Annotated in this window: 56 protein-coding genes (2 of these 56 cut by a window edge); 26 read left to right on the forward strand and 30 right to left on the reverse strand. The window is 64.5% G+C overall.

The window, feature by feature from the left end; genetic code table 11:
* From ABH922_RS15630 to ABH922_RS15640, 3 genes are all read right to left on the reverse strand, one after another.
* Positions 1-792: the 5' portion of an LLM class flavin-dependent oxidoreductase gene (locus tag ABH922_RS15630; protein ID WP_424807787.1), read on the reverse strand. The gene continues 342 nt to the left of window position 1, outside the view; the window shows 792 of its 1134 coding nt (coding positions 1-792); it begins with the start codon at positions 790-792; its stop codon lies beyond the left edge, outside the window.
* Between the two features lie 221 nt (positions 793-1013).
* Positions 1014-1571 (reverse strand): helix-turn-helix domain-containing protein, encoded by a 558-nt coding sequence (locus tag ABH922_RS15635; protein ID WP_424807788.1) that lies wholly within the window; start codon positions 1569-1571, stop codon positions 1014-1016.
* A 67-nt stretch (positions 1572-1638) separates the two neighbouring features.
* On the reverse strand, positions 1639-2046 hold the full coding sequence (locus tag ABH922_RS15640) for an MFS transporter (protein ID WP_424807789.1): 408 nt from the start codon (positions 2044-2046) through the stop codon (positions 1639-1641).
* Between the two features lie 213 nt (positions 2047-2259).
* Between ABH922_RS15640 and ABH922_RS15645 the strand changes: the two genes are divergently transcribed.
* Positions 2260-3240 carry a threonine/serine dehydratase gene (locus tag ABH922_RS15645; RefSeq protein WP_424807790.1) on the forward strand — a complete coding sequence of 327 codons (981 nt, stop codon included), beginning with the start codon at positions 2260-2262 and terminating at the stop codon, positions 3238-3240.
* Here ABH922_RS15645 and ABH922_RS15650 read toward each other — a convergent pair.
* Positions 3230-3985, reverse strand: a complete 756-nt coding sequence (locus ABH922_RS15650) for an alpha/beta fold hydrolase (RefSeq protein ID WP_424807791.1) — start codon at positions 3983-3985, stop codon at positions 3230-3232. The genes ABH922_RS15645 and ABH922_RS15650 overlap by 11 nt on opposite strands.
* Before the next feature lie 45 nt (positions 3986-4030).
* A complete protein-coding gene (locus ABH922_RS15655) occupies positions 4031-4189 on the reverse strand; it encodes a hypothetical protein (RefSeq protein WP_424807792.1) in 159 nt (52 codons plus the stop codon).
* A 286-nt stretch (positions 4190-4475) separates the two neighbouring features.
* On the opposite strand from ABH922_RS15655, the gene ABH922_RS15660 reads away from it, so the two are divergent.
* On the forward strand, positions 4476-5441 hold the full coding sequence (locus ABH922_RS15660) for an FUSC family protein (protein WP_424807793.1): 966 nt from the start codon (positions 4476-4478) through the stop codon (positions 5439-5441).
* A gap of 3 nt (positions 5442-5444) precedes the next feature.
* On the opposite strand, the gene ABH922_RS15665 is transcribed toward ABH922_RS15660, so the two are convergent.
* Together ABH922_RS15665 and ABH922_RS15670 are read right to left on the reverse strand one after the other, a co-directional pair.
* Positions 5445-6998, reverse strand: a complete 1554-nt coding sequence (locus tag ABH922_RS15665) for a DNA polymerase Y family protein (protein WP_424807794.1) — start codon at positions 6996-6998, stop codon at positions 5445-5447.
* A complete protein-coding gene (locus ABH922_RS15670) occupies positions 6995-7852 on the reverse strand; it encodes a hypothetical protein (protein WP_424809691.1) in 858 nt (285 codons plus the stop codon). The genes ABH922_RS15665 and ABH922_RS15670 overlap by 4 nt, the downstream gene beginning before the upstream one ends.
* Before the next feature lie 239 nt (positions 7853-8091).
* Between ABH922_RS15670 and ABH922_RS15675 the strand changes: the two genes are divergently transcribed.
* From ABH922_RS15675 to ABH922_RS15685, 3 genes are all read left to right on the forward strand, one after another.
* Entirely contained in the window at positions 8092-9294 is a 1203-nt protein-coding gene (locus ABH922_RS15675) for a serine/threonine-protein kinase (protein ID WP_424807795.1), read from the forward strand.
* A gap of 79 nt (positions 9295-9373) precedes the next feature.
* Positions 9374-10462 carry a glycerate kinase gene (locus ABH922_RS15680; RefSeq protein WP_424807796.1) on the forward strand — a complete coding sequence of 363 codons (1089 nt, stop codon included), beginning with the start codon at positions 9374-9376 and terminating at the stop codon, positions 10460-10462.
* A gap of 179 nt (positions 10463-10641) precedes the next feature.
* Positions 10642-11211, forward strand: a complete 570-nt coding sequence (locus tag ABH922_RS15685; RefSeq protein ID WP_424807797.1) for a M15 family metallopeptidase — start codon at positions 10642-10644, stop codon at positions 11209-11211.
* A 16-nt stretch (positions 11212-11227) separates the two neighbouring features.
* On the opposite strand, the gene ABH922_RS15690 is transcribed toward ABH922_RS15685, so the two are convergent.
* Complete coding sequence (locus ABH922_RS15690; RefSeq protein WP_424807798.1) at positions 11228-11389, reverse strand: hypothetical protein; 162 nt, start codon at positions 11387-11389, stop codon at positions 11228-11230.
* Here ABH922_RS15690 and ABH922_RS15695 point away from each other — a divergent pair.
* The 4 genes from ABH922_RS15695 (at position 11388) to ABH922_RS15710 (ending at position 15249) form a co-directional block, all read left to right on the forward strand.
* Positions 11388-11738 (forward strand): phosphatase PAP2 family protein, encoded by a 351-nt coding sequence (locus ABH922_RS15695; RefSeq protein WP_424807799.1) that lies wholly within the window; start codon positions 11388-11390, stop codon positions 11736-11738. The two genes, ABH922_RS15690 and ABH922_RS15695, sit on opposite strands and share 2 nt — an antisense overlap.
* 48 nt (positions 11739-11786) lie before the next feature.
* On the forward strand, positions 11787-12494 hold the full coding sequence (locus tag ABH922_RS15700) for a winged helix-turn-helix domain-containing protein (RefSeq protein ID WP_424807800.1): 708 nt from the start codon (positions 11787-11789) through the stop codon (positions 12492-12494).
* Positions 12491-13885, forward strand: coding sequence for a sensor histidine kinase (locus tag ABH922_RS15705; RefSeq protein ID WP_424807801.1), 1395 nt, complete (start codon positions 12491-12493; stop codon positions 13883-13885). Before ABH922_RS15700 ends, ABH922_RS15705 begins: the two co-directional genes overlap by 4 nt.
* A gap of 152 nt (positions 13886-14037) precedes the next feature.
* On the forward strand, positions 14038-15249 hold the full coding sequence (locus ABH922_RS15710) for an MFS transporter (protein WP_424807802.1): 1212 nt from the start codon (positions 14038-14040) through the stop codon (positions 15247-15249).
* Between the two features lie 11 nt (positions 15250-15260).
* Here ABH922_RS15710 and ABH922_RS15715 read toward each other — a convergent pair whose 3' ends face one another.
* Complete coding sequence (locus ABH922_RS15715; protein ID WP_424807803.1) at positions 15261-15830, reverse strand: helix-turn-helix domain-containing protein; 570 nt, start codon at positions 15828-15830, stop codon at positions 15261-15263.
* A 75-nt stretch (positions 15831-15905) separates the two neighbouring features.
* Between ABH922_RS15715 and ABH922_RS15720 the strand changes: the two genes are divergently transcribed.
* From ABH922_RS15720 to ABH922_RS15730, 3 genes are all read left to right on the forward strand, one after another.
* Positions 15906-17087 (forward strand): MFS transporter, encoded by a 1182-nt coding sequence (locus ABH922_RS15720; RefSeq protein WP_424807804.1) that lies wholly within the window; start codon positions 15906-15908, stop codon positions 17085-17087.
* 9 nt (positions 17088-17096) lie between these two features.
* Positions 17097-17585 carry a hypothetical protein gene (locus ABH922_RS15725; RefSeq protein WP_424807806.1) on the forward strand — a complete coding sequence of 163 codons (489 nt, stop codon included), beginning with the start codon at positions 17097-17099 and terminating at the stop codon, positions 17583-17585.
* Positions 17586-17710: 125 nt separating this feature from the next.
* Positions 17711-18451: a hypothetical protein gene (locus ABH922_RS15730; protein WP_424807807.1), complete on the forward strand. Its 741-nt coding sequence runs from the start codon at positions 17711-17713 to the stop codon at positions 18449-18451.
* Between the two features lie 9 nt (positions 18452-18460).
* On the opposite strand, the gene ABH922_RS15735 is transcribed toward ABH922_RS15730, so the two are convergent.
* The 4 genes from ABH922_RS15735 to ABH922_RS15750 form a co-directional block, all read right to left on the reverse strand.
* Complete coding sequence (locus ABH922_RS15735) at positions 18461-20092, reverse strand: ABC-F family ATP-binding cassette domain-containing protein (RefSeq protein WP_424807808.1); 1632 nt, start codon at positions 20090-20092, stop codon at positions 18461-18463.
* 191 nt (positions 20093-20283) lie between these two features.
* Positions 20284-21762, reverse strand: coding sequence for an MFS transporter (locus ABH922_RS15740; protein WP_424807809.1), 1479 nt, complete (start codon positions 21760-21762; stop codon positions 20284-20286).
* A gap of 45 nt (positions 21763-21807) precedes the next feature.
* On the reverse strand, positions 21808-22467 hold the full coding sequence (locus ABH922_RS15745; RefSeq protein ID WP_424807810.1) for a response regulator: 660 nt from the start codon (positions 22465-22467) through the stop codon (positions 21808-21810).
* Positions 22464-23858, reverse strand: a complete 1395-nt coding sequence (locus ABH922_RS15750) for a PspC domain-containing protein (RefSeq protein ID WP_424807811.1) — start codon at positions 23856-23858, stop codon at positions 22464-22466. The genes ABH922_RS15745 and ABH922_RS15750 overlap by 4 nt, the downstream gene beginning before the upstream one ends.
* 94 nt (positions 23859-23952) lie before the next feature.
* On the opposite strand from ABH922_RS15750, the gene ABH922_RS15755 reads away from it, so the two are divergent.
* Positions 23953-25323 carry a PspC domain-containing protein gene (locus ABH922_RS15755; protein ID WP_424807812.1) on the forward strand — a complete coding sequence of 457 codons (1371 nt, stop codon included), beginning with the start codon at positions 23953-23955 and terminating at the stop codon, positions 25321-25323.
* Entirely contained in the window at positions 25320-25550 is a 231-nt protein-coding gene (locus ABH922_RS15760) for a hypothetical protein (protein WP_424807813.1), read from the forward strand. Before ABH922_RS15755 ends, ABH922_RS15760 begins: the two co-directional genes overlap by 4 nt.
* A 59-nt stretch (positions 25551-25609) precedes the next feature.
* On the opposite strand, the gene guaA is transcribed toward ABH922_RS15760, so the two are convergent.
* Positions 25610-27181 carry a glutamine-hydrolyzing GMP synthase gene (guaA, locus tag ABH922_RS15765; RefSeq protein ID WP_424807814.1) on the reverse strand — a complete coding sequence of 524 codons (1572 nt, stop codon included), beginning with the start codon at positions 27179-27181 and terminating at the stop codon, positions 25610-25612.
* 331 nt (positions 27182-27512) lie between these two features.
* On the opposite strand from guaA, the gene ABH922_RS15770 reads away from it, so the two are divergent.
* Together ABH922_RS15770 and ABH922_RS15775 are read left to right on the forward strand one after the other, a co-directional pair.
* Positions 27513-29390, forward strand: coding sequence for an Ig-like domain-containing protein (locus ABH922_RS15770; RefSeq protein WP_424807815.1), 1878 nt, complete (start codon positions 27513-27515; stop codon positions 29388-29390).
* A 146-nt stretch (positions 29391-29536) separates the two neighbouring features.
* Positions 29537-31285: an Ig-like domain repeat protein gene (locus tag ABH922_RS15775; protein ID WP_424807816.1), complete on the forward strand. Its 1749-nt coding sequence runs from the start codon at positions 29537-29539 to the stop codon at positions 31283-31285.
* 67 nt (positions 31286-31352) lie between these two features.
* Here ABH922_RS15775 and ABH922_RS15780 read toward each other — a convergent pair whose 3' ends face one another.
* From ABH922_RS15780 to guaB, 3 genes are all read right to left on the reverse strand, one after another.
* Positions 31353-33098, reverse strand: a complete 1746-nt coding sequence (locus ABH922_RS15780; RefSeq protein WP_424807817.1) for a GMC oxidoreductase — start codon at positions 33096-33098, stop codon at positions 31353-31355.
* Positions 33099-33271: 173 nt separating this feature from the next.
* Positions 33272-34411, reverse strand: a complete 1140-nt coding sequence (locus tag ABH922_RS15785) for a GuaB3 family IMP dehydrogenase-related protein (RefSeq protein ID WP_424807818.1) — start codon at positions 34409-34411, stop codon at positions 33272-33274.
* Between the two features lie 27 nt (positions 34412-34438).
* A complete protein-coding gene (guaB, locus tag ABH922_RS15790) occupies positions 34439-35962 on the reverse strand; it encodes an IMP dehydrogenase (RefSeq protein WP_424807819.1) in 1524 nt (507 codons plus the stop codon).
* A gap of 247 nt (positions 35963-36209) precedes the next feature.
* Here guaB and ABH922_RS15795 point away from each other — a divergent pair, with 247 nt between their 5' ends.
* On the forward strand, positions 36210-36614 hold the full coding sequence (locus tag ABH922_RS15795) for a DUF5319 domain-containing protein (RefSeq protein ID WP_424807820.1): 405 nt from the start codon (positions 36210-36212) through the stop codon (positions 36612-36614).
* A 129-nt stretch (positions 36615-36743) separates the two neighbouring features.
* Here the strand turns inward: ABH922_RS15795 and ABH922_RS15800 are convergent, their stop codons facing one another.
* The 3 genes from ABH922_RS15800 to ABH922_RS15810 form a co-directional block, all read right to left on the reverse strand.
* Positions 36744-37649, reverse strand: coding sequence for an anti-sigma-D factor RsdA (locus tag ABH922_RS15800; protein WP_424807821.1), 906 nt, complete (start codon positions 37647-37649; stop codon positions 36744-36746).
* Positions 37642-38220: a sigma-70 family RNA polymerase sigma factor gene (locus ABH922_RS15805; RefSeq protein WP_424807822.1), complete on the reverse strand. Its 579-nt coding sequence runs from the start codon at positions 38218-38220 to the stop codon at positions 37642-37644. Before ABH922_RS15805 ends, ABH922_RS15800 begins: the two co-directional genes overlap by 8 nt.
* 154 nt (positions 38221-38374) lie before the next feature.
* On the reverse strand, positions 38375-39190 hold the full coding sequence (locus ABH922_RS15810; RefSeq protein WP_424807823.1) for a hypothetical protein: 816 nt from the start codon (positions 39188-39190) through the stop codon (positions 38375-38377).
* Between the two features lie 599 nt (positions 39191-39789).
* Here ABH922_RS15810 and ABH922_RS15815 point away from each other — a divergent pair.
* The 4 genes from ABH922_RS15815 (at position 39790) to ABH922_RS15830 (ending at position 42418) form a co-directional block, all read left to right on the forward strand.
* A complete protein-coding gene (locus ABH922_RS15815) occupies positions 39790-40089 on the forward strand; it encodes a WhiB family transcriptional regulator (protein WP_424807824.1) in 300 nt (99 codons plus the stop codon).
* A 166-nt stretch (positions 40090-40255) separates the two neighbouring features.
* The gene (locus ABH922_RS15820) at positions 40256-40924 is read left to right on the forward strand and encodes a fasciclin domain-containing protein (protein ID WP_424807825.1); all 669 of its coding nucleotides are present in this window, start codon (positions 40256-40258) and stop codon (positions 40922-40924) included.
* An 89-nt stretch (positions 40925-41013) separates the two neighbouring features.
* Entirely contained in the window at positions 41014-41688 is a 675-nt protein-coding gene (locus tag ABH922_RS15825) for a sigma-70 family RNA polymerase sigma factor (RefSeq protein WP_424809692.1), read from the forward strand.
* A 1-nt stretch (position 41689) separates the two neighbouring features.
* On the forward strand, positions 41690-42418 hold the full coding sequence (locus ABH922_RS15830; protein WP_424807826.1) for an anti-sigma factor: 729 nt from the start codon (positions 41690-41692) through the stop codon (positions 42416-42418).
* Positions 42419-42487: 69 nt separating this feature from the next.
* Here ABH922_RS15830 and groL read toward each other — a convergent pair whose 3' ends face one another.
* Together groL and groES are read right to left on the reverse strand one after the other, a co-directional pair.
* Positions 42488-44098: a chaperonin GroEL gene (gene groL / locus ABH922_RS15835; protein WP_424807827.1), complete on the reverse strand. Its 1611-nt coding sequence runs from the start codon at positions 44096-44098 to the stop codon at positions 42488-42490.
* Between the two features lie 118 nt (positions 44099-44216).
* Entirely contained in the window at positions 44217-44516 is a 300-nt protein-coding gene (groES, locus tag ABH922_RS15840) for a co-chaperone GroES (protein WP_003940763.1), read from the reverse strand.
* Position 44517: 1 nt separating this feature from the next.
* On the opposite strand from groES, the gene ABH922_RS15845 reads away from it, so the two are divergent.
* The 3 genes from ABH922_RS15845 (at position 44518) to ABH922_RS15855 (ending at position 48237) form a co-directional block, all read left to right on the forward strand.
* Positions 44518-44655: a hypothetical protein gene (locus ABH922_RS15845; protein ID WP_424807828.1), complete on the forward strand. Its 138-nt coding sequence runs from the start codon at positions 44518-44520 to the stop codon at positions 44653-44655.
* 92 nt (positions 44656-44747) lie between these two features.
* Positions 44748-46463: a TIGR03767 family metallophosphoesterase gene (locus ABH922_RS15850; protein WP_424807829.1), complete on the forward strand. Its 1716-nt coding sequence runs from the start codon at positions 44748-44750 to the stop codon at positions 46461-46463.
* A gap of 289 nt (positions 46464-46752) precedes the next feature.
* Entirely contained in the window at positions 46753-48237 is a 1485-nt protein-coding gene (locus ABH922_RS15855; protein ID WP_424807830.1) for an Hsp70 family protein, read from the forward strand.
* Positions 48238-48240: 3 nt separating this feature from the next.
* On the opposite strand, the gene tsaD is transcribed toward ABH922_RS15855, so the two are convergent.
* From tsaD to ABH922_RS15890, 7 genes are read right to left on the reverse strand one after another with little or no spacing between them, the layout of a single operon-like run.
* Complete coding sequence (gene tsaD, locus ABH922_RS15860) at positions 48241-49278, reverse strand: tRNA (adenosine(37)-N6)-threonylcarbamoyltransferase complex transferase subunit TsaD (RefSeq protein WP_424807831.1); 1038 nt, start codon at positions 49276-49278, stop codon at positions 48241-48243.
* Positions 49275-49769: a ribosomal protein S18-alanine N-acetyltransferase gene (gene rimI / locus ABH922_RS15865; RefSeq protein WP_424807832.1), complete on the reverse strand. Its 495-nt coding sequence runs from the start codon at positions 49767-49769 to the stop codon at positions 49275-49277. The genes tsaD and rimI overlap by 4 nt, the downstream gene beginning before the upstream one ends.
* Positions 49766-50413: a tRNA (adenosine(37)-N6)-threonylcarbamoyltransferase complex dimerization subunit type 1 TsaB gene (gene tsaB / locus ABH922_RS15870; protein ID WP_424807833.1), complete on the reverse strand. Its 648-nt coding sequence runs from the start codon at positions 50411-50413 to the stop codon at positions 49766-49768. The genes rimI and tsaB overlap by 4 nt, the downstream gene beginning before the upstream one ends.
* Before the next feature lie 44 nt (positions 50414-50457).
* The gene (tsaE, locus tag ABH922_RS15875; RefSeq protein ID WP_424807834.1) at positions 50458-50949 is read right to left on the reverse strand and encodes a tRNA (adenosine(37)-N6)-threonylcarbamoyltransferase complex ATPase subunit type 1 TsaE; all 492 of its coding nucleotides are present in this window, start codon (positions 50947-50949) and stop codon (positions 50458-50460) included.
* On the reverse strand, positions 50939-51991 hold the full coding sequence (locus ABH922_RS15880) for an alpha/beta fold hydrolase (protein WP_424807835.1): 1053 nt from the start codon (positions 51989-51991) through the stop codon (positions 50939-50941). Before ABH922_RS15880 ends, tsaE begins: the two co-directional genes overlap by 11 nt.
* Positions 51988-53172 (reverse strand): alanine racemase, encoded by a 1185-nt coding sequence (alr, locus tag ABH922_RS15885; RefSeq protein WP_424807836.1) that lies wholly within the window; start codon positions 53170-53172, stop codon positions 51988-51990. Before alr ends, ABH922_RS15880 begins: the two co-directional genes overlap by 4 nt.
* 33 nt (positions 53173-53205) lie before the next feature.
* Positions 53206-54630 (reverse strand): NAD(P)H-hydrate dehydratase, encoded by a 1425-nt coding sequence (locus ABH922_RS15890; protein ID WP_424807837.1) that lies wholly within the window; start codon positions 54628-54630, stop codon positions 53206-53208.
* A 41-nt stretch (positions 54631-54671) separates the two neighbouring features.
* Between ABH922_RS15890 and ABH922_RS15895 the strand changes: the two genes are divergently transcribed.
* Positions 54672-55037 (forward strand): plastocyanin/azurin family copper-binding protein, encoded by a 366-nt coding sequence (locus ABH922_RS15895; protein WP_424807838.1) that lies wholly within the window; start codon positions 54672-54674, stop codon positions 55035-55037.
* Positions 55038-55095: 58 nt separating this feature from the next.
* Here ABH922_RS15895 and glmS read toward each other — a convergent pair whose 3' ends face one another.
* Positions 55096-56958: a glutamine--fructose-6-phosphate transaminase (isomerizing) gene (gene glmS / locus ABH922_RS15900; RefSeq protein ID WP_424807839.1), complete on the reverse strand. Its 1863-nt coding sequence runs from the start codon at positions 56956-56958 to the stop codon at positions 55096-55098.
* A 99-nt stretch (positions 56959-57057) separates the two neighbouring features.
* Here glmS and ABH922_RS15905 point away from each other — a divergent pair, with 99 nt between their 5' ends.
* Positions 57058-57432, forward strand: the beginning of a protein-coding gene (locus ABH922_RS15905) for a dienelactone hydrolase family protein (protein ID WP_424807840.1). 465 nt of this gene lie beyond the right edge of the window; 375 of the gene's 840 nt are visible here — the first part of the coding sequence; it begins with the start codon at positions 57058-57060; its stop codon lies off the right edge, out of view.

A 57432-nucleotide genomic window follows, 5' to 3' on the forward strand; every position in this document is an offset into this window, starting at 1 on the left:
ACTGAGGATGCCGAGGTCACTGCCCTGAGCCTGGGCGATCGAACGTACTCGCGACGCGGTGTCCTTGGCCTCGGCCGGATCGGAGAAGGCGATGAAGTTGAAATCGCATTCGCGAGCACAGAATTCGAGGCCTGCGGGCGAGTTACCGGCGTTGACCAGGACCGGGTACGGCTGCTGGATCGGCTTGGGGGACGAGAATGCGTCTTTGATCTCGAAGAATTCACCCGAGAAGTTGACGCCTTCACCGTCTGTCCACATGCGCTTGGCGATCTCGATCCATTCCGAGCCGTAGCGGTAGCGGGAGTCGTGCTCTCGCTGCGAACCTCCGAACATCTCCATCTCTGCCTTGTACCAGCCCATGGTCATGTTCAGCCCGTGCCGCCCACCGGAGATGTGGTCGACGGTGACGGATTCCTTCGCGGCGACGATCGGGTGCTTGGTGGGCACGTGGATCGTGGTGAACACCATGATGTTCTCGGTCGCCTCGGCGATACCGGCCGCCCAGGCGTGGGTTTCGTAGTTGGAGCCGTTGAAGTTGGTGTCCCCGCCCATGCCACGGTATCGGGCCACCGGAAGCATTGCCTCGAAGCCGAGACGGTCGGCCAGCTGCGCAACCTTCTTGCCGTACTCCCACGTCAGCTCGTACGTCGTTTCCGCGTGAGTGGCCATGAGGCCGTGGCTGACGTTCGAACCGAAGATACCGAGCTTCATCCGGTTGTCGTTGAACATCGTGACACCGCTCGCACGGCGTGCCTCGAGCAGGTCTTCGTAGCTCATCTTCGGGGTGGACATGTCGTTCTCCTCTGCAAGGGCGGGGCGCCGACCGGTTCGACATGATCGGTCGGCGGCGGCGTCCAGCAACAGTAGGCAAGACGAACCCGGCGGAACTATGCGCGAAACGCAGCCACGCAGGCCGATTTGCGCAGCGAACGCGGAAATCCACGGACAGCAGAACCAGGGGCGCCGCGATCTCGGGAACAGCGGTCCGTCGTCCCCGAGATTTCTCGCTCGGTTCAGCCCGCGTGCGGCGAGACCATCAGGACCGTCACGTCGGCCGACGCATCGTCCGTCCGATAACTGTGCGGCAGGTCTCCGGGGAAGGAGAGCATGTCCCCCGGCGACAGATCGACTGTTTCGCCCGTCACCCCGGCCGTCAGCCGGCCCGATGCCACGATCAGATGCTCGACGGTGCCGGGACTGTGCGGCACCCCGTCCATGTACGTACTCGGAGGCATCCGGAGCCGCCACACCTCGGTACTCTGTCCCGCACCGATTCGGCGGAACAACTCCCGAGTGACCTCGTCGTCCGCTCGCTCCGTACCGGGGCGGTGGATCGTTCCGACTTCCTCCTCTGTGCCGAGTAGGTCGGTGAGCGGAATCCGCAGCGCGAAGGCGATCGCATCGAGTGTGTCGATGGTGGGGTTTCCCCGCCCCGCTTCGATGCTCGACAACGATCCCTTTCCGAGTCCGGAACGCCGGGCAAGCTCGGCCGCGGTCAGACCGCGTTGCTCGCGTCTCCTCTTGATCTGTGCGCCTACAGTCGCGCCAACGCCCCGACTCGGATTGTTCATGCCTGCCAGTATGTCGTGCTCACGAATGGTGGCTACGCCTGACCGAAGGAGCGGACGATGACCGTGCTCACCGGCGAGATGACTGCGACGATGACACTACTTCGATCAGAATCATGACCGGCAGGACCGGGTATGTGCTGATCAGGACGAACAGCGGAATTGCCACGATCATCGATGCTGCGGCCGCAACCACCATGACTCGAGCGGCACCGGCTCGATCCGACAATGCACCGAACAGCGGCGAGGCGACGAACAGCACGGTTCCGAACACCAGCGTGGACACGAACGCTCCGCGCGAGTCCATACCGAGATCGACTATCGCATAGGTCGGCATGTACAGAGCCATGTACAGGGACACGGTAGCGAGAGCCACGACACCGGCTATCGCCCAGAGCCGAGTACCGTTGCTGCTGAATGCATCCGAAACCGGAGATGCAGACGGTGTGGTCGCCGGGAATTCCGGATTCTTCTCCATCTTGGAACGCGTGTACAAGCCGATCGGCCCGATCGGCAACGCGACGAACCACGGCCGAGAGCGGGGCGAACGACAAGGCTTCGGAGAGTACGGGAACGGTGATGCAATGCTTGGTCACGAGACTCCTCGAGTGGTGACCGACCATCACCATAGTTCACTTTAACGAACTTGAGATACTATTTAACGAACTTCAATTTCACTTGGGAGGCTCAGATGATCGACCACGAGGACATCCGCACAGCTCGACGTCGAATCGACGGACGAGTTCTGCGAACGCCTCAGATTCGAATCGATCTTCAGGGCCGACCGCTATGGCTGAAACTCGAATTTCTGCAACACACAGGATCTTTCAAGGCCAGGGGCGCGTTCAATCGCATCCTGGCCGCCGATGAGGACGGCACTCTCGATCCGACAGTCGGGATCGTCGCCGCATCCGGAGGCAATGCCGGCCTGGCGAATGCGTACGCCGCAGCCAGGCTGGGCATCGCGGCCACCGTCTTCGTTCCGGAAACAGCCCCCGCGGTGAAAGTCAATCGCCTACACACCTACGGCGCGACGGTCCGGCAAGTCGGTTCCCGGTATTCGGAGGCGTACGCCGCGGCACAGCGTTACGCCGACGAGACCGGCGCGGTGTTCTGCCATGCCTACGATCAGATCGAGACAGCCGCCGGAGCCGGCTCCATCGCGGAAGAGATCCTCGAGGACGAACCCCGTATCGACACCATCGTCGTTGCCGTCGGCGGTGGTGGACTCTACGCGGGAGTCGCTACAGCAGCTGGTGATCGAGCCAAGGTGGTGGCCGTGGAACCTGCCACCATTGCGACGCTCAACGCGGCACTCGCCGCCGATACCCCCATGGACGTGGAAGTATCGGGCATCGCAGCCGACTCCCTGGGCGCCACCCGGATAGGATCGATCGCATTCGACGTCGCGTCACGATTCGATCCGGTGAGCCTGCTCGTGTCCGACGCCGACATCGTCGATGCGCGGAATCAGCTCTGGCGTGAGTATCGGATCGCCGCCGAACACGGTGCCGCTACGGCCTTCGCGGCACTCACGTCCGGGGTGTACAAACCCGCGCCGAACGAGCACGTGGCCGTGGTGGTCTGCGGAGCGAACACGAACCCGGCGACCCTGGACGACACCCGTCACATCGAGGAACCCGACTTCGATACAACTCCGATCACGAGATAAACGGCAGAACAACAGCTTCGAAGTCTCGGCTCCCGTCCCTGTGCACACTGTGCCCGGTACGAAATGTGACCACCTCGAACTGTGCGATCGCCGCCGCCATGGCCTCGAGCCGAACCGTGTCCACCAGTCCACCGAGCCCGCCGCGCAAGAACAACACGTCCGCCTCGATCGAGGACAGATCATCCCACCACTGCCGATTCGGTCGACGGAACTGCTCGAGCGCCGAACTCGTCATGGACCGGTCGAATGCCAGTGCCGCCCGCGGATGTCGAATCAAACTTGTTGTGGCGTGCCATAGTTCTGGAACACTGGGCAGCTTTCGCGCGAGTACCTGTTGCGGATCGCCGGGCCGAAGCAACAGCGGAGCCTCCTCGATGACGAGCTTACGTACGCTCGCCGGACGCTGCTGTGCGATCAACGACGCCGTGTGACCACCGAGCGAGTGACCGACCAGATCCATCCGATCGAACCCGAGGTGGTCGCACACGTCGGCGACATCCGCAGCGAACTCCTCGAACAGGTACGACGCGGCCCTGCCACTTCTGCCGTGACCACGAAGATCGACCGAGACGACCCTGCGGTCGCGGGAGCGAAGAGCCCTGGCAAAGGCATCCCAGGTACCGCTGTCACCACCGAGTCCGTGAATCAGAACCACCGGCGGTAGACCACCTGTACCGGCCGACACTCCGGAATCGCGATAACTGATCTCGACCCCACTGTCGACACGTACATTAGCGACACTCACGAGATACGAGGATAGAGGGTGAGTACTCGACCCGCACACGCACGGTCAGGCGATCAACCAGTGCCGAGCTGCGGCGTCGAGCGCCCGGATCCACCGTCGTCGCCGGGCACGAACCGGGCCCGGCCGAAGGCCGATCGCTCCGGCAGGTAGCGGTGCTACCTGCCGCCCGATGACGACGTCCGTCGCCCCGAACCGGGCGGACATCCATACCTGCTCGTGGCAAGACGGTCCAGCACACCGACGACGCCGTTACCACCGATGACCTCTGCAACATCGAGCCCGAGCGCTCGAAGGCGCTCTGCGACAATCCCTGCCGTTCGAGTCTCGGCGAAACTGGGCTCGGGATGCGTATGTAGATCCCGGTACAGGCCGGCGAGATGCTCGATGTCGGATTCCAGCACTTCCTCCCGGACAGTCGGTAGTGTCAGTGCACGATATTAATCAGACAATTAAGACACTAGACAATTCGGCGACCAGCAAAGGGGGCTCCGTGCCCGCATCCACACAGCGGTTCACATTCGCGCTGTCCTGGCAGAACATCAAGTACGCCGTTGCGCTGGTCGGCTCTGCCGCACTGGTATTGGGTGGCAGCTACCTGCTGATCGGACCCCACACAGCACAAGCCGGCTATCTCGCCATCATGTTCCTGCTGTCACCGGCCCGGGCGTTGCAGGCACAACTACGCCTGGCCGCCGGAGCCTTTGCCGTGATCGTCGCGGTCACCGGCTTCCTCGTCGGGCCACTGGGAACGTGGGCCGTACTCGGTGGGCTCGTCCTCGTATGCCTGGTGCAAGGGATGTTCCGAATCGGTGAAGTCGCCTCGATGACGCGTTCCCCGGTCAACTTCGTCGTCTTCGCCGGAATCGGCGCAACCGGCGCCCAAATGTGGCCTGTCGTAGCAGGTTCAGTGATCGGAGCAGGCTTCATACTACTTCTGGCCTGGCTCCTACCGGCCCAGAATGCCGAACCACTACCTCGAGCCTCGGTCCGAGACCGGATGCATTACGGCCTCACACTTGCCGCCGGATCGGTGATCGTCGTAGTCGGTGCCGAGTTGATCGACTTCGATTTCGTCAGCTGGGCACTACTGTCGTTCTGCACCATCCTCTCGGTCGGGTTCGACAACCGCTTCAGCCGTGCCCGCAATCGCATACTCGGCACCATCGCAGGCGCACTCTGCGCGACCGTCGTCGCTTTGACGCCCGCACCGCTGCCCGTCCTCGCCGCCGTCATCGCCACACTGCTGTGCGTCGCCTATCTCCGCGCCGGGAACTACGCACTGTTCGTCACATTCCTCACCCCGGCCGTTCTGCTCACCACCGGCTCGGACCACTCGCCCGTCGAACTCGGCATCGGCCGAGTCGAGGCCGTGTTCGCCTCGGCAGCAGTCGCACTCGTATGTGCCCTCGTTTCCGATCAGCTGACCCGACGACACCGCGCACTCGACGCCACCTGACCGTTATTCGTACACACCCTCCACCGACCAATACTCGTCTTCGAATATCACCAGCAGCGCTCTCGACTCCACCAACAGAATCTGTGCCCGAGCCGCCGCACGCGCTGCCGACGGATCCCACCACCGCTCGTCAACGACCCACGGGCCGGCCCACCCCTGGACCGCCCACTCCTTACTCCCCCACCCGAGCCGAGCGGGCGATGAACTGAACACCCCCCGCTCGGTGACATACACAGCATTCCCAGCTGCGTCCCCCAGCCGTACCCGCGGGTTGTCGACGAAGATCGCCCCGGGCGACGGGGCGGGCACCTGCCCCGGCCACGGAGCCGTGAGATCGTGAGCAGCAACCCGCTCGTCCCCGAAAGGCAACAGCGTCACACGTTCCGCCGGGCCGCGGCCACCCCCGAGGACCCCCACCTGAACCGCCTCACCGCCCAGCAGGCCCTGCACTCGGATCAATGCCCGCCTGGCCCGTTCCTCCCCGTCCCCGACTCCGCCCCACAAACCCAACTGCAGCGCTCCGGCACTGATCACTTCCACCGGTTCGAGCCGGAGCACCGCTATTCCCGCGGTCGGCCTGGCCTCACTGCGCCCGGTGAGCCAGCCGTCGAGTTGCCATCGCACTCGATCGGCCGTTCCCTCGGAGGTGAGCGGCTCGGCGCAGCGCCACGTCCGGGACAGATTCTCACCGTTGCCCGTGTGCGCCGAAATCGTCAACCTCGTACAAGCCACTGCCGACCCCGACAATCGCTCGTGCAAAAGCCCCGCCAGAGCGCGGCCGGCGAACGCGGCCGCATCCACTCGCTCGATCGCCGGATCGTAGTGCTGCTCCACTTCCAGATCCGGCGGCAGCGACCGTGCCGACGGTGGCCGCTCCGGTTCACCACGAGCGGCCCGGTGAGCGAGCACCGCGTCGTTACCGAACCTCGATGCCACGTCGACGACGGGTAGTTCCGCGAACGCTCCGATGGTACGAATCCCCAGGCGGTGCAACAGATCCACCAGTTCACCCCGGCGTGGAGCCGACAGGCTGGGCTCGGCCGCCAACTCCGCCATCGGTAGCAAAGACAGGAACCGCGCGCTGCCACCAGGTGGCACCAATACACCTCGACGTGCAGCAACGACAGCTGTGGACAACTGATCCGCCACCCCTATCTGGCATTCGACACCGACTGCGGAGACCTCGTCGACCAGCCGTTCCGCGGCCGCTTCCTCTGAACCGAAGTACCGGCCGACACCGCGCGCGCCGAGCACCAGCAATCCGGGCCGCAGCACCTCCACCCCCGGCGCCGCCGCATCGACAGCTGCGGCAACCGGTTCGAACAATCGCGCATCACGTTCCGGATCTGCCACCACCACATACAGTTCCGGACACCGAGCTTGTGACTCTCGTCGTCGCAGCCCACGCCGAACACCGGCGGCCCTGGCAGTGGCCGAGCAGGCGATCACTCGATTACCCGAGGTGACGGCAACCGGATGCGTGGCCGGAAGATCCGCCAACGCTGCCGCGGCCACCGCAGGCCAGTCGGGGCACCACAGCGCCAGAACTCGGCTCACAGCGACACCACCTGCCCGGTATGCACTGCGCCGCCGATCGGCTCTGCCGTCACCCCGCCAATCGGCTCCGCCGTCACCCCGCCGATCGGCTCCGCCGTCACCCCGTCAATCGGCTCCGCCGAGGGCGCCCAGGCCACTCCACCGCCCGCAGAGCAGATACTCAATCTCGAGGTGCGCGACTGAAACGAACGGCCCCGGGCACGAACCGCGAGTTCGACGGAACAGAGCCGTCCACGACCGAGTTCCCGACCCTTCCCGAACCCGCCGTATCCGTCCACCCTGGCATCCAGACGAACTTCCGCACCAACCCAATATCCGTCAGTGACAACAAGAGTCGAGCCTTTGCTCCTAGCGCGCGCCACCACCGCCCTGGCTCGCGACGGCGACACCGATGCCCCCGCCAATCCCAAGATCACCAGATCCATACCGTCGAGCAATACCGCAGCGATCTCCACCGGGTCCGGTCCAGGCGTCGGTACCAGAGCCAGTCGTTCCAACTGCGCACCCATCTCATGGGCCGCCAGTAAACCCAGTCGCGGTAATCCGACCACCGCAACGTGACCGCCCGACGCCGTCACCGACGCCAGGAGACCGAGCAGCAACGACGACGCGCCATCCACCGAGGCCACCGTCCCCCGCACCAAACCCCCCTGAGGCAACAGCTCCGCAATACCCGCGGGGACCGGAAGCACACCGGCTCGGTTCGCACGATCTCGAGCACGCCCTTCAGGCGCAGCGGTGAACGGCGCTTCGGTCGAGACCTGATCGCCTCGGGACGGAACCGCCGCCATCTGCCGCCGTAATTGTGCGAGCCGGTCCTGGCGAGAGACTCCCATCCCAGCCGATCCCGCCAACTCCGCCACCTGGATCTCCACATTCTCCGGGTGCCCGGAAATCTCGTGCCCCCTGTCACGGTCAGCCGGCAACCACGGGGAAGACGGGTCTGGCGTACCGGGGACATGCAACTTGATTCGAACGTATTTTCGAATTGTTGCCAGTAAAGCCCGTCCTTTCCGGCGCGTCAAGCTGCGCCGGATGTCCGGTTCACACCAGTCTCGATCGTCACATCGGCAACATCCATTAACCTTGACCCGTGACAGCTCAGGAGCACACCGGTAGGGGCATCGGACCCGAATATCTGCTGGCGGGGCGATACCGACTCCGCTCCAAGATCGGCGGCGGCGGCATGGGCGCCGTATGGCTGGCGCGCGACACCCTCCTGAGTCGCGACGTTGCAGTGAAACAAGTCACCACGACAGCCGGCCTGGACAACGAAACCGCCCAAGAGGTTCGCGCTCGCACCATGCGCGAAGGTCGCAACGCCGCGAAGCTCTCTCACCCGCACTCCGTCGGGATGTACGACGTCGCCATCGAAGCCGGTGAGCCCTGGCTCGTGATGGAATACTTCCCCTCCCGCAGCTTGGCGCAGGCCCTGAACCTCACCGACGCTCTGCCACCGCTCGAAGTGGCCCAGATCGGCGCCCAGATCGCCGCAGCGCTCACCGAAGCACACACCGCGGGCATCGTGCACCGCGACATCAAGCCGGGCAACATCCTGATCGCCGATCGTGGCAAATCGCTCGGCATCGTCAAGATCAGCGACTTCGGCATCGCCCGCGCAAAGACCGACGGGTCGGACGGTCAGGACGAAGTCATCACCGGCACCCCCGCCTACTTCGCGCCGGAAGTGGCTCGTGGCGACGACCCTTCCGAGGCAAGCGACGTCTTCTCTCTCGGGTCGACGCTGTACACGGTGATCGAAGGTCAGCCGCCCTTCGGCGTCGACTCGGACCCCATCGTGCTGCTTCACCGAGTAGCCAAAGCCGAGATCTACCGCCCCACCAAAGCCGGTCCGCTCACCGATGTACTTCTACACCTACTCGAGCCCGACCCCGCACGACGCCCGACCATGGCGCAGGCACGCGACTCCCTCGCCGCCGTCGCCACCGGTAACGGCTCGATCGAACATCTCATGGACGCCCCCGTCTACTCGTCCGAAGGCAAGGTTCCGGCGTGGGCGCACCGCACCACCCAACTCCCCGACCCACACCGCCGTAATCGACTCGTCGGTTCCACTGTCACCGGACTACCCGCCGTGCAACAGAACACACCACTCGGAAACGTACCGAGCCCGATGGACGTGTTCACCTGGCCGCCGCGACTGCCCTACGACAATTCCCGCGAAATCAGCACCCGCGACAAAGTTCTCGCCTGGGCTCCCCTGGCCATGACCGGTATGGTCGCGATCATCATCCTCGCCGTCGTCATCGTGATCGTGCTCGTACTGAGCATCTGACCACGACGGCGCCTACCTATCACGACTCACCTGCCATTCACGATTCGCCTGTCATCACGATGAGATGGAGAGTGCCCACATGCGAGTGGTTTTCGCGCCCGACTCGTTCAAAGGTTCGATCGATGCCGCCGAGCTTGCTCGCGTGCTCGCTGCCGGTTGGGCCTCCGTCCGACCAGCAGACGAGCTGGTGCTCCTGCCCCAGGCCGACGGCGGCGAGGGAACTCTCGACGCGATAGCGTCCTGCCACGACGGCGCAGCCTGGCATTCGATTCCGGCGGTCAGCGGCCCCGACGGAAGCCCGCGAACGGGGCGCTGGTTGTCCCTGCCGGACGGTACGGCCGTCGTCGAGATCGCGCAGATGAGCGGGCTTCCCCTCATGGCCGAACTGGATGCGGGGAATGCGTCCACCACCGGCCTGGGGCAAGTGATCTCCGCCGCGCTCGATGCCGGTGCGACGGCGCTGATCATCGGACTCGGCGGTTCCGCGTCCACGGACGGCGGCAGCGGCGCTCTCCGCGCTCTCGGGGCGCGCTTACTCGACCGAGACGGTAACTCCGTCGACGACGGCGGTCTCGCGCTCTCGAACCTTGCCAGCGTCGATATCGAGAATCTTCGGGCCGTACCCGCAGGCGGGGTGCAGTTGCTGACGGATACCACTGCCGTTCTCTACGGAAAAGACGGTGCCGCTTACATATTCGGACCTCAAAAGGGCGCAGACGAAGGCATGTGCGCTGAACTCGACCACGCTCTCGAACACTTCGCGACCACACTCGGCGAGACCGCCCGGATAGATCCGGATCGACCAGGTGCGGGCGCAGCCGGGGGTACCGGATTCGGATTGGCAACCTGGGGTGGACAACTCGTCCCCGGCGCAGACCGGATAGCCGAACTCACCGGACTGAACCGCGAATTCGGTACCGCCGACGTCATCGTCACCGGAGAGGGCCGATTCGATCGGACCTCGTTGACCGGGAAACTGGTCGGCTCGGTGTTGGGAAAATCCGCGAACACGACCACCCGAACCGTCGTCGTGGCCGGTCAGCTCGCTGCCTCACCACCGGATATCGGCGTGGCACTGGTCGATCTCGCCGGCTCCACCGAGGCCGCGCTGGCCGAACCGGCGCGGTGGGCACATGCAGCAGCTGCCGAGGCCGCCGCCCGCTTCTGAACAATCCCCCGGCGTCATAACACCGAAGCGGTGTCCATCGGCTACATCCGGCCATGTTCCCCGCAGTCGAGTACGCCGACGCCCTCGCGCGGGCGCTGTTACAGAACTGTTCCAAACCGTGACAGCGGCAAGAAACCATGACGACCTGGCCGTGACACCCGCTGTCCATGCTCGAGAGCATGAATATCTACCGTACATTCGCAGGCGCGGCACTGGTCGGAGTACTCATCCTGACCGCGTGTTCGACTGTCGAGAACGCACTGCCCACCATCCGGTCCGAGCCCGTCGACGAATCGAATTCCGGGCCCCAGGCCGGGGAGATCGACGACTCGGTCAGCATCGATCGCATTACGCTTCCCGCGCTCGCACGCCTCGATCCATTCCTGTTGGCAGCAGTTCGATCCGCTGCCGAGGACGCGAGAAACGCAGGCGTCACGGTACGCGTCACCTCGGGGTGGCGGTCGGCAGGATTTCAGCAACGGCTCCTCGACGACGCGGTCGCGAAGTACGGGAGCAGCGACATCGCCGCCAAATGGGTCCAGCCGCCGAGCCTGTCCAAGCACGTCAGCGGAGACGCGGTGGACATCGGCCCCACCGACGCCGCCAACTGGATGACCCGCCATGGCAGCGACTACGGCCTGTGCCAGACGTACGCCAACGAGATGTGGCACTTCGAATTGGCGACGACGCCGGGCGGCGAATGCCCGCCGCTCTTACCGGACGCATCCGCCGGACGCGGGGATCGGTGACGTGGAAGCCAACCGTTCACTCGAAATCATCGGAGCGCTTCTCCTTCTGATCGTCGGTGTCGCGGAATTCGTCATTGCGGTCAACGCGGCACGCGGTCAAGACCACGACCAGCAGTTGATGATCGACATCGCGTCCGACGCCGGGCCCTGTCGTCTCGGCGTGGGTACTGAAGAACATGCTGGACCGCCCCGCCTTCGGCGGAGTGTTGGTGCACAACTCGTTTCCCAGTGGCACGGCCACGGCCGTCGCCGCTCTGGCTACCGCGTTGTGGCTCGCGGCACCTGGTCGGTGGCGGACAGCTGTCGCGATGTTCGGATCACTGATCGTCATCGGAACCTCCATCCCGGTGATCGCCTTGAAATGGCACCGGCCGAGCGAGGTGATCGGGGCATTGACGCTCGTGGCGTGCTTCGCGCTTGCGGCGTCGGCGTTTTCGCCTTCCGACATGAATACTCGGCACATGAATACTCGACGCTCGGTACCGCCGAATCCCGACGACGAACGACTCACGATGCCGGTAACCTGAGCGTCGACAGTACCGATCCAGCTCCTCCAACCATAGAAGGTACCGGCAATGGTGAACATCCTTTTCGTCGAAGATGATTCATCCGTGGCGGAGGCCGTCTCGTTGGGCTTGAGCCGTCTCGGCCACCACGTCACTCATCTGGCCGACGGCAACGGAGATCTCGATTCCGCACTGGACGGAGTGGCACTCGTCCTCCTCGATCTCGGACTGCCCGGCGCCGACGGCTACGAAATATGTCGCCGGATCCGTCGCAGCAGCACTATTCCCATCATCATGTTGACCGCGCGATCCGATGACATCGACACTGTGGCCGGACTGGAATCCGGGGCCGACGACTACGTGGTCAAACCGGCAAGCCCCAGAGTCCTCGACGCTCGAATCAAAGCCGTGATCCGCCGCTCGAACGATACCGAGCGGCACACTGAAAGTACACTGTCATCAAAGACTTTCGGCACACTCGAAGTGGATCGCGCCGCCTTGCAAGTACGAAAGGCGGGCACTCTCCTGACGCTGACGCCCACAGAAATTCGACTACTCCTGACACTCGCGGAGAACCCCGGGCGAGTCCTGAGCCGAACACAGTTGCTCTCGGCTGCATGGGACCAGGAGTATCTCGGCGATTCCCGCATCGTCGACGCGGCAGTGCAACGCCTACGCGCCAAAATCGAGGACGACCCAACCGAGCCGACGGTCATCGAAACCGTCAGAGGGTTCGGCTACCGCTTCGCGCCTCGGTCGACGGACAGGAAACCATGAAACTGCCGGGGTTTCGTGTGGACGGCTTGCGGACACGTCTGATTTTGGTGTTCATCACCATCGTGGTGATCGTTGCAGGCACTATCGGCGGCGCAGTCTCACTCTTGGCACGGTCATGGGTGTACATCAACGCCCAAGACCTGGCCACTGCCAAGTTCCACGACGAGATGACAACGGTCAAAGGATTCCAAATAGCAAGTCTTGCATCAGTGAACGCCGACCACATCTTCTCCGAGGACATCACCCTCATGGCCGGCAACGACGTTCTTCAGGTCGGATCGATCGATCCGCACACGATTTCCGAGGCGTTCCTCGACGAAATCGGTACAGCAGAAGTAGTCAGCTTCGAAAGACTCGATTCGGAACGAATTCTGTTGGGATATCCGGTCACCCTCTTCGACACCACCTTCGGCAACGGCGCCAGAGGCGGGATCACGACAGTCGAAGCCGTCACGGTCAGACCACTGCTCGGCGTCCAGGACAAGCTCGACCAACTCGTACGGGTCGTGGTGCTCACACTCGCGGTGGGAGTACTGGCCAGTGGCTTGCTCGGTTTCTGGATCGCCACCTCTCTGGTACGACCGCTGCGCCGGCTCGACGATGCAGCCGCCCGCGCCGCCGACGGTGACCTGAGCGTTCGACTCCCCGAACACGGCGTCGCCGAGCTGGCCCGGGTAACCAGTACTTTCAACACGATGGTGGCACGCACCGCAAACGTCATCACCGATCTGGAAAGGTCCGAGGAACAGTCCCGCCGGTTCGTCGCCGACGTCTCGCACGAGCTACGCACTCCTCTGGCTGCGCTGGTACCCGTCAGTGAAATCCTGCGCGAGGAGGTACCGAACCTTCCTCCGGACAGCGCCACTGCTGCGCGTATCGCGAGCCACGAAATCGCGAAGCTCACTCGCCTGGTAGAGGATCTGATCGAAATGTCGCGCCACGATTCGGCGCAGGCTCGCTTGGTGCTCGACGACACCGATCTGGTCGAGGCGACCAGACACACGCTGGCAACGCGCGGCTGGTCCGAGACGGTTGCGTTGATCGCACCCGATTCGCTGAAGGTCGAAATAGATGCTCGCCGCATCGACGTGGTGATCGCCAACCTGGTGGGCAATGCGCTGCGCCACGGCGCACCTCCCCGTTCGGTCGAACTGTTCGGCGAACCGGGGAGCACGGTGATCCGCGTGCTCGACCACGGCCCCGGGATAGCTCCCGAGCACCGACAGTCCGTCTTCTACCGTTTCTTCAAAACCGATACCGCGCGCGGACGCAGCGACGGCAGCGGGCTCGGTCTCTCCTTGGCAATGGAGAACGTGCATCTGCACGGCGGCACCATCGAGGTGGACAGCACCGGCTCCGTCACCGTATTCACCGTCCGGCTTCCATGCTGACGCTCGGCATGGCCGTCATCGCACCCGAGTCGGATGTAAACGTCACATCCGATCATCTCCTGCACCGTGGGGTGCACCGACGCCCACGTCCATGTCTCATAATATGAGATTTAAATACCACCAGATGAAACACCCCGAGTATTCTTGCAACAATGACGAACGGAGCGCGCACTCGAACCCCGGTTCCACCACGGGCATGGGTCATGCTTGCGATCGGAGTCGCAGCGCAGGCCGCAGGCACCGTCTTCGTCAGCACCCCCGCCTTCTTGATCCCGCTACTGCACTCCGAGCACGGACTGTCCCTCTCCCAGGCCGGAACACTGGCTGCTGCACCGACTTTCGGAATGGTGCTGACGCTCGTCGCCTGGGGCGCCGCGGCCGACCGGTTCGGTGAGAAGTGGGTGATCTCGAGCGGGCTGGCCTTGACGGCGATCGCCGCAGTGGCAGCTATGCTCACGAACGACTACGCCCTGCTCGGAGTCGCCTTTCTGCTCGGCGGCATGGCTGCCGCGAGCACCAATGCCGCGAGCGGACGCGTCGTGATCGGCTGGTTTCCCAAGGATCGACGCGGACTCGCCATGGGCATCCGTCAGATGTCGCAGCCTCTTGGCGTCACCATCGCGTCACTGACGGTCCCGCACCTGGCATCGAGCGCCGGGATCTCCTCCGCAGTAGCTTTTTCCCTCGCACTCAACGGCATTCTGGCGCTCGTCGCCGTGGCCGCACTGGTCAACCCACCTCGCACGAACGCGCCGGCGGCGACGGCGGCGACGGCGTTGACACCGACCAATCCCTACCGCGCCGACTCCTTCCTGTGGCGCATACACCTGAGCTCTGCACTTTTGGTATTTCCCCAGTTCACCCTGTCCACTTTCGGACTGGTGTGGCTGATCAACGAACAACACCTCAGCGCCACCCTTGCCGGATTGCTGATCGGACTGTCCCAGTTCATCGGTGCATTGGGCCGCATCGTCGTGGGAGTGTGGAGCGACCGGGTCGGGAGCCGGGTCGGCCCACTGCGACTGGTCTCGGCATCAGCCGCCGTGGTCATGCTGGCGATGGCATTCGCCGACAGTGCCCCCTGGGGCATACCAGCGCTGGCCCTCGTCATCGCGACCACCGTCAGCGTCGCGGACAACGGCCTGGCATTCACCTCCGTCGCCGAAGCCTCCGGCCCGCAATGGCAGGGAAAAGCGTTGGGCGCACAGAACACCGGACAGTTCATCGCAGCATCAGCGGTAGGACCGGTGGTGGGCGCATTGATCGGCGCAGTCGGATATCCGATTGCCTTTGCCGTCGTCGCCGCCTTCCCAGCCGTCGCAATTCCGTTGGTGCCCGAACACGATCAAGACGTGAGCATCTGACGATCCGTAGATCACTGGGCAGTGAGATGGATCTTCTCGCCCTGATGACCGAGCAAGCTGATGATCTCGACCACCCCGTCTCCGGTGCTGCCGAACCAGTGCGGGCGCTTGGTGTCGAACTCGGCAGCCTGACCAGCCGTGAGCGTGTCGTCCCGATCACCGACGACGAGCCGAAGCGTCCCGGAAAGTACGTACAGCCACTCGTATCCCTGATGCGTCGTCGGCGCCGGAACGGATCGAGTGGCCGGAATGACGATCTTGAATGCCTGCTGCGGCCCGGGCAGGTGGGTCAACGGCACCACGATCACATCGCCTCGTCGGCGCGGTTTGGGAAATATCCGGGGATCACCGACCTGCGGCGCTGCGACCAGATCGTCGAGGGGCACCCGGTAGAGCGCCGAGAGCGGTAGCAGCAATTCGAGGCCGGCTCGCCGCTGCCCGGACTCGAGCCGCGACAGAGTGCTCGTGGACATTCCGGTTTCCTCGGCGACTTCGTTCAAGGTCAGATCACGTTTCTGGCGCAGATGCCGCAGTCGCTCCCCGACTCCGGCGAGGACTTCCTCGGTGCGATCGACGTTCATACCTACCTCCACAGCGGTTTGCGGTTTCTGGGAATTGGTTTCCAATTTTGGCATGACTGTTGCGATTCTGCATCCATGAACACCACTACATCCACACGGCTACCCACCGGGGTCTACCTGCTCGCCTTCAGTCTCTTCGCGATGGGCAGCGCCGAATTCCTGACTGCGGGTGTACTCCCGGCAGTGGCCGACGACCTCGGTATCTCACTCGCCGCAGCCGGCGGCTTGATCTCCGCTTTCGCGGTCGGCGTCTTCCTCGGCGCGCCGCCGCTCGCCGTCGTCACTCTTCGCTGGCCCAGACGTGCCACCCTCGTCGCCGCTCAAGTTCTGTTCGCGATCTCGCTCGCACTCGGACTGATCGTCGACACCTATCCGGTTCTGCTGATCACCCGCTTCGTGTGCGGTCTCGCATACGCCGGCTTCTGGGCCGTCGCGACGGTCACCGCCGTCGGACTCGTCAGTCCTGAACGTACCGCCCGCGCCGCGTCCGTCGTCGTCAGCGGACTGAGCTTCGCCATTGTGATCGGCGGGCCGGCAGGTGCCGTGCTCAGCCACGCCATCGGCTGGCGGGGCGGATTCTGGGCTGTCGTGGCGTGCACGATTGCCGGTGCCGTCGCAACGGCGACAGTCCTCCCCGAATCCACCACGAACGACTACTCCACTCCGGCAAGGGAACTGCGCGCCATGAAGCGTCCGGCACTGTGGATCGTCTACGTGACAGCGGTACTGAGCACCGCCGCCTACATGGTCTCCTTCAATTACCTGGCAGCACTCCTGCACGACGTCACCGGAATATCCATCGGATGGATCCCCGCGATCCTGGCACTGTTCGGCGTGGGCGCGTTCGTCGGATTGAGCATCGGCGGACGTACCGCCGACCGTCGACCGACTCGGGTACTCGTTCTCGGCGCTCTGGGAATCCTCGTCAGCTCGGCACTGTTGGCACTGCTAGCCGCCGATGTCGTTGCCGCAGTGATCCTCGTCTTCGCTCTGGGCGTGTCGGGATTCGTCCTCAACCCGGCGATCTACGGCCGCGTCTTCACCATCGCAGCGGACGCCCCGACCCTGGCCGGAGCGAGCACCGTTTCGGCCATCCAACTCGGGATCGCCGCCGTGCCCCTGCTGGCCGGGGCCGCCTTCGATGCCGGTGCAGGCCTGACCGTCGTGGCGTGGATCGGCGCGGCACTGGCCGCCCTGACAGTGGTGACCACGATGTGCGAGCGCGCGGTGAGCCGCCGCGCGCTACTGCCAGGCTAAGGTCCTCTCATGCAGCGCACGAGAGCTCTGGCACTGGCACTACCACTCACGGCCTATGTCTTCCTGTGGTGCGTGAGCTTGTCCTGGGCCGAATCACTGCCTGACCCTCTTGCCACTCAATGGGGTTCCGAGGGAGTAATCGGCACCACCTCGGTGACCGCGTTCTACTCGACCTTCCTTGCCGCCGCCGTGATTCCCGCGGCGATCGGCGTCCTGGCATCGACGACTGCCGTGCTCAATGCTCGACGGTTGTGTACCGGACTGGCGGTGTCGCTGAGTCTGACCGTCGGCGGACTCCTCACCGCGGTGACAGCAGCCCAGCGAAACCTCGCCGACGCTCGATTCGCGACACTGAATCCGGCTCTAGCCCTCGGCATCTCAGCCCTGGGCATCGGAGCGGGAATGGCGGTCGGCTTTCTCGCCGACCGCCGACCACCGGCGCAGACCGAGGATCCACGGACGAGCTACGAACGGCGTTGGCAATCCCAAGAGATCTGACAGCCGACGATCCTGATCGGCCCCGGCACGGCAATGCGCCGAGTCCGTATGCGGCCACCTGGAATCCGCTGAATCCGAGGACGGAATTCCTCGAGTAGACGAACAACCACCGAAAGGGGCGGGCGATGCAATGGTTTCACGACTGGTGGCGAATCGACGTGATCGACGCAGGGAAGGGACCGCTGCTGCTGAGCTTCGTCGCATTCGTGATCACATTCGTGATCACCCGCTCCATCACCCGGATGATCCGCGCAGGCCGAGGTCCGTTTCACAACATGAGCAACGGCGGGGTACACCTCCACCATTCGACACCCGGCATCATTCTTCTGGTGGTGGGCGCTTTCACCGCTGTCGGTTCCGTAGGACGCACGCCGTGGGATTACGTCGCAGCGGTGCTGGTGGGGATCGGCGCCTCGCTGGTCCTCGACGAGTTCGCGATGATCTTTCATCTCGAGGACGTCTACTGGTCCCGGGAAGGACAACTGTCAGTGAACGTCGTGACCCTCGCGGCGGCCTGCGTGGGGCTCGCGGCAGTGGGCGTTTCGCCGGTCGACGTCCCCGGTCTCGGCGACACCGAGCAGTTGGTGCGTGGTGGCGTCGTCACCGCCCTCCTGTTCCACCTCGTCCTGGTCGCCACCACCGCGCTCAAGGGCAAGTACCCCACGGCCGTCATCGGATTCTTCGCCAGTCCGGTGACCTGGGTAGCCGCAGTACGCCTTGCCCGCCCTACGTCGCCGTGGGCGCGGTGGTTCTACACGCCGGACAAGAAGAAGCGAGCAGAACACCGCGCCGAGACCTTCGACACACGCTGGGACCCGGTGCGCAGCCGCTGGGACGACTTCATCGGTGGCACCCCGACCAGCTGACCTCCGACATCACTCTGGTTCGGTTGTCTCCCGGAGATTTCCGTCCGAGATCCGTAACCACCGCTCGATCTTCATGTCCGTCAGGAAACGCTCGTCGTGACTGACCATCACAAAAGCGCCTTGATACGCGTCGAGAGCGCTGACCAACTGGGCGACACCGAGAAGGTCGAGGTTGTTGGTCGGCTCGTCCAGCAGTAGAAGTTGTGGAGCGGGCTCGGCGAACAGAATGCATGCCAAACTTGCGCGTAGCAGCTCTCCGCCGGACAGCGCGCCTACCGGGAGGTGCGCGCGGGATCCTCGGAACAGGAAGCGAGCCAACAGATTCATTCGGTCTGCAGGAAGCATGTCCGGTGCGAAGTCTGCCATGTTCTCGGCGACGGTGCGGTCGGCGTCGAGCAGATCGAGTCGCTGAGACAGGTAGGCGATCCGGCCGTCGGCCCGGGTGATCATTCCGCTGGACGGCGCCAGATCACCACCGATCACACGCAGCAACGTGGACTTGCCTGCCCCGTTCGGTCCGGTGAGCGCTATCCGCTCGGGACCGCGCACCGCGAGGTCGATACCTGTGCCGCAGAACAGTTCCTGTCCATCCAGCGTCACGTTCAGCCCTTCGCAGGCGAACACGGTGCGGCCGGTCGGAACAGCCGTGCCGGGCAGTTCCAGCGAGATCGTCTGATCGTCGCGCAACGAGCGCTCGGCTGCGTCGAGGCGAGATTTCGCCGCATCGACGCGACTGCCGTGCATCTCGTTCGCCCTGCCCGCCGACTCCTGAGCGTTGCGTGCCCGCATCCCGGCGATGATCTTGGGCAGTCCGGCGTCGGCGAGGTTCTTCGAGGCATTGCTCGATCGTCGGGCAGCCCGCTCGCGGGCCTGCTGCATCTCGCGTTTTTCACGTTTGACGTCCTGCTCGGCGTTGCGGATGTTCTTGTGCGCTATCTCGCGAGCCGATCGAACCGACTCTTCATAGTAGGTGAAACCTCCTCCGTAAAAGCGGATTTCGCCCCCATCGAGTTCGGCAATCCGATCCATCCGGTCGAGCAGTGCACGGTCGTGACTGACCAGCAGCAGAGCACCACGCCAGCCGTCGAGGACGTCGTACAGTGCACGGCGCGCATCGAGATCAAGATTGTTGGTGGGCTCGTCGAGCAGCAGAACGTCCGGGTTTCGCAAGAGTTGCGCGGCCAACCCGAGCGAGACGATCTGCCCACCGCTGAGGGTGTGCAAGCGACGAGTGAGCATCAGATCTCCGAGCCCGAGCCGACCCAGCTGCGCCCGAGTGCGTTCCTCGACATCCCAGTCGGTACCGATGACGGTGAAGTGCTTCGCATCGGTGTCTCCCGATTCGACGGCGGCAAGTGCGGTGAGGATCGGCGCGATACCCAGCACCTCGGCCACAGTCAGATCACCGGTCAATGGCAGATTCTGCGGGAGATACCCGAGAAGTCCGTCCACCGAGACGCTGCCGCCCGTTGCGCGCAGATCACCGGCGATCACCCGGAGAAGGGTGCTTTTACCAGCACCGTTCGGTGCCACCAGGCCGGTCCGCCCGGCCGGAACCGTGAAAGACAGATTGTCGAAAACCGGAGTGTCGTCCGGCCAGGAAAAGGACAGAGCAGAACAAACGACGCAAGCATCGGACATGGCAACGACCTCGAGACCTGGTGCGGGCGCATCACCGCAACACCGCAGATGAACGGATGGAATGCAACTACGTCAACGCCGGGGACTACCCGCAGACGTCGAGCTCTCCCACCATGTCCGTTGTCCCGTACCTGTCTCTCGAAAACCGTGTCGTTCCATCGACGATAACAGCCCCAACCCGGCAAGGCACGTCAATTACGTCCGGCAGTACCGCTACCCTCCGAATGATCCTGTGGATTCGGTTGTACCGCGGGCCCGTTCATCCCGCAATGCGGCTTGCCCACCACCGAATCGTCTGCCGCAGGCGATGCCGGAACCTTGACCATCACCGCCGCGATGACAGCGCCGAGAACGAGTAAACCGACACAGATGAACATCGCACTGCGGAATCCTTCGGAAAAACCGGTCGGGTCGGTCAGACCGTCGCCCTGAATACCCACCAGGGCGGGCAGGGCAGCTACCGCCAACAGCTGACTCGTCCGAGCCACCGCATTGTTGACGCCCGACGCGATCCCGCTCTGCTCCACCGGAACAGAGCTGAGCACTGCCGCCGTCAGCGGCGCCACCATCACCGACAAACCGAGACCGAACACCACGACACCCGGCAACACGTCGAGCAGATACGACGCGTCCGCTCCGATCCGCGTCATCAGCAGCAGACCCACCGCCGCCAGTGCCGGGCCCGCCGTCATCGGCAGGCGCGGCCCGTGATTCTGGGCGTACCGGCCGGCGCGGGACGAGAGGAGCAGCAGCGCGACGGTGATGGGGACGGTCGCGGCTCCCGCTGCCACCGGCGAGTACCCGGCGACCAGTTGCAGCTGCAGTACCAGTAGGAAGAACACTCCGCCCAGGGCCGCGTACACCGCGAACGTCACCAGATTGGCGGCCACGAACAGCGTGGACGTGAACAGCTTCGGCGGTACCAGCGCGTTGGGCGAGCGCCGCTCCACGAGCACGAACAGCACCAGCAGCACCAGTCCGATCACCGCGGCCACCACGTCGGTTTCGATGAGTCCGTAAGTCAAGGCTCCGAGTCCGGCTACGGCGCAAGCAGATCCGAGCACGTCGAGATGTTCGGGCGGATGTGGATCACGGCTCTCCGGAACATGACGCACCGACGCCCACACCACCAGCGCAGCCAACGGCAGGTTCATCAGGAAGACCGAACGCCACCCGACCGCCTCCACCAGCCAACCGCCGAGAAACGGGCCGACCGCACCGGCGATTCCACCGAGCCCGGACCAGAGTCCGATCGCCGCACCCCGATCCTCCTCCCGCAGCGACGACGAGATGATCGCCAGACTGCCCGGTGTCAGCATCGCCGCACCGATTCCCTGCAGGATGCGAGCCACCACGAGAAATGTCACGTCGGGTGCGATCCCACACAACAGCGACGCGACCGCGAACCACACGGTTCCCCAGACGAACATCCGACGTCGGCCCAGACGATCCCCGAGAGCACCACCGAGCAGGATCAACGACGCCAATGCCAAGGTGTACCCGCTGAGCGTCCACTGCAGACCCGACACCCCCGCACCGAGATCTTCGCCGATGTGCGGCAATGCGATGTTGACGACAGTGCTGTCCAGCAGCGCCAGCGACGAGCCGAGAACAGTGGCGGTCACAACCCAGCGGCCTCGACGTGACGCCAGTTGCAGAGGTTCACTCATACCGACATGGTGCGCCTCCCCTCGGGCACAGACCAGAGCCGGGTCTCAGTCGATCTGACGGCGATGCGCCCACCGTGTCAGTGCGTTGCGGTTGGACTGCTGCGTCTTGCGCAGCACGTTCGACGCATGTGTTTCGACGGTCTTCACCGAGATCACCAAGTCTTCGGCGATCTCCCGGTACGTATACCCCCGCGCCAACAAACGGAGAACTTCCAGCTCACGTGGGGTCAGCGAATCGAGTTCCGGATCGAGCTGCGGTTCCGGTGCCGTGGATCGGCCGGTGAACGAGTCGAGAACGAATCCGGCCAGGCGCGGACCGAACACCGCATCACCACCGGCAACGCGTCGCACCCCTTCGGCGAGCTCGGAACCCGAAATCGTCTTGGTGACGTAGCCCCTCGCTCCTGCCCGGATCACCGCGATCACATCCTCGGCAGCATCGGAGACGCTCAGTGCCAGGCACACCGGCCCGGAATCGATACCGCGCAGCACAGCCACTCCACCACCGTCGGGCATGTGAACGTCCAGCAGGACCACGTGCGGTGTGGTGGTGTTGATTCCAGCTATCGCTTCGGCGACCGTGCCGGCTTCCCCGACGACCTCCATGTCAGGTTCGCGGGAAAGCTCGGCACGCACCCCGGAACGGAACACACCGTGATCGTCGACGAGAAAAACACGAAAAGGGGGTGCTGCAGGTGAAGTCACTGGGGCTGTTCCTCATGGTCGTCGGCACGATCGGCTGGCTGTTCCCACTCTAAATCAGCGTCGTCGTCGTCCGAGGAACTCGTGCTCTTACCGCCGAGCGGCATGTGCACCCGAACCTCGGTACCCTTGCCTACGGTCGAGCGGATCACCACTCGCCCGCCGCGCCGTTCGATCCGACCCCGAATCGATTTGGCGAGGCCTTGCCGATCCTCCGGAACCGCGTCGACGTCGAAACCGACACCGCGGTCACGGACGAACACACTGACCTGATCACGCTCCACCTCGGCGAACAGATTGATCTCCTTCTCACCGGAGTGCTTGGCAGAGTTGACGAGAGCCTCACGGGTCGCTCCCAACAGGGCGGTGAACGCTTCCTTGGGCATCCCGTTCTCCACGCCCTCACCTTCTAGTTGCACGTCTCCCACCGTCACCGGGCGCACCGTCACACCGTGCTGGTCCTCCACTTCACCGGCGATGATCGTCAACCCCTCGGTCAAGCTCGTGTGGTCGCTCTCACCACCACTGAACAGCCATCGACGCAGCTCGCGTTCCTGCCCACGGGCCAACCGGGCAACTTCTTGGGGATTGTCGGCTTGCTTCTGAATCAGGGCCAACGTCTGCAACACCGAATCGTGCAGGTGCGATGCGATCTCCTCGCGTTCGTCGTTGCGGATACGGGCAGCTCGCTCGGCCCCGAGCGCGCGCCACATGCGCAACCACAGCGGCACGGTCAACAAACCCGCACCGATCAACGTCACGACGACGGCCAGCAACGACGAGCGCAACGCGTCGAGATCCACCTGTGCGAGCACCACCACAGCCAGCCCGAGAATTATCAGCGTGGCGCCGCCCACCACCCGCGCCCACGTCAGAACAGTGGGCCGTTGCGGTAAACCGATGACGGTGCGCGGACCGTCGGAATCGAATTCCCGCCACACCAGCGCCGCACCCACCGCGACGACGAAGAACGGACCGATCACCGAACCTGCTGTGCCACTGAACAACCACGACAGCGCAACGGCGCCGCCCAGTCCCAACGCGACAAGCCCGTATGCTCGCTGACGCTCCGCTGCACTCGCCTTCTCGGTGTCCGAGCCGGCGGAGACGAAGATCCACAACAGTCCGTACGCCACGATTCCGGAGCCCACCATCGCCGCGAAAATCGCAAAGGCCACCCGAACCTTGAGGGCGTCGACGCCGAGATGATCGGCGATACCGCCAGCCACACCACCCACGATGCGGCCACCGGACCGACGCTCCAGTGTGCGCAGCGCGACACCGCCGGGAACGGCGACTCCGTTCTTCGTCGGCGCCGTATTGACGGGCACCCCGTTCACCAATCCCACAACTTGCGCATACTCGATACTGACACGAACACCTCGTCCACACATCAGGGCTCAGCCCTGAACTGCAGCACCCCCTACGGAAAAAATCAGGGTCCAGCCCTGATGTGCCAACCCCACCACGACCGCCACCATGGATGCCATGAGCACTCCGACTTTCCAAGAACAGATCCAGGATCTGTGGCGGACCCGCCCCGTGCGACTACCGGCACAAGGACACGTCGCCGGGGTATGCGCCGGAATCGGACATCGCTACGGCGTCGATCCCGTTCTGATCCGCGTCGCCTTCGTCGTCTCGACCATCTTCGGCGGCTCCGGCATTCTCTTCTATCTCGCCGGCTGGTTGGTGTTGACCAAATCCGGGGACGGCGCCTCCCCGGCCCAGTCGCTGATGGGGCGCGGCCACAGCTCCCAGTCCAGTACCAAGACCATCGTGTTGGTAGTGGCACTGGCCATCGCGGCAACCACCATCGGTCCGGTGGGGGCCGGCCTCGGCGGCTCCGGCCTCATCGGTGCGATAGTCATGATCGGCGGACTCTGGCTGCTCTACCAACGCACCCCGGTGCCGCCGACACTTCCACACAACACCCCCCAGTACGTGGGCGGGGCGTCGTATCCGGGCACCGGCTTCACACCCGGACCCTTCACCCCCGGATACTTCTCTCCCAATCAACCACCCGCGTACACGCCGTACACGACCCTCCCGGACAGCTACGTCCCCGACCCGAACCGACCCCAGGCGCCGAACCCGCAGTCGTCTCCGGCCGTCGACCTCTCGAAGCACCGCAACGAGTCCACCACAACCGAAGCATTCGGCGAACCCACCATCAGCCCGCCGTCCTGGGACCCGCTCGGCGTGGCACCCTTCGCCTGGGACCTTCCCGACCTGAAAACCGCCAATGCACCTGCGCCCCAGCCTGTTCCGACGCGCAAGCGTCGATCACGGTGGACTCCGACCATCCTGGGAGTCGCGATCATCGCCGCATCGATCACCGGTGCCGTCGGAGCAGCGACCGGCGTCGACTGGTTCACGCCCGGCCGTGTCGCCGCCGTCGGGCTCGCCGTCATCGCACTCGGCCTGCTCTTGGGCGCGTTTTTCCGCAAGGGCTACGGACTGCTCGTCGTCACCGCTCCGCTCACCACTTTCGTCCTGATCGCATCGGCCGTCCACCCGCTCAGCTTCGACGCCTCGGGTGAACAAATCTGGACTCCGGCAACAGTATCCGCGATCCAACCGTCGTACTCCGGCGGGTTCGGCAGTTTCACCCTCGACCTGACCGGCGTCACGTTCACCGAGAACAAGACCATCGACGTCGCAGCCTCATTCGGCGAGTTCACGGTGCTGGTCCCCCCGACGGTGAACGTACGGAACGAATGCACCGTGATGATGGGTGACGGATCCGGTTGCCTCGATACCGGAGTGCATCGCGGATCTCAGGCCGGACCCGACGCGCCGACCCTGACCGTCAATGCCAGAGCAACATTCGCAAGTCTGCAGGTGAGACAGAAATGAGCGACAACGACGAACACACCGGTACCCGGGAAGACCGCAAACCCCAGGGTCCGTCCGCCCTACTGCTCCTCGTCGGATTCATCGCACTGGCGGTGAGCCTGTGGGCGCTGATCGGACCGTTCTTCCTGGACCCCGGCACAGACATCCAATTCCGCTGGCTCTTCGTCGGAGCCGCCGTCCTGGCCGGGCTCCTCCTGGTGATCCTGCCGAATCGGCGCAAAAAATAAAACTGCTGTGCGCCTTTGTCAACCGCGGGAGGGTTGACAAAGGCGCACAGCAATCTGTGTTACTCCCACTCGATGGTTCCCGGCGGCTTGCTCGTCACGTCCAGGACAACTCGGTTGACGTCCGCGACCTCGTTGGTGATGCGCGTGGAAATCCGCTCGAGGGTCTCGTACGGCAGCCGCGTCCAGTCGGCCGTCATCGCGTCTTCGCTCGAGACCGGACGCAGCACGATCGGGTGGCCGTATGTCCGGCCGTCACCCTGCACACCGACACTGCGCACGTCCGCGAGAAGAACGACGGGGCACTGCCAGATGGTGCCGTCCAGACCGGCTGCGGTGAGCTCTTCGCGGGCAATGGAATCAGCGTGACGGAGAAGCTCGAGCCGATCACGGGTGACCTCGCCGATGATGCGGATACCGAGGCCCGGTCCGGGGAACGGCTGACGCCCGACGATCTCCTCGGGCAGACCGAGCTCGCGGCCCACGGCCCGCACCTCGTCCTTGAACAGCAGGCGCAACGGCTCGACCAGCTTGAACTGCAGATCTTCCGGCAGCCCACCGACGTTGTGATGACTCTTGATGTTCGCGGTACCGGTGCCGCCACCGGACTCGACGACGTCCGGATACAGGGTGCCCTGGACGAGGAAGTCGATGGTTGCGCCCGCGGCGGCGTTCTCGCCCAACACGTCGCTGACCGCACCTTCGAAGCTCCGAATGAACTCACGACCGATGATCTTGCGCTTGGTCTCCGGATCGGTGACACCGGCCAGTTCACCGATGAAGGTGTCGGCGGCGTCGACGGTGATCAGACGAGCACCGGTGGCGGCGACAAAATCCTGCTCGACCTGCGCACGCTCCCCGGCACGCATCAGACCGTGATCGACGAACACACACGTCAACCGATCACCGATGGCGCGCTGCACCAGAGCGGCGGCAACGGCGGAATCGACGCCGCCGGACAAACCACAGATGGCGTGGCCGTCTCCGACCTGCTCGCGGACCTGCTCGACGAGTGCATCGGCGATGTTCGACGCCGTCCATGCTGCGGGAATACCGGCGATTTCGTGCAGGAAGCGGCTGAGCACCTGCTGGCCGTGTGGGGAATGCAGCACCTCGGGGTGGTACTGCACGCCCGCGAGTTTGCGGGCACGATCTTCGAACGCCGCAACCGGGGCACCGTCGCTGGTGGCGGTCACCTCGAACCCGGCCGGCGCTTCGGTTACCGCGTCACCGTGACTCATCCACACAGGCTGGGAAGCGGGAAGCCCCTCGTGGAGCAGTCCGCCGGACACGGAGATGTCCGTTCGGCCGTATTCGCGGGTACCGGTCTCGGCGACGGTGCCACCGAGGGCACCCGCCATGGCCTGGAAGCCGTAGCAGATGCCGAACACCGGAATGTCGTGCTCGAACAGCGCCGGATCGAGCTTGGGCGCCCCGTCTTCGTACACGCTCGACGGTCCCCCCGAGAGCACCACGGCCAGGGGCTTCTTGGCCACGATCTCCTCGACGGTGGTCGTATGTGGAATCACCTCCGAGTAGACCTTGGCCTCACGAACCCGTCGTGCAATCAACTGCGCGTACTGCGCCCCGAAGTCCACGACAAGAACTGGTCTCTGTTGCTCGATATCTGCCACACGGGCAGTCTAATCGGCCCAGTTGGCGGACTCGCAGTAGGGGAAATCCCTACTGAGCACCCGGTGATCTGCATCACGGCACGTGCGAAAGGCGATAACGAAACGGACACTTGGGTAATGGCATCGCAATTTCCCGAAACTTCCGCAGCAATCAAAATCCATGGTCGTTTTAGCTGGCCAAGAGCCCGAATGCAAGAGAAAAACTAATTCTGAACATTGCTCCGTTCAGCCTTTCCAAACAAGCGTTAAAGGGTATGGTCCCGATCGAATGGGTTAAATCGCCCAAATTTTCGATTTGCGGCGCAGAGCGGCGCCCGTCCAAGGAGGATCTGTGCGTCCATTCCTGCGCAAACTGGCACTGCCCGTCGCGGCCGTGACCGCCTGCCTGGGCCTCGTGCTCGTAGGCTCTCCTGCCCAGGCACAAGATGTGACAACGGGTCTACCCACGTCGAGCTCGGAAGTGCTCAACGACGTCAGGTACACGAAGACATTGATCCGCAACAACACCGGCGTCGCGAACACCAACGTCGCACGAGGCGGAACAGTCACGTACCGGATCGAACTGTCCAACAACAAGACCAGTGGCGAGGTGTACGCACGTAGTGTGCGGGACACACCGCCCGCCGGCTTCACTGCCGTGCCCGACTCCCTCTCGGTGTCCTACGCCAACAAGACAAGCAACACCAAATACGAGTCCGACGGTGGCGTCTCGGCCAGCTGCAAGGACGGCTGCTCGTGGCTGTCGAACAACTGGGTACTCAAGTCCGGACAGAACGTCACGCTCGAAGTCACCTACCAGGTTCCAGGCGATGCAGACCTCGCAGATCTTCCCGACCGCGGCACCAGCGTCGACGTGCGAACCGTCATCAACGGCTCCACCGTCGGCGGCACCAACCCGTTCACCGCGGTCAAAGTCGGACACGTCACGAAGACCACGCTCTCCACTGCGTCCGACGACGACCACACGTCGGTAGTTCCGGTACACACCGGCGAAGACATCGAGTTCACGGCGCACGTGGTGTCGGTCGACGCCCCCGGCGAGACACGCGGCACCGTGCAATTCACAAAGGACGGTAACGCCTTCGGCACGCCGGTACCGGTAACCGCCGTCTTGGACGAGCGCGGAGCCCAGGCACAGGACGCCGACGGACACCCCGTCAGTGCAGCCACGCTGAGACATTCCTTCGACACCGACGAGCGAGGTGAACACACGATCGCCGCGCAGTTCACCGACAGCTCCCTCGACAGCTTCCGCGCCTCGACGTCCGCCGACCTGACCGTGACCGCCACCACCAACACGACCACCACCATTTCCGCGCCGGCCACTGTCGATGCCGGCGGATTATTCGAGGTCAAGGTCGTCGTCGCTCCGGCAAGTGCGACCGGTGAGGTCCAATTCAAAGACGGAGACACCAACCTGGGCGAGCCGGTGCCGCTCGTCGGCGGCGAAGCCGCGATTTCCCGAACTCACAACGACGTGGGCACCCACCGCTACTCGGCCGGGTTCGTCGGCAACAGCGGCTACAACAACTCCGCCACCACCGCCACCGCGGACACCGTTGTCGGCTACGCCGATTGGACCACCTCCACCGTCGTCGAACCACTCGACTTCGTGAGCGGACATACCGCCAACCTCACCGCGACCGTCGCACCCATTCCCAACGGCGGCGACGTCACCTTCGAGGTCGACGGCATTGCGGTCGGCACCACGGATGTCGGAACCGGCGACGGTGTTGCCGTTCTACCGCATGCCTTCGACACCGCGGGCACCTACTCCGTAGTCGCGAAGTTCAACGGAACCGCCGGCTTCGTCGCATCGAACTCGGAGATCTTCACCGTCACCGTCACCGACCCGTTGCCTGAGCGGATCGACTCCACCACCACGCTGGCCGTCACCGGCAAGGGAATCGCCGGCCAACCTCTGACACTGACCGCGACCGTTCACCCGTCCGGCGCAACCGGTTACGTGCAGTTCAAGGCGGGCGCCACCCCGATCGGAGATCCTGTGCGCGTCGTCGGCGCGATCGCAACCACGACCCACGCGTTCACCGACGACGGGACGTACGCCATCAGCGCCGCATTTGTCGCCGACTCGCAGTGGAACGATTCCGTGTCCGGGCCGACCGTGATCGCGATCGGCTCCGCTGCCACCGATCCCGGAGGTGGAGTCGGCGTCATCGACGATCTACGGGAGATCTTCGGGTCCTGAGCGGACGCCGCACCTTTCGTACCGCACTATCGAAGACTTTGTACCCGCACTACCGAAGACCAGTGCAATTCCGGACACGGGCGCTGCGCCGCCGAACACGATTCGACGGCACGACGACACCCGTCGAGCACCACAGGAGTAGTTCAGTGCACACACGTACCAGACGCCGCATCACCGCATCGACCATCATCGCCGTCCTTGCCGGTAGCACCGTCCTGGCCGCGATACCGGCCTCGGCCGCTCCGGTATCCGTCCCTTTCGACATGACGTGCCTGGCCAGCCCGACCCCAGCCGTCGTCAAGCCCCTTGCGTTGACACAGGGGGTGGAGCTCGTCGTCGACGCCCCCGAAACGGTGACCCCTGGACAAATCTTCGACGTCACCGTCGGCACCGGTCCGATCCAGGTACCCGACGTATCGGACCAAGCGAAGTTCAAGAACGTCTCGCGCGTCAAGATCGATCTGCAGATGCCGGAAAACGCAAAGCTCGTCGAGGCATCGGTGGTGCCGAACAGCTCATTCGGCCTCACCGGTGTGACTCCGAACATATTGCGTGTCAACGACAACGGCAACGCAGATCCGAACGGCACCATACTGCGACTGTCCGGGAACAACGCCGTCATCGGCAACGGCCCCGACTCGAACAAGAAGAGCGAAGGCGGCATCGTCGTCGCCATCACCGGAAACCAGGCCGACGGCACCCCGCACCCCGACGGTGCCACCGAATTCCTGCTCCCGAAGATCAAACTCACTCTCGAGGCCGCGAACTCCGGAGACATCGGTGTGAAGGTGCGAACCGCAGGCGCCGCCGCGAGATACGGCGACGACCGCAACTTCCTCACCTTCCTCGCCACCGGTTCGGTGCCCGTTTTCGGAACCGCTTGGGTGCCGGCGCAATGCAGCCCGCGTGACGACGAGAACGCCGGACTCAACAGCGGCGCAGATCCCCTCAGTACGACCCGCATCGTCGCCCCCACCACCACGACGGTGGTGGGCGCCGCAGCGGTCAAGAACGGCAAGGCCGTCACGTTGTCCGCGAATGTCGCACCGGCCGCAAACGGTGGCACCGTGCAGTTCTACAACAACGACACCGAACTCGAAGCGCCCGCGACCCTCACCCGAGGAAGTGCAAGCATCACGACGACATTTGACGAGGACGGCGACCAAGCCATCACCGCCGTCTACTCCGGGACCACCGGATTCACCGGTTCCACGTCCCCCGTCAAGATCGTCACCGTCACCACGGCGGCACCACCGGACGCCGACACCGTCACCGAGGTCACCGGTCCGCAGAACGCGTGGGTCGGCAAGAACTCGAACCTGATCGCGAAGGTCAGCCCTGCGGGTGCGGGCGGCACCGTCACCTTCGCCGTGGACGGTATCGACAGCGAACCCGTCGCCGTCGGCACTGATGGCATCGCCATTGCGCCATACGAATTCGCGACCACCGGAACCCACCGCGTCGTCGCCCGCTACAGCGGCGGCGACGGCTTCGCGCCGTCCACTGCGCTGCCCTTCGCGGTCAGCGTGCGCACCCCGGCCCCGGACGACGTGGACACCAGCACTGCCCTGAGTCCGATCGGCGAAGTGACAAGAAATACCGCAGTCGCCCTGACCGCCATCGTCGGACCGGAGAACAGCAGCGGCACCGTCCAATTCAAAGTCGGCGACACCGAGATCGGCGCGCCGGTCCCGGTTGTCGACGGTGTCGCCGTCCTACGCACTACCTTCTTCAATCCCGGAACGTTCCACGTCACCGCGCACTTCGCCGGAACACCCGGCTTCGCCCCCTCGACGTCCACCTCTCAAACCGTCACCGTTCCCGGTAAGCCCGACGGCGCCGACACCGGCAGCCTCGACGGCCTCGCCGGCTTGGGAGAGATCTTCGGCTCCTGAGCGCGGCACCTCGAAGGGCGCGGCACCGAGCAACATTCGGCGACGCGCCCTTCGTCGGCAACGATGCTCAGGCAGCCCCGGAATCCGCCGGAGCCTTCTTACCGCTGGTGATCTTGACTATCGGTAGCACCAGCGCGGCAGGCGCGGACGCCGGAACAACAGGCGACTTGGGCTCGACCGGAGCCACCCGCTCGTACGCAGCGCCCTGAGCGGGCCGGGTGTCCTGCTCCCCCTTGTTGGGCCACATCGACGCGGCACGCTCGGCCTGCGCCGAAATGGTCAACGACGGATTCACACCCAGGTTCGCCGAGACGGCAGAGCCGTCCACGACACTGAGTGTCGGGTAGCCGAACACGCGATGATAGGGATCGATGACGCCGTGATCGGGGTCGGTCGCGATAGCACAGCCACCCAGGAAGTGGGCGGTGAGTGGAACATTGAAGATCTCGCCCCACGTGCCGCCGGCAACGCCGTCGATCTTCGCCGCCACTCGCCTGGTGGCCTCGTTCCCTTCGGGAATCCACGTCGGGTTCGGCTCACCATGGCCCTGCTTGCTGGTGACCTTGCGCCGGCCGAACAACCCCTTCTTCGTGTACGTGGTGATGGAGTTGTCGAGATTCTGCATCACCAGAGCGATGATGGTGCGCTCACTCCAGTCCTTGACCGTCATCATGCGCAGGAACTGGGCGGGGTTACGTGCAACCGCACCGAGCCACGTCACCCATCGAGGCTTGCTGCCGCCGCCGTCGGTCATCAGGGTCTGCAACAGGCCCATGGCATTGGAACCCTTACCGTAACGGACCGGCTCGATGTGGGTGTCGCTACTCGGATGGAACGACGACGTGATGGCAACCCCACGAGTCAGGTCCAGATCCGGATCCACCTTGTACTTGCCCGCTCCCACGATGGACTCGGAGTTGGTGCGGGTGAGCTCACCGAGCGTATCGGACAAGTTGGGTAGCGCTCCGGTGTCCTTCATGTCGAACAGAAGATGCTGAGTGCCCCAGGTACCCGCCGCCAGAATCACGTGGCCTGCCGTGTACGTGCGACGATTCTTGCGCCTGAACGCACCCGTCCGCTCGGTGAAGACGTCCCACGAACCGTCACGGGACTCACGCAGCCCCGACACCGTTGTCATCGGAATAATCTGCGCCCCAGCCTTTTCCGCCAAGCCCAGATAGTTCTTGAGTAGAGTGTTCTTGGCACCGTGACGACAACCGGTCATGCACTCGCCACACTCGATGCACCCGGTACGCTCCGGCCCGACCCCACCGAAGTACGGATCGGCGGCTTTCTTGCCCGCCTCGCCGAAGTACACGCCGACCGGAGTCTGGATGAACGTGTCGCCGACCCCCATGTCGTCGGCGACCGACTTCATGATCTCGTCCGCCGGCGTCATGTGCGGGTTCTGCACCACGCCGAGCATCTTCTGGGCCTGCTCGTAGTACGGGGTGAGTTCGCTGCGCCAGTCGGTGATGTGGGCCCACTGCTTGTCCTGGAAGAACGGCTCGGGCGGTTGGTAGAGCGTGTTCGCATAGTTCAGCGAGCCTCCACCGACACCCGCTCCGGCCAGGATCAGGCAATCACGCAGCAGGTGCACCCGTTGAATACCGAAGCATCCGAGCTTGGGAGCCCAGAGGAACTTCTTCAGATCCCAACTGGTTTTCGCGAAATCCGCGTCGGCGTAGCGGCGGCCGGCCTCGAGGACACCGACCTTGTACCCCTTCTCGACGAGTCGAAGCGCACTCACGCTGCCACCGAAACCGGAACCGACAATCAGGACATCGAAGTCTGTCGCCCGCTGCTTGCCCATCTGGACACCTCCACCGTCAACCGTAGTTACCAGTCAGTATGCACCTACGCCTTGTGACAACCACCACAGGGCCCCTGCTAAGCGTAACCGTAAGTACCAGCAATGCAAGAAATGCGGCGCAACGAGCCGTGGCCCCGGTTCCCGAGAGAACCGAGGCCACGAAAAGCGAGAAATCAGGCGCGAACCGTCAATCCGACCTTCTGGAACTCCTTGAGATCCGAGTAGCCGGTCTTCGCCATCGACCGACGCAGACCGCCCACCAGATTCAGCGAACCGTACGGATCGTCGGAGGGACCGCTGAGAACCTGATCGAGGCTCGGGCGCTCACCGTAGGACACCGGCAGCAACGCACCGCGCGGAACCGACGGATGCGCAGCCGCTGACGGCCAGTACCAGCCGCCACCGGGAGCCTCGGCCGATACGGCCAGCGGAGCCCCCAGCACTGCGGCATCGGCGCCACACGCGATGGCCTTCGCCAGATCACCGGACGAGTTGATGTCACCGTCTGCGATGACGTGGACGTAACGTCCACCCGTCTCGTCCAGGTAGTCCCGGCGAGCGGCAGCCGCATCTGCGATGGCAGTGGCCATCGGAACACCGATACCCAGGACCTCACCGGTAGTGGTGGCACCCTCCGTGGAGCCGTAACCCACGATGACACCTGCCGCCCCGGTGCGCATCAGGTGCAACGCGGTGCGGTGATCACTGACGCCGCCCGCGATCACCGGAACGTCGAGCTCCGAGATGAACGTCTTCAGGTTCAGCGGCTCCTGCTCGGTGTGCACGACGTGCTCGGCCGAGATGATCGTGCCGTGCACGACCAACAGGTCGATACCCGCCTTGATCAGCTCCGGCGTCAACGCACGCGCATTCTGCGGGCTGACCCGAACCGCCGTCGTCACGCCGGAATCACGAACCTGGGCCACCGCGGCAGCCAACAAACCAGCCTGCAACGGCGCTGCATGCAGCTCCTGCAGGTAGCGGATCGCAGCGTCGACTCCACCGTCCTCTTCCGCGATCTCGACGAGCCGTCGCAGCTTGTCCTCCACGTCCGCGTGACGGCCCCACAGGCCCTCACCGTTGATGACGCCGAGCCCGCCGCGCTTGCCCAACTCGATCGCGAAGGTCGGCGAGACCAACGCGTCGGTGGGGTGAGCGAGTACGGGAATGTCGAACCTGTAGGCGTCGATCTGCCAGGCAGTCGACACCTCCTTCGACGAACGGGTCCGCCGGGAGGGGACGATGTTCACATCGTCCAGCTGGTAGGTACGTCGGGCCGTTCGACCCATGCCGATCTCAACGAGGTCGCGCACGCGCGCCCCTTTCTCGTGTTCTGGTTACTAACGAGCGGTGTAGTTGGGTGCTTCGACCGTCATGGTGATGTCGTGCGGATGAGATTCCTTGAGCCCCGCCGCAGTGATCTGGACGAACTGCGCTTCCTGCAGCTCCTCGATCGTCGCTGCACCCGTGTATCCCATCGCCGCACGCAGACCACCGGTGAGCTGATGTGTCACCTGGGTCAACGGTCCGCGGAACGGGACACGTCCTTCGATTCCCTCCGGAACCAACTTGTCCTCGGAAAGAACATCGTCCTGGAAGTAGCGGTCCTTGGAGTAGGACTTCGCCGAACCGCGGGTCTGCATGGCGCCGAGCGAACCCATGCCGCGGTAACTCTTGAACTGCTTGCCGCCGACCAGGATCAGTTCACCCGGCGACTCCGCCGTACCGGCGAGCAGCGAGCCGAGCATCGCCGTCGACGCGCCGGCCGCGAGAGCCTTCGCGATGTCGCCCGAGAACTGCAGACCACCATCGGCGATCACCGGGATGCCCCGCGGTTTGGCAGCGGCGACAGCCTCGAGGATCGCGGTGAACTGCGGAGCACCGACACCGGCAACGACACGCGTCGTGCAGATCGAGCCCGGCCCGACACCCACCTTGACGGCGTCGACGCCCGCTTCGATGAGCGCGAGCGCACCCCCACGGGTAGCCACATTGCCGCCGATGATCTGGACGCGGTCGCCCACTTCACCCTTGAGTTTGGTGATCATCTCGAGCACGTTCGAGGAATGTCCGTGGGCACTGTCCACGACGAGCACGTCCACGCCGGCGTCCGTGAGGGTCATCGCGCGCTGCCAGGCATCGGCGCCGGCGCCCACGGCCGCACCGACCAGCAGCCGGCCGTCACGATCCTTGGTGGCATCGGGATGCTGCTCGGTCTTGACGAAATCCTTGACCGTGATCAGACCGGTCAACTTGCCCGAGCCGTCCACGATGGGCAGCTTTTCGATCTTGTGGCGACGCAGCAGGCCCAGCGCGACGTCGGCCGTCACGCCCTCCTGAGCGGTGATGAGCGGAACCTTGGTCATGATCTCCACGACGGGACGGTTCTGATCCACCTCGAAGCGCATGTCGCGGTTTGTGACGATACCGAGCAACTGACCGGCGTCGTCGGTGACCGGCAGACCCGAGATGCGGAAGCGCGCGCACTTGGCGTCGACTTCACCAAGAGTGTCCGTAGGACGACAGGTGACCGGATCCGTCACCATCCCGGCCTCGGAACGTTTGACCGTCTCCACCTGTCCGGCCTGCACCTCCACCGACGAGTTGCGATGCAGCACGCCCATGCCACCCGCACGCGCCATGGCGATGGCCATCCGAGCCTCGGTGACCGTATCCATCGCGGAGCTGACCAGCGGGACGCGCAGACGGATCTCGCGAGTCAGCTGGCTCGACGTGTCGACCTGGCTCGGGATGACATCGGACGCGGCAGGCAGCAGCAGCACGTCGTCGTACGTCAATCCCAGCATCGCGACCTTGTTGGGGTCGTCTCCTCCGGTGTGCACATGTCCTGCAGAACTTGTCATGCGGTCAGGACCCTCCATGGACCTAGATTCTCCCCGCGACGTGAAAACCTCGACGGTCGGTCGCGGACAGATGACGAAAAGCTGGATAACGGATAGAAGGTACCGGCAGAATCAGATATTCCTGGCACCCTTTCCCGACAGTGCACACCATGGTATCGGCTGCAGGGAGCCTCGTGATAATCCCACCCATGCAGGCAGTACGACTAACGAGTGGCGCGGAGCACCCTGACCTGCGTACCGTGGGGCTGTGCGCGATCAACTGCCTCCAGGTCTGCCGCCGGACCCCTTCGCCGGCGACCCCGCCGACCCATCCGCTGCTCTCGATGCCATCGAGCCCGGCCAACCTCTCGATCCCCACGAACGCCAAGCGGTCGAGGAGGATCTCGCCGACCTCGCTGTTTACGAAGCGCTCTTGGCACACCGTGGCATCCGCGGGCTCGTGGTGTGCTGCGAAGACTGCCAGCAAGACCACTACCACGACTGGGACATGCTGCGGGCAAATCTGCTCCAACTCCTCGTGGACGGCACCGTCCGACCGCACGAGCCGGCCTACGATCCCATGCCAGAGGCATATGTCACGTGGGACTACTGCCGCGGTTACGCCGACGCCTCGATGAACGAGGCCATGCACGGCGACAGCTTCGACAACTGAGTTTCCGCACCACTGTGGGCCGACAAGCACATTGCTTGTCGGCCCACAGTGGTATCAGAACGTCCCGTCTCGAACAATCGCGAGCTCGAGGACCGAACCCGTCTCAGTCGTTCGGTCCCGGAACTCGTCTCACGCCGGTGGTGACGGCGGCGACCACGACGACGACGCCGGTGTCGGCGCGGATGTAGTCACCGACGGTGACGTGGGGCTCAGCGATGTCTGCTGAGGCACCGAACTGGGCGAGGTAGTCACCGCGCTGGTCGTCGTCGAGCTCGGTGCATCCGTCTTGGTCGAGGTGACCGGAGGATGAGATTCGGTTGTCGAATCCTGAGGCGCCCTCGTGCTGGACTCGCTCTCGGACGGCTCGACGTCGACGTTCGTCGTCGTGGCCGCGACCGGAGGTGCTGCAGGGGCATCGGTCTGCTCGACCTGAGACATCAACTTGCCCCAGCGCTCCACGAGATCAGTCTTCTCAGGTGAGTCCTTGACATCGTCTGCGCGGTGAGCTGCGTTGTCCAACACCAGCTTTGCGGCCGGAATGTCACCTACAGCGAGTAATCGCTCGGCCTTCTCCAATTCCGACGTGGTGTCGATCTTGGCCACCGTCGAATTCGCCTCCTGACTGAAGACGACCTGCTTGACACCCCACAGAGCATCGCCGGGCTCAGCACCGTACGCGAATGCCGTCGCACCGCCGAACAACACCGCGATAGTGGCGGCGGCTGCAGCAACCGGACGAACAAGACGTAGTTTCGGCGCGCCGGGGCGACTGCCGATCGACGCGGCCACAATCGCAGCTTCTACCTCGTCGAGCGAGGGCCCCTGCGGCATCGGAGTCGACACCACGTCGTCGCGCCAGTTCGAGAGGATCAAGGCAAGTTCGTATTGTGCAGCGTTTTCGGTCGATACGGGTCCACCGCTCGAGATGGCCTCGATCAGCGCGTCGTCGCGCCGAACAGCGGCCAGATCCATCGGAGTGCCGTCGTCGGCGAGATCACCGAGATTCGAGGCGTCGTGCCCGTCGTCTCTAGCCATAACTCTCACCAGCTTTCATGACTTCCTTCTTCAATTTCGCGATCGCCCGGTGCTGGGCGACTCTTACAGCTCCTGCGGTACTACCCACCGCCGCAGCGGTTTCCTCCGCCGACAAACCCACCACCAGACGAAGTATCAAGATCTCCCGATGCTTCTCCGGCAGAGTGGCGAGCAGCGCCTGCATCTGACGGCCCGACTCCGAATCGAGCGCTCGCTGCTCGGGTCCGTCGTCAAGTGCAATCACATCCGGTACTTCGGAAACGGGCTCCGACTTGTTACGTGCGGAATTTCGGTGGGCATCAGCGACTTTGTGCGCGGCGATGCCGTACACGAAAGCCATGAACGGTCTTCCCTGATCCTGATAACGCGGTAGCGCCGTCATCACTGCCAGACATACCTCCTGGGCGACATCATCGGCCGACAGGTGCCCGCGCTCGGCAGCACCCACCCGGCCCCGGCAGTAGCGAACCACCATCGGTCGAATGTTTTCCAGAACAAAAGCAAGAGCTGCACGATCGCCCTGCGCCGCAGACGCAACCGCGGAGTCCAACTCGTCGCTCGTATTTGTCATCGTCAGCGAAAATCCTGGCGTTACAGTGGCACCTCCTGAGCGGGTGTGCTCCCGCTCTCAGCGGAACCCTCTAAGAGTAACCATCGAAACAGACCACCTTGTCGACGACCGAGAATTTCAGCGGCACCGGTGGCCTGAAATCCGGCGAAACGCACTACCACGTGCTACGCAGCGCGCCGCCACGGTCGACAATTCTGCGCTCCAACTCACTGCTGTCGGGGGCCGTAGGCACCCCGGACACCCCTTCCACCAGCATGGACGCCGCCCAAGCCAACGGCTCGAGCCCTAATCGCCTGCTCCGCTCGAACACGTCCTTCGCCAGCACCACAGCATCGCCCGAATCTTTGCCCGTCAACGCCGCGCTGCGTAGCAGGTCGGACTTGACCTGATGTCGAACCGACGACCCCCGCGAAGCCAGGAGCGCGGCGCGCTCGGCATGCCCGGTTGCCCGCTCCGCATCGCCGCTCGCGAGTGACAATTCCGCGCTGACCCAACTCAGCCTGATCGACTGCCTCCACACCAGGTCGGCATCGACGCGATCGACTTCGTCCGCACACCGCTCCAACAACCGCCGGCCGAGCCTCAATCGACCGCAACCCAATGCGTCGGCCGCAAGGCCGGTGAGCGCATCGCAGCGCGCCGCGCGGACCTCGGGAGCCGACGGGAGTCCACCGAGCAGAGCCAGAGCCCGGCCGTCGTGTGCCGACGCCGCCGCGTGCCATCCGGTCTGCCGCAGAAACGAGGCCCTTGTACTGGCGGAGAGCGATGCTCCGACACCGTCACCGATTTGCCGGGTACGACGATCCACGACGTCGAGAGCCGTCCGAGCGCGGCTGTAGTACCCCTGCCCGCCGAGAACTACGGCCGTCAACCAAGCGTCCCGGACGGACTCCGACGCGGGAAGTCGCTGCAGATCCGGCCGTGAGCCGAAGGCGGCGGTGTCGAGCACGATGGTGGTGGAGTGCATCATCAGATGATCGCAGGAGGCGATCCGGCGCGGCCGCACAGTCCTCGCAGCCATTCACCAGCTGTTCATCGACTATGTTTTTGCAGGTCATTTCGAATACTCGATACATTGCTATGACCAACGCGTTAACCAGTCATTACGAATTGGACGATCGACCTGAAAAAATCGAGGAATAAGGTCCCTAAACGATCTTTACAATTATTGAAGGCACAACAGACAAATCAGGTAATGCTCATGCATTGCATTCGCGACATTTTCGCCACCCTGATCAACCAAAGATAGCGCTGATCTGTGCTTATCGCATCTCGCACAGCGTGACACGCATCTACCGACCAAGGACCCGATATTCTCACCTACCCCCGCCTCAACTCACGAGAACCCGGAAATGTAAAGGAATAGCTCGTTAACTCTGGCATTTCGAAATATGCCAATCCCCACTGACCGAGACTATTGACGCGATTTACTCAGCACCCTTACGGTTAACGAGCGTGAACGATTCAGAAAGCCCGGATCGTGAGCGATAGCGATTCAGAAAGCCCGGATAACCTTCGGGCGACAAGGTCCGCTCGTTGAACGAGACGAGCTTGCAGTAAGGAGTCAGCATGCCTGCACCGAATCATCTACCAGGCCCCAACGCAGATATCTGGGACTGGCAGATGCACGGCCTGTGCCGCGGAGTCGACTCCTCGATGTTCTTTCATCCCGACGGAGAACGCGGTCGAGCCCGAGCCCAACGCGAGACACGTGCGAAGGAAATGTGCCGTCAGTGCCCGGTCCTCATGCAGTGCCGCAGCCACGCGCTGACCGTCGCCGAGCCTTACGGAATCTGGGGTGGGATGTCCGAGACAGAGCGCGAGATGCACGCCCGCCACCGGCGAAACAACACCCGCATCGCATCCTGACCCTGCGCCCGCAGCGCCCGCCGAGAGCCCCCGAACATTCGGGGGCTCTCGGCGATTGTCCGCAGCCTCGCGGAAATCGATCGACACCCGACCCATCCGTCCGACGGTCCACTCCGAATGCCTCCTGACAGTGCACATCAGCACATCACTTCAGGAAGGCAGACCCATGAGCACCTCAACTCGAGTTCTGGCAGTCACGGCAGCAGCCTCGTTCGCGATCTTCGGCGTCGTCGGATGTTCCTCCGACAATGACAACTCGTCGACCGACACCACCAGCACCACGGCGTCCAGTTCGACGACGAGCTCGAGCATGTCGTCGACGTCCGCCATGGCAGCTCCGGCCTCCGGACTGGTCGGTGCCGGCTGTGCCGACTACGCCTCCGCCGTTCCCACCGGTGCCGGCTCCGTCAGCGGTATGGCACAGGATCCCGTCGCCACCGCCGCATCCAACAACCCGCTACTGACCACACTGACCGCAGCCGTCTCCGGACAGCTCAACCCGGACGTCAACCTCGTCGACACTCTCAACGGCGGCGAGTTCACCGTCTTCGCACCCGTCGACACCGCGTTCGCCAAGATCGACCCCGCCACCATCGACAGTCTCAAGACCGACAGCGCCACCCTGACCAAGATCCTGACCTACCACGTGGTCCCCGGCCAGATCGCGCCGGACGCCATCGACGGCACCCACCCGACCGCCGAAGGCGGAACGGTCACCGTCACCGGATCGGGAGACGACATCAAGGTCAACGACGCAACGGTCGTCTGCGGCGGCGTCAAGACTGCCAACGCAACCGTCTACCTCATCGACTCGGTGCTCATGCCCCCGCAGTAGTCCCCACCTGCTGTGCGCCTTTGTCAACCCTGGGCGGTTGACAAAGGCGCACAGGGATCACCCGGCGGGCCCGGAGAGAAGAACAAATGATGCACGCTACGGTTGTACGCGATGAACCGAGACAACTCGTGAGTGAGCCAGAGCCTGCCCCGGGCCCCGGACCCGCGCCAGACGCATGCCCGAGCGAGAACTCGGCAGCCCGCAGCGCCCGGATCGCCGAAGCACGGGAACTGGCCGTGATCCTCGGGAATGTTGCCGGCGGCGATCAGACCGCCTTCGCCGAGTTCTACGACCGAACTGTCGCGCGGGTGTACGGCATGGTGCTGCGGGTCCTACGAGATCCCGGGTATTCCGAAGAGGCCACCCAGGAGGTCTACCTCCAGGCTTGGCGCAACGCCGACAGTTTCGACCCCGCCAAGGGGTCCGCTCTCTCCTGGCTGCTCACCCTCGCGCACCGGCGCGCCGTCGACCGGGTTCGTTCCGAACAGTCCGGCACGCAGCGCCAACAGCTGTACGACACCACGTCGGTGACACCCGAATTCGACGTCGTCAGCGAAGAAGTGACCAGACGCGACGAGCACCGCGCCGTCACCGAATGTCTCGACACGCTGACGGATACCCAACGCCAGTCGGTGACGCTGGCCTACTACGGCGGACGCACGTATCGCGAAGTGGCCGAAGATCTCGGCGTGGCGATTCCCACGATAAAGTCGCGTATTCGCGACGGACTGCTACGCCTGCGCGGATGCTTGGGGGTGACGTGAGATGAACGAAGAACTGATCGACCTGGCCTACCCCTACGCGCTCGACGCCCTGGACGCCGAAGAGCGCGCCGACGTCGACCAGCGTCTTGCCGACGCCGACGCCGCGGATCGCGCCGAGTTCGAGGCACAGATACGGCTCACCGGTGAGACCATCGCCGCCTTGACCGTCGTCGATGCCGCCGATCCGCCGCCTGCACTGCGTGGCCGGATCCTGGACGTGATCGCCCAGGAGTCCGAACAACCGCCGGAGCGGCCGATCTCACTGACCGAGCGCCGAAACCGTCGACGCCCGTGGGTTGTCGCTCTCGCCGCAGCTGCTGCCGCCGCGATTCTGGCCGGCGGCATCGGCATCGGAGCCCGGATAGCCGGTACCGACGCACCACAGAACCCGACTGCGGTTATCATGGCCGCGCCCGACCTGCGCGCGGTCACCCGTGACATTCCAGGCGGCGGCAGCGCTACGACGATGTTCGCACCGTCGAAGGACGCCGCGGTTCTGGTGATGAACGACGTCACGCCGCCGAGCCCGGATTCCGTCTATCAGATGTGGTTGGTGGACGGCGACAAGATGACGTCGATGGGAACGATGACCGACGCCGACGTCGCGCCGACCACCACGGTGGTACTCGACGGCATCGGAAACAACACCGATCTGGCGTTCACCGTCGAACCACCTGGCGGGTCCACCGAACCCACCGGTGCACCGTTCGCGGTCATTCCGCTTCGATAGGACGACAGAGATCCCCCACCGCGTGCGGTGGGGGATCTCTGTCGTGCGTTCGGAACGGTCGAGCAGGAACTAGTGGCTGTGGCCGTGTCCTGTGTCTTCGACCTCGTCGACCGGCTTCTCGACGACAGCGCTTTCCGTGGTCAGGATCATCCGCGCGACGGAAGCGGCGTTGACCACTGCCGAACGAGTGACCTTGACGGGGTCGACCACACCGTCGGCAAGCAGGTTGCCGTAGGTGAGGGTAGCTGCGTTGAATCCTTCGCCCTTGGGCAGATCTGCGACCTTGTGGACGACGACGGAACCGTCGACGCCTGCGTTGGTGGAGATCCAGAACAGCGGCGCGTTGAGAGCTTCGCGAACCACGGCTACACCGGTGGCCTCGTCGCCCGTCAGTCCGAGATTGTCGACAAGAGCGGTGCCGGCCTGGACGATCGCCGATCCGCCGCCGGGAACAATGCCCTCCGCGACAGCTGCCTTGGCGGCGTTGACGGCGTCCTCGACGCGGAACTTGCGTTCCTTGAGGTCGGTCTCGGTGGCTGCGCCGACCTTGATGACCGCGACGCCACCGGACAGCTTCGCCAGACGCTCTTCGAGCTTCTCGCGATCCCAGTCGGAGTCGGTGTTCTCGATCTCGCGACGCAACTGCGCGACGCGGGTCGCGATGTCGTCTGCGGTGCCTGCACCGTCGACGATGACCGTCTCGTCCTTGGTGACGACAACGCGACGAGCGCTGCCGAGCAGGTCGATGCCGGCTTCCTTGAGGGACAGGCCGACGTCGGTGTTGATGACGGTGCCTGCGGTGACGACGGCGAGGTCGTCGAGGAATGCCTTGCGCCGATCACCGAAGAACGGAGCCTTGACGGCAACGGCCTTGATGGTCTTGCGGATGGAGTTGACCACGAGCGTGGAGAGCACTTCACCCTCGACGTCCTCGGCGATGATCAAGAGCGGCTTGCCGGACTCGGCAACCTTCTCGAGCAGCGGCAGGAAGTCGGGGAGCGAGCTGATCTTCTCGCGGAAGAGCAGGATGAGCGCGTCTTCGTAGACGGCCTTCTGCGCATCGAGATCGGTGACGAAGTAGGGCGAGAGGTAGCCCTTGTCGAACTGCACACCTTCGGTGACGACGAGTTCGGTGGACACGGTGGAGGATTCCTCGACCGTGACGACGCCGTCGGTACCGACGCGGGTGAGTGCCTCGCCGACCAGTGCGCCGATCTCCTCGTCCCGCGAGGACACGGTGGCGACCTGGGCGATCGAGCTCTGGCCCTCGACCGGGGTGGCAGCGGCGAGCAGTTCCTCGACGACCTTCTCGGCCGCGGCGTTGATGCCGACACCGAGTGCCATCGGGTTCGCGCCCGCTGCGATGTTCTTGAGGCCGCCGCGAACGATGGCCTGGGCCAGCACGGTCGCGGTGGTGGTGCCGTCGCCGGCAACGTCGTTGGTCTTGGTTGCGACGCTCTTGACGAGCTGCGCACCGAGGTTCTCGAACGGATCTTCGAGGTCGATCTCGCGGGCGATGCTCACACCGTCGTTGGTGACGGTGGGTCCGCCGAATGCCTTGGCGAGCACGACGTGGCGTCCACGCGGACCCAAGGTCACCTTGACGGCGTCGGCGAGCTTGTCGACGCCTGCTTCGAGAGCGCGGCGCGCGGTCTCGTTGAACGCAATTTGCTTGGACATCTTGTTCGGTCAGCTCCTGAATCTTCTTCGGCGCAACACGTGATGCGGGGTTCGTCAGCGCGTGGAACGCACTCCGCCCCGGGATCCTGTGTGGACTCCGGGGCGGATCACGTATGTCTTACTTGGAGACGACAGCCAGCACGTCGCGTGCCGACAGAATCAGGTATTCCTGGCCGGCGTACTTGATCTCGGTTCCGCCGTACTTGGAGTAGATGACGGTGTCACCCTCCTTGACGTCGACCGGGATGCGGTTGCCCTGCTCGTTGACGCGGCCTTCGCCGACTGCGACGACGGTGCCCTCCTGGGGCTTTTCCTTGGCCGTGTCCGGGATGACCAGGCCAGAGGCAGTCGTCGTTTCAGCCTCGTTGGCCTGGACGAGGATCTTGTCCTCGAGCGGCTTGATGTTGACGCTCGCCACGATGAGCCCTCCACTTGGGGTATGTGCGTCCGAGGCGATCCTCGGACGGCTGTTGGGTGTGCCGTTCACGGCGCGTCAGCAAGCCCCGTCGTCGCGGGTGCCGGAACTCGTTAAGCGCCAACTGGCACTCTATACGTGAGAGTGCCAACGCTCAAGGACTGGGCGGATCTTTTCTCCGCCTTCACCCCGAAACCATACGGACGTCCGCGTTGTTCACCTATTGTTCACTTCGTGTCCGACATGAACCGCCGTCGTTTTCTCACCTTCGCCGCCCTCGGCGCTGTCGGCGCCGTGAGCCTGGGAAGACCGTGGGGTCTGCAGTACGCCGGGGCCACCGCCTTGCCGACGTCGGGCGCAGGCACCACGCTCGACGGCGTCGCGACACCGATCGGCAGCAGCGGCTACCGCAAGCTCGGCGCGGGCCCCGGCTGGGCGGCCGTCGTCCGGGGCGAGCTGACCGAGCCGAAGCCCGGACGCGAAGACCGCCGCACCGCATTGGCGTCCTTCGTGCAATTGACGGACGTCCACATCCTCGACGCGCAGTCGCCGATGCGCTTCGAATACGTGCACCAGTTCACCGGCTCCGCCTTCCGCCCGCAGGAGACGCTCACCACTCACGGGCTCATTTCGCTTGTCCGTCAAGTGAATTCGATTGGACGCGGCCCGCACACGGCTCGACCGTTCGATGCCGTCGTCACCACCGGCGACAACACCGACAACAAGGAATTCGCGGAACTCGACTGGTTCCTCACCTGTCTCAACGGCGGAACCGTCATCGCCAACACCGGCGCTCCGGATCGCTACGAAGGCGTGCAGAACTCGGGCGCCACGCTGTACTGGAACCCAGAATCGCCGTTGTCGGACATGTACAAGAAGGCGGGCTTCCCCGAGATACCGGGCTTCTTCGATGCCGCGTTCACTCCCGTGTCGAGCCCCGGGCTGAAGACCCCGTGGTACTGCGTGTTCGGCAATCACGACGATGCCGTGAGCGGCACGATTCCCAGCGGTATTCCGCCGCTCGAATCGATGTACACCGGATCCTGGAAGTACGAGGTTCCCGACACCCCGGAGCAGGCACGGCAGATCGACATCGCCACGAAGTTCGATCCGAGTGCCATTCCCGCAATTCTTTCTGCTGTGGTCACACCGGCTCGTCAGGTCACTCCCGACCTGGCGCGCGCGCCGTTCACCCCGCGGCAGTTCATCGCAGCTCACCTCGATCCGGCGCACACCGGGCCCGGCCCGATCGGCCACGGTTTCGCCGCTGACGCCGACCGGACGGGGATCGGCTACTACTCGTTCGAAATCGCCCCGGGCGTGGTCGGGATCAGCATGGACTCCACCAATCGCGCCGGCCTGGTCGAGGGCAGCCTGGGCGCTGCTCAGTTCCAGTGGATCGAGAACACCCTGCGGGCCGGCAGCAGCACCTATTTCGACGCCGCGGGGTCGCGAGTACACGAGCCGCGCACAGACACCTATTTCGTGCTGTTCAGCCACCACACGAGTGACACGATGGGAAACCTGCTCCCGGATCCCGAGAACATCCTCGAGCCACGGCTGAGCGGTCCGCAGTTGCTGGATCTGTTGCACCGGTTCCCGAACGTGCTGGCGTGGGTGAACGGCCACACGCACGAGAACAAGATCACACCGCAGCCGGGTCGAACGCCCGAGCAGGGGTTCTGGGAGATCAACACCGCCTCCCATGTCGACTTCCCGCAACTAGGCCGCATCATCGAGATCACCGACAATCACGACGGCACGGTATCGCTGATCGGAACCCTGTTCGAGGCGGACAGCCCGTATCGCGTCGATCACGGCGACACGTCGGCGGCCGGCCTGGCGTCACTGTACCGAGAGCTCTCGTTCAACGACATCCACCGAGACCCGCAGTACACGGGCACGCCGATCGATCAGAACGTCGAACTCCTGGTTCCGACCGGCCGCTGACATTCGGGCTCACACCACCCTGCGTCGCCGCTGCCCGCTCGGTGTCGGCCTGGTCTCAGCCTGGTCTCGTCGACGCTGAAAAATTGCCCGCCGAGGTTGAACACAACTTATTTCGCCCCGATCCGACGCCGGTCGTCGGCCGGCAACATCGCAGGTAAAACCGCCCTTTCGGTCCGAAATGGACGTGTCCGAGAGGAAAAACACCACGCACTCCCCTCGGAAACTCTGTAACGTTCATATAACGACGACAGATTGACCGTGTGTCGGAACCATTCGGGAGGGGGTGTTCATGAGCAGTTCACTGGGTATTTCCACGGGATCGTCCGGCGTCTATTCGGCGCTCGTGGACAACGACTCCACCGCAAACACGCCTGGATCGGTATCCGCTCAAACTCGATTCGTCTCGGCAGACCACGCGAACACCAGCGTCGGCGATCTGGTGCGGGCCTCCATCAAGCTGATGACGACTCAGGTCACCGATTCTCCGGTATCGCCGCGCTCGGTGGGCGTGACCTATCGGACCTCCGATCAACTCGCGAGCATCAAGTCCGCGCTCGGACGGTCGTCCATGCAAGTCCGCCTCATCCCCGAACCGGCTGCCGTTCACGCTTACCTTGCCGAGACCGGCAAGGTCGAGCGATACGAGACCACCGCGCAAATCGACATCGGCGAGCAAGGAATCACGGTATCCGTCGTCGGGCACACCGGCGAAGTGCTGAACTCGGAACGCAGCGAGGCCTTGGGCGGTGCCGAGATCGACCGGGCGTTGGTTGCCTTCGTGACCGAAAATGCCGCCGGCTTCATGGGTCGGCATACCGATATCGAACTACTGGCATCGCGCTGCCATGTCGCGAAGGAACAACTCTCCACCGCTGACCACACGACCGTCGACCTGCCAGGCGGGCGGATGACCATCACCCGCAGCCAGTTCGAATCGATCATCTCCACCGACATCGAGCACGCCGTCTCCTTCGTGCGCACCTCGATCGAGAATGCCCCACGCACTGTCGACGCCGTCGTCCTGATCGGTGGCGGCGCCCATATTCCCGCAGTCAGATCGGCTGTCGCGGACACCGTGCAGCTACCGGTGGTGGAGATCGACGAGCCGGAAACCGCCGCGACCAAAGGTGCGGCGTTGCTGGCCGACTCCGTGATCGCGTTGCGCTACCCACTCACCGGAACCGGTCGAGTGGGCTCCGCCGCGAAGATATCCGGCGCACTGATCGGGGCACTCGTCGTCGGTGGACTCGTACTCGGCTACGGAGCCAGAGAACTGGCCCCGAGCAACCCCCCGATTTCTCCCGCCGGAACCGGCTCCACCACCACGAGCCACACGGTCAGGGAAGCCGAAACGGTCACCGAGAACACCGTCATCCCGTCCTACGATCCGCTTCCGTCGAATGATCCGATGCCGGTGCCCGTCCCCCGTTCGCAGCCGTACGAGCCGCAGCGCACCTACACCACCCCGCAGTACACTCTGCCGCCCGCGACCACGACATCCACGCCGGCCCCGACGACCACGGAACCGACTCCGCCTGCCACCACCACTGCCCCGCACTGGCCGAATCTGCCGGGGATCACCCTTCCGCCACCGCCACCGTGGTGGCCCACTGGCCCCGAAACCCAGGTTCCCCCGACCAGTACCGACAACGCCGGCGGGCAACCGAGTTCGAGCTCGAGCACGATCGGACCCGTTCCCGGTACACCGTCACAGCAGGAGTCGGCTCCGCCGACGGCTACCGCCACCGGGAGCGCGCTGGTTCCGGCGCCCTGAGGGTCAGCCGATCAGCTGACTGACCGACACCGACATACCCGGATCGGTGGCAACACCCAGATCGGACGGGCCTGCGCCCGCACCGATGAGATGCGCGGCCAGTGACGCGATCATGACTCCGTTGTCCGTGCACAAGCGCGGCTTCGGGATGCGCAATGTGATCCCCGCAGCCGCGCAACGCTCCTCGGCCAGAGATCGGATCCGGGAGTTCGCGGTCGCGCCGCCGCCGAGAACTATCGTGTCGACGCCCACGTCACGGGCTGCGCGTACGGCCTTCATCGTGAGTACGTCCGCGACTGCTTCCTGGAACGACGCGGCGACGTCCGGGATCGAGATTGCCTCCCCGGCGCGCTCGGTGGATTCCACATAGCGAGCCACCGATGTCTTGAGCCCGGAGAACGAGAAATCGTGACGCGAATCGCGAGCACCGGTCATTCCACGCGGAAACGCGATGGCAGCCCGATCTCCCCGCTGCGCAGCCGCATCCAAGGCCGGACCGCCTGGAAACCCGAGGCCGAGTAGACGCGCGACTTTGTCGAACGCCTCGCCGGCAGCGTCGTCGACCGTCGTGCCCAGCTCCACGATCGGCTTGCCGAGGTTCTCGACGTGCAACAGGTGCGTGTGCCCGCCCGAGACCAACAACGCGACACACGGCGGCAACGGCCCGTGCTCGAGTGTGTCCACCGACACGTGCCCGCCGAGGTGGTTGACCGCGTAGAACGGGATGTTCCACGCCGCCGCATACGCCTTGGCCGCAGCGACGCCGACCAGTAACGCGCCGGCCAGCCCCGGCCCGATGGTGACGGCCAGCGCATCGGGCTTGTCGATGTCCGCCGCAGCCAGAGCGCGTCGCATGGTCGGCACGATCGCCTCCAGATGGGCGCGCGAGGCGACCTCCGGAACAACACCGCCGTACCGGGCGTGCTGATCCACGCTCGATGCGACCTCGTCCGCCAACAAGTCACACGTACCGTCGCCGTTCCATCGAACGATTCCGACTCCGGTTTCGTCGCAAGAGCTTTCGACACCCATGACGATCATGCTTGTTGCTCCTTCGTGTCCCGCATCTCGCCGACGACCGGGCGTCGCATCGTGTACGCGTCCGCTCCGCTCGGCTGGTAGTACTTCTTACGCGTCCCGACCACGTCGAAACCTTCTCGCCGATAGAGTGCCATCGCCGCTTCGTTGTCGGTACGCACCTCGAGAAAAACAGCACACTCCCGGGTGTCGGCAACCGCCAACAACGCGGCCAGGAGTGCGCCACCGATTCCCAGACGCTGCGCCTGCGGGTCGGTACCGATGGTGTGCACTTCGGCCTCGAGGTTCGGTGGCGCACCCAGAACCGCGATGCCTGCATACCCGAGCACCAGACCGCCCGGACTCCGCGCCACGAAGTAGTGATTGTGCGAGCCCGCCAATTCCGAGACGAAGGCCTGCGCGCTCCACGGGCCGTCACCCGCGAACAACAGCCGCTCGAGTTCCGCGCACCGTTCGGCGTCACCGACCGTCATACGCTCGATGGAGTAACTCATTTGCCGCGTTCCGCCAGCGTCTTCGCATCGGGGCGGCGTAGGTACAACGGTTCGAGTGCGCTCGGTTCCGCACCGGCGAGGATTCCACGCGCAGCCACCGTCACCAAGCCGGCAGGTGACGGGGTCTCGGCGGGTTCTACGCGCACATCGAAATAGTCGACGTGCGATGCGGAACCGGCGATCACCGTCGACGGCGACGCCTCGACATCGGCAGGCGAATCGACTGCCGGACCCTGCACCCGCACACCCCGGTCGTACCGTGCCCAGTAGATTTCGCGCCGGCGCGCGTCGGTCACCACCAACAAGTTGTCCTTCGTCGACACCGCTGCCGCAATGGCGTCCAGGCTGCACACGCCGTACACCGGGATACCGAGTGCGTCACCGAACGCGGCGGCCGTCGCCATTCCGACCCTCAACCCGGTGTACGGACCGGGACCGACGCCGACCACCACCGCGTCGAGATCACCGGCAGCATGATCGGACTCGGCCAGACATTCGAGGACGTGGGGAGTCAGCACCTCGGCGTGAGCACGCGGGTTGACCGTCACACGCACGGCGAGGGTCCGCACCGAATCCGGCGACGTCAACGAGACGATACCGGCGGTGACAGCCGGCGTGGAGGTGTCGATTGCGAGAACAAGCACGGTGACTCAGGCTACCCGCCCGCGCCACCTCACTGCCCGGCCGCTCACGCGGACCAGGACCACTCGGCTGTCCGGACGTCCGATTCGGGCTCACGCCGCAACTGAACCCGCAGGTGCCGTTGCGCCAGGCGCTCGACGACGTCACCACCCCATTCGACCACCACGACGGTGTCGGTGAGATCGGTGTCGAGGTCGAGCGCGTCGAGTTCGTCGAGCGCGTTCGGTCCGCTGTCGCCGAGCCGGTAGGCGTCGACGTGCACCATCCCTACCGGCTCGCCGCCGTTCGGCCGCGTCCCGGGACGGTGCTCGCGGGCAATGACGAAGGTCGGCGACGTGATCCGCCCGAGTACACCGAGCCCGGCTCCGATACCACGCGTCAGCGCGGTCTTACCTGCACCGAGTGGTCCGTCCAGAATCACCAGATCGCCTGCCACCAAACCGGTTGCGAGCCGTTGCCCGAAGGCCTCGGTGTCTTCGGTGGTCGCCAAGACGACGGTCCCGGACTCCGCGAGATCTGATTCCCGCTCAACCGACATCGGAGCGCTCCTCTACCAATGCCCGATCCACGAGCGCTTCGACAGCGTCGGTGACAACCGTCGGGAATTCCAATTGCACCAGGTGTCCGGCACGGTGCACCCTGATCAGTTCGGATTTCGGCAGTTCGGCGGCCAACCGCTCCGAGCTGACGAACGGGATCACCATGTCCTGATCCCCGCAGATGACCACGGCCGGCGTATCGGCAAGCACTTCGACTGACGCCGACTCGTCGTGTAACTCCAAGGTTCGCAGAAAATTGACGACGGTCAGTACCGACGTGCGGTCGAGCATGCCGTCGGAGAACTCGAGCAACCTCGGACTGACCTCGGTACCGTACGACGCGGCGCGCAGGATCGGGGTGATGAGTACTCGCGCTGCGCCGCGAGCGTTCTGTACCAGAGCCGGTGCAGTCCGGACCGCCAGCCGGAAGCCGTCGATGACCGGGTTCTGCAGATTGCGGGTCAGCCCGGTTTCAGCGAGCCCGGCGGCCGTGGTGGAAATCAATCCGACGCCGATGACTCGGGATTCGAACCATTCCGGACGCTGCCCGGCCAGCGCGAGCACCGTCATCCCGCCCATCGAATGCCCGACCAGCACGATCGGGCCGTCCGGCACCTTCTCCTCGACGACCGTAGCCAGATCTCGGCCGAGTTGCGAGACGGTACAACTCTTCGACCGCGCCTTCGACGACTCCCCGTGGCCCCGCTGGTCGTAGAAGACCATCCGTACCCGGTTTCCCCAACGCTGTTCCAACTGGCGGCGCTGAAAGTGCCAGGAGAGCGCGCTCAGGCAGTATCCGTGCACGAACACCACGGTCAGCGGCGCATCGACCGGGCCGACCTCACGGACCGCCAGATCAACGCCGTCCTCGGTGCGGACGACGCTCGCACGATCGCGGGTCATCAGATCGAAATCCTCGTCGGCATAGATTTCCCGACCGGGGCGCGTTGCACTCCTGAACGCGTTGACGCCTGCCATCGAGCCGAGAGCCACAGCGCTGAGCAGACCGCCGAGAACACTCAGCCGCCCGGCCGTGTTCATTTCGGGTCCTCCCCGCCTCGGAACGTGCGCACCGTTCGACCCCTGATTCCCGTCACGATCTCGTAGTGAATGGTGTCGAGTGCGTCCGCCCAGGTCTGGGCGTGTGGCTCACCGCGACTGCCGTCGCCGAAGAAGATCGCGACGTCACCTTCGCGCACCCCACCACCGTCCGGTCCCAGATCGACCAACACCTGATCCATGCAGATCCGTCCGACTGCTTGCCGACGTGCCCCGCCGAGCTGTACCTCGAATCGGCCACTCAGGATCCGTGGTAGCCCGTCCGCGTAGCCGAGCGGCAACAGGGCCACCGTGGTGTCGCGCGGGGCGATCCACGTGTGCCCGTAGGACACTCCGTCACCGGCCTTCACCTTCTTCACCAGTAGCACTCGTGCCTGCAGAGTCATTGCCGGACGCAAACCGAAGTCGCCCAACTCCGGCACCGGGGACAGCCCGTACAGCGCGATACCCGGCCGAACCATGTCGAATCGCAGATCAGGCCGGGTGAGAACGGCTGCCGAATTCGACAGATGCACCACCTCGGGGTCGAGATCGAGCCCGCGGACGTCGGCAACGGCGTCGATCAACCGTTGCTTCTGCAGGTCTATGACCCGGTTGTGCGGTTCGTCGGAATGCGCCAGGTGCGAGAACACCGAGCGCAGACGAACACTGCCTGCACGATGGGCGGCACCGAGGTCTGTGAGCATCTGCGGCCAGTCCGCGCGAGAGACGCCGTTGCGATTGAGGCCGGTGTCCACCTTGAGCGCCACCGTAGCCGGGCGGCCCAGTTCGCGGGCAGCTGCCACAACCGACTCGAGGTGCCGCGGCGACGACACCCCGATCTCGATGTCGGCGTCGAGAGCCGACACGAAATCCGCGTCGACACCGTTGAGCCACGTCAGGATCGGTGCCGTGATCCCGGCGTTGCGAAGGGTCAGGGCTTCGGGAATGGTGGTGACGCCGAGTTCCCGAGCACCGGCGGCCAGAGCGGTCTGCGCCACCGCCGCCGCACCGTGGTTGTAACCGTCGGCTTTGATCACTGCCATCAGCGCTGCGTCGCCGGCGAATTTGCGGAGAATTCCGACGTTGTGGGTTATCGCCTCGAGATCTATCACGGCTTCGGTTTGCGGGTCCCGATCGTGGGCCGTGCGCGCCCGGGGTGTATTTCCCTCCACCAACGTCATGACTCAATCCTGCCACCCGATCCGAACCCGACTTCAAGTCGGGTTTGCCTGCAGGCCTGTTTGGCGGAGCACCCGCACCGCATCCCGTAGGTGATCGAGCAGTGCCGACGCGCCGACCGGTGCTCCTGCCGCCGCGATACCCGCGGCCATACTGTGCGCCCGCGCTGCGGCTGCTGCTGCGTCGACAGTGGGCACACCGCCGGCCAGCAACGCCCCGATCGTCCCGCTGAGAACATCTCCCGACCCGGCAGTGGACGCCCACGATCCGCGGGCGTCGTTGACCATCACTCGGCCCCCGTCTCCGGCGATCACGGTACTGCGACCCTTGAGCAGTACCGTGACTCCGAGTTTCGCCGCCAGCGATCGTGTGGATGCGATTCGATCAACCCCCAGCGGCGCGAAGCGGGCGAACTCTCCCGCGTGAGGCGTGAGCAGTGTCGGTGCCGTTCGGCCACGCACCAGCTCGGGCGACTTCGCCAACAGAGTCAGACCATCCGCGTCGACGACCACCGGGACGTCACTCGAGAGCACCGACGCCAATATCCGCCCTGCCCGCGCGTCGGTACCCATGCCAGGCCCGACCACCCACGCCTGCACCCGCCCGGCCGTCTCGACGCCGGCGGTGGCAACCACTTCCGGATACCTTGCCAGCACCGGTGCCGAACCTGGGCCCGCGTATCGAACCAGCCCCGAGGTCGCCGTGACGGCCGCACCGGTACACAGCACGCCCGCCCCCGGATACCGGCCGCTTCCGGCAACGACGCCCACCACGCCCTGGGAGTACTTGTCGTCTGCCGGACCTGGAACGGGCCACAATCGACCCACCTCGACATCGGTGAACGCGGTGCACTGCGGCGCAACCGGTGTCAGCCCGATGTCCACCAACTCCACCCGCCCGCAACGATCAGGAGCCAGCACGTGCACCGGCTTGAGTGCACCGAAGGCCACCGTCACCGCAGCAGTCACCGCCGGGCCGTCCACCGACCCCGTATCGGGGTCCACGCCGCTGGGCAGATCCGCCGACACGATCGGCGCCTGTACCCGATCGAACAGCGCCGCCGCGACCGGGCGGAGCGGGCCGTGCCCAGAAATCCCGACCACGGCATCGATCACCAGATCGGGCTCCCCCACCTCGGTGACGATCCGGCCACCGGCCCGCGTCAGAGCCGCCAATCCGGCGGTATGCGCGCGTTCCGAATCGACCAGCACGGCACGAACCTCGACGCCGCGTCGACGAAGGAACGCCCCTGCCCACAATCCGTCTCCCCCGTTGTCTCCACTGCCCACGATCACCGTAACAGTTCGGTACGCGATCGACCCTGTACGAGAACGTAATTCGGCCGCAACCACGCCGGCGAGACCGTACGCGGCACGGCGCATCAAGATCCCCTCCGGTAACTTCGCCAAGAGCGGAGCCTCCGCCGCACGCACCTGTTCGGCGTTGTAGTACTCACGCATCCCGAAACCCTTCGATCACCGTCGTCGCTACCCTCGGAACTATGAAATCACGTCTAGGGCCGATGATCGCCGCACTGGCAGTCGCCCTCGCCCTCACCGGTTGTACCAGCACCACCGATTCCTCGGAACCGGAAGCTCCCGTCAGCGGACCGGTCGTCACCGTCACCGCAATGGCTTACTCGCCCGCGTCCATCACCGTCGACGTCGGCGACACCGTCACCTGGGTGTTCGACGACAACGGAATGGCTCACGACGTGAACGGACTCGGAAGTGCCAGAGGGAAACTCCGCAGCCCGCTGAAGAAGTCCGGAACCTACACGCACACGTTCACCGAAGCCGGAACATACGACTACACCTGCACCCCGCACCCCGAGATGCGCGGCACGGTCGTCGTCAACACGCCCTGAACACACTCGGGCCCCCAGTCCGAAGATTGGGGGCCCGAGTTCATTCGACAGGTGAAAACTATTCCACCGTAACCGATTTCGCCAGGTTGCGCGGCTTGTCGACGTCGTAGCCGCGAGCAGCAGCCACCTCGGCGGCGATGATCTGCATCGGCACCGTCGAGAGCAACGGCTGCAGCAGCGTCGGCGCAACCGGAATCACGATGAGATGATCCGCATGCGCGGCCGCGACTGTGTCGCCTTCTTCCGCGATGACGATCGTGGTCGCCCCACGAGCCTTGATCTCCTGAATGTTCGAGACCAGTTTCGAGTGCAACACCGGCCGACCCTGCAACGACGGCATGACGATGATGACCGGCAGACCTTCCTCGATCAGCGCGATCGGACCGTGCTTGAGTTCGCCTGCGGCAAAACCCTCGGCGTGCATGTACGCCAATTCCTTGAGCTTGAGCGCACCCTCGAGCGCTACCGGATAGCCCACATGCCGACCCAGGAACAGCACCGTCGACGCGTGCGCGAACTGCCGCGCGATCGCCCGTACCGACTCGGCCGACTCGATCACCTCTGCCACCAAGGCAGGCATGGCCTCGAGGTCGGCGTACTCGCGGGCCACCTCGTCCGGGTACTTGGTACCGCGAGCCTGCGCCAAAGCCAACCCGACCAGGTAATTCGCGGTCACCTGTGCCAGAAACGCCTTGGTCGACGCGACCGCGATCTCCGGTCCCGCCCGGGTGTAGAGAACGGCGTCGGCCTCACGCGGGATCTGAGCACCGTTGGTGTTACAGATCGCGAGCACGCGAGCCTTCTGGTCCTTGGCATGCTTGACCGCTTCGAGAGTGTCCGCCGTCTCACCCGACTGTGAGATCGCCACCACCAGAGTGGAGCGATCGAGAACCGGATCGCGGTAGCGGAACTCGCTGGCCAACTCCACCTCGACCGGTAGCCGGGTCCAATGCTCGATCGCGTACTTGGCCAACAGTCCCGAGTGATAGGCGCTACCGCACGCGACGACGAATACCTTGTCGACGTCCCGTAATTCCTGATCCGACAACCGCTGCTCGTCGAGGATTATGCGGCCGTTCTCGAAGTGACCGAGAAGAGTGTCGGCAACCGCCGCCGGCTGCTCCTCGATCTCCTTGAGCATGAAGTAGTCGTGGCCGCCCTTCTCGGCAGCGGCCAGATCCCAGTCGATACGGAACGGACGCCCCTGCGCCTGCACTCCGTCGAAATCCGAAATGGTGTAGCTGTCGGCCGTGATCACCACGGCCTGATCCTGGCCCAACTCCACCGCGTCCCGGGTGTGCTCGATGAACGCAGCCACGTCGGACCCGAGGAACATCTCGTTCTCTCCGACCCCCACCACCAACGGCGTCGACCGGCGAGCAGCGACAATCGTGTCCGCGTGATCGGCATGGGTGAACACCAACGTGAACGCACCCTCCAACCGTCGAACCACCGACAGCGCGCTGCCCACGAAATCTCCGGCGGTATCGCCCTGCGCGTACGCGCGGGACACCAGATGAACAGCTACCTCCGAGTCGGTATCACTGAGCAACTCGACTCCAGCAGCCTCGAGCTCGGCACGCAACGGCGCGAAATTCTCGATGATGCCGTTGTGTACCACGGCCAGCTTGCCACTCGCGTCACGATGCGGATGCGCATTACGGTCTGTCGGCCGTCCGTGCGTCGCCCACCGGGTATGGCCCATCCCGCTGGTTCCGACGAAACGATCAGCGCCGTACTCGCCGAGTTCCGCTTCGAGGTTCGCGAGTTTTCCGGCCTTACGCTCGATCTCCATTCCACCGACACCGTCGAGAACAGCGATCCCGGAGGAGTCGTACCCCCGATACTCCATTCGCCGTAAAGCCTCCACCACGACACCCAAGGCCGGGCGGTGGCCGACGTATCCCACGATTCCGCACATGGTGGTCCAGGGTACTTGGACACCACCGACCCGCGCATTTTGCGGTTGGTCGGCCTCAGACGCATACAGTCGACGCGCAATCGGATAACGTCTTGAGCCGTGGCACCGAAACTGAAGACACTGACCCGTGAGCTGTCCAAGCGCGGCCCACACCGCGTCCTGCGCGGCAATCTCGCCCTGGCCGGTCAACCCGGAGTCGTGTACACCCCTGAAACCGGTTTCAACCTGCCGGCCGTGGCCTTCGCGCACGGCTGGATGACCAGCCCGCATCGGTACGAGCACACCCTGCAGCATCTCGCATCCTGGGGAATCGTCGTCGCCGCACCCGACAGCGAACGCGGGCCCGTCCCGTCCCACCTCGGCCTTGCAGCCGATCTGCGGGCCAGCCTCGACATCTGCGTCGGCGTCCGACTCGGCCCCGGTCAGATCAGTGTCCATCCGGATCGACTCGGATTGATCGGGCACGGGATGGGT

Origin of the sequence: Rhodococcus sp. 27YEA15 (assembly GCF_049739425.1) — a bacterium.
In the GTDB taxonomy this organism is placed as follows: Bacteria; Actinomycetota; Actinomycetes; order Mycobacteriales; family Mycobacteriaceae; genus Rhodococcus_F.

Excerpts from the sequence above, each read along its gene's own strand:
- ABH922_RS15710 (WP_424807802.1), top strand. The coding sequence starts at position 14,038 with ATGACGAACGGAGCGCGCACTCGAACCCCGGTTCCACCACGGGCATGG.
- ABH922_RS15725 (WP_424807806.1), top strand. The coding sequence starts at position 17,097 with ATGCAGCGCACGAGAGCTCTGGCACTGGCACTACCACTCACGGCCTAT.
- ABH922_RS15825 (WP_424809692.1), top strand. The coding sequence starts at position 41,014 with ATGCACGCTACGGTTGTACGCGATGAACCGAGACAACTCGTGAGTGAG.
- ABH922_RS15700 (WP_424807800.1), top strand. The coding sequence starts at position 11,787 with ATGGTGAACATCCTTTTCGTCGAAGATGATTCATCCGTGGCGGAGGCC.
- ABH922_RS15735 (WP_424807808.1), bottom strand. The coding sequence starts at position 20,092 with ATGTCCGATGCTTGCGTCGTTTGTTCTGCTCTGTCCTTTTCCTGGCCG.
- ABH922_RS15815 (WP_424807824.1), top strand. The coding sequence starts at position 39,790 with ATGCCTGCACCGAATCATCTACCAGGCCCCAACGCAGATATCTGGGAC.
- tsaD (WP_424807831.1), bottom strand. The coding sequence starts at position 49,278 with ATGATCGTCATGGGTGTCGAAAGCTCTTGCGACGAAACCGGAGTCGGA.
- tsaE (WP_424807834.1), bottom strand. The coding sequence starts at position 50,949 with ATGTCGGTTGAGCGGGAATCAGATCTCGCGGAGTCCGGGACCGTCGTC.
- ABH922_RS15730 (WP_424807807.1), top strand. The coding sequence starts at position 17,711 with ATGCAATGGTTTCACGACTGGTGGCGAATCGACGTGATCGACGCAGGG.
- ABH922_RS15880 (WP_424807835.1), bottom strand. The coding sequence starts at position 51,991 with ATGAACACGGCCGGGCGGCTGAGTGTTCTCGGCGGTCTGCTCAGCGCT.
- ABH922_RS15645 (WP_424807790.1), top strand. The coding sequence starts at position 2,260 with ATGATCGACCACGAGGACATCCGCACAGCTCGACGTCGAATCGACGGA.
- ABH922_RS15655 (WP_424807792.1), bottom strand. The coding sequence starts at position 4,189 with ATGTCCGCCCGGTTCGGGGCGACGGACGTCGTCATCGGGCGGCAGGTA.
- ABH922_RS15635 (WP_424807788.1), bottom strand. The coding sequence starts at position 1,571 with ATGAACAATCCGAGTCGGGGCGTTGGCGCGACTGTAGGCGCACAGATC.
- ABH922_RS15750 (WP_424807811.1), bottom strand. The coding sequence starts at position 23,858 with ATGTGTGGACGAGGTGTTCGTGTCAGTATCGAGTATGCGCAAGTTGTG.
- ABH922_RS15695 (WP_424807799.1), top strand. The coding sequence starts at position 11,388 with ATGCTGGACCGCCCCGCCTTCGGCGGAGTGTTGGTGCACAACTCGTTT.
- ABH922_RS15680 (WP_424807796.1), top strand. The coding sequence starts at position 9,374 with ATGCGAGTGGTTTTCGCGCCCGACTCGTTCAAAGGTTCGATCGATGCC.
- ABH922_RS15805 (WP_424807822.1), bottom strand. The coding sequence starts at position 38,220 with ATGACAAATACGAGCGACGAGTTGGACTCCGCGGTTGCGTCTGCGGCG.
- ABH922_RS15895 (WP_424807838.1), top strand. The coding sequence starts at position 54,672 with ATGAAATCACGTCTAGGGCCGATGATCGCCGCACTGGCAGTCGCCCTC.
- ABH922_RS15820 (WP_424807825.1), top strand. The coding sequence starts at position 40,256 with ATGAGCACCTCAACTCGAGTTCTGGCAGTCACGGCAGCAGCCTCGTTC.
- ABH922_RS15685 (WP_424807797.1), top strand. The coding sequence starts at position 10,642 with ATGAATATCTACCGTACATTCGCAGGCGCGGCACTGGTCGGAGTACTC.
- ABH922_RS15780 (WP_424807817.1), bottom strand. The coding sequence starts at position 33,098 with ATGGGCAAGCAGCGGGCGACAGACTTCGATGTCCTGATTGTCGGTTCC.
- rimI (WP_424807832.1), bottom strand. The coding sequence starts at position 49,769 with ATGAGTTACTCCATCGAGCGTATGACGGTCGGTGACGCCGAACGGTGC.
- ABH922_RS15890 (WP_424807837.1), bottom strand. The coding sequence starts at position 54,630 with ATGCGTGAGTACTACAACGCCGAACAGGTGCGTGCGGCGGAGGCTCCG.
- ABH922_RS15800 (WP_424807821.1), bottom strand. The coding sequence starts at position 37,649 with ATGGCTAGAGACGACGGGCACGACGCCTCGAATCTCGGTGATCTCGCC.
- ABH922_RS15715 (WP_424807803.1), bottom strand. The coding sequence starts at position 15,830 with ATGAACGTCGATCGCACCGAGGAAGTCCTCGCCGGAGTCGGGGAGCGA.
- ABH922_RS15760 (WP_424807813.1), top strand. The coding sequence starts at position 25,320 with ATGAGCGACAACGACGAACACACCGGTACCCGGGAAGACCGCAAACCC.
- ABH922_RS15845 (WP_424807828.1), top strand. The coding sequence starts at position 44,518 with ATGAGCCCTCCACTTGGGGTATGTGCGTCCGAGGCGATCCTCGGACGG.
- glmS (WP_424807839.1), bottom strand. The coding sequence starts at position 56,958 with ATGTGCGGAATCGTGGGATACGTCGGCCACCGCCCGGCCTTGGGTGTC.
- ABH922_RS15720 (WP_424807804.1), top strand. The coding sequence starts at position 15,906 with ATGAACACCACTACATCCACACGGCTACCCACCGGGGTCTACCTGCTC.
- ABH922_RS15810 (WP_424807823.1), bottom strand. The coding sequence starts at position 39,190 with ATGATGCACTCCACCACCATCGTGCTCGACACCGCCGCCTTCGGCTCA.
- guaB (WP_424807819.1), bottom strand. The coding sequence starts at position 35,962 with ATGACAAGTTCTGCAGGACATGTGCACACCGGAGGAGACGACCCCAAC.
- ABH922_RS15740 (WP_424807809.1), bottom strand. The coding sequence starts at position 21,762 with ATGAGTGAACCTCTGCAACTGGCGTCACGTCGAGGCCGCTGGGTTGTG.
- ABH922_RS15705 (WP_424807801.1), top strand. The coding sequence starts at position 12,491 with ATGAAACTGCCGGGGTTTCGTGTGGACGGCTTGCGGACACGTCTGATT.
- ABH922_RS15830 (WP_424807826.1), top strand. The coding sequence starts at position 41,690 with ATGAACGAAGAACTGATCGACCTGGCCTACCCCTACGCGCTCGACGCC.
- ABH922_RS15755 (WP_424807812.1), top strand. The coding sequence starts at position 23,953 with ATGAGCACTCCGACTTTCCAAGAACAGATCCAGGATCTGTGGCGGACC.
- ABH922_RS15640 (WP_424807789.1), bottom strand. The coding sequence starts at position 2,046 with ATGGAGAAGAATCCGGAATTCCCGGCGACCACACCGTCTGCATCTCCG.
- ABH922_RS15690 (WP_424807798.1), bottom strand. The coding sequence starts at position 11,389 with ATGTTCTTCAGTACCCACGCCGAGACGACAGGGCCCGGCGTCGGACGC.
- ABH922_RS15855 (WP_424807830.1), top strand. The coding sequence starts at position 46,753 with ATGAGCAGTTCACTGGGTATTTCCACGGGATCGTCCGGCGTCTATTCG.
- groL (WP_424807827.1), bottom strand. The coding sequence starts at position 44,098 with ATGTCCAAGCAAATTGCGTTCAACGAGACCGCGCGCCGCGCTCTCGAA.
- alr (WP_424807836.1), bottom strand. The coding sequence starts at position 53,172 with ATGACGTTGGTGGAGGGAAATACACCCCGGGCGCGCACGGCCCACGAT.